This window comes from Streptomyces sp. E-08 (assembly GCF_049913095.1).
Lineage (GTDB): Bacteria > Actinomycetota > Actinomycetes > Streptomycetales > Streptomycetaceae > Streptomyces.
The window spans coordinates 166959-224629 of the sequence record NZ_CP183971.1 but is presented as its reverse complement, the minus strand read 5'-3'; the positions used below and the strand labels follow the sequence as shown (position 1 = coordinate 224629).

General features: G+C 71.6%; 47 protein-coding genes and 2 pseudogenes (2 of these 49 cut by a window edge). 28 read left to right on the top strand and 21 right to left on the bottom strand.

Annotated features, from left to right (window positions below):
* The 3 genes from ACN9MM_RS01135 to ACN9MM_RS01125 form a co-directional block, all read left to right on the top strand.
* Positions 1 to 348, top strand: the 3' portion of a protein-coding gene (locus ACN9MM_RS01135) for a YdeI/OmpD-associated family protein (RefSeq protein ID WP_426361846.1). 87 nt of this gene lie to the left of the window's left edge; 348 of the gene's 435 nt are visible here — the last part of the coding sequence; the start codon falls outside the window, past its left edge; the stop codon is at positions 346 to 348.
* Positions 349 to 430: 82 nt separating this feature from the next.
* A complete protein-coding gene (locus tag ACN9MM_RS01130; protein WP_426361845.1) occupies positions 431 to 892 on the top strand; it encodes a DoxX family protein in 462 nt (153 codons plus the stop codon).
* 209 nt (positions 893 to 1101) lie between these two features.
* The gene (locus ACN9MM_RS01125) at positions 1102 to 2040 is read left to right on the top strand and encodes a MurR/RpiR family transcriptional regulator (RefSeq protein WP_426361844.1); all 939 of its coding nucleotides are present in this window, start codon (positions 1102 to 1104) and stop codon (positions 2038 to 2040) included.
* 291 nt (positions 2041 to 2331) lie between these two features.
* Here the strand turns inward: ACN9MM_RS01125 and ACN9MM_RS01120 are convergent, their stop codons facing one another.
* Positions 2332 to 2979 carry a YoaK family protein gene (locus ACN9MM_RS01120; protein WP_426361843.1) on the bottom strand — a complete coding sequence of 216 codons (648 nt, stop codon included), beginning with the start codon at positions 2977 to 2979 and terminating at the stop codon, positions 2332 to 2334.
* Between the two features lie 372 nt (positions 2980 to 3351).
* On the opposite strand from ACN9MM_RS01120, the gene ACN9MM_RS01115 reads away from it, so the two are divergent.
* The 6 genes from ACN9MM_RS01115 (at position 3352) to ACN9MM_RS01090 (ending at position 8343) form a co-directional block, all read left to right on the top strand.
* Positions 3352 to 3729 (top strand): nuclear transport factor 2 family protein, encoded by a 378-nt coding sequence (locus ACN9MM_RS01115; RefSeq protein ID WP_426361842.1) that lies wholly within the window; start codon positions 3352 to 3354, stop codon positions 3727 to 3729.
* A gap of 358 nt (positions 3730 to 4087) precedes the next feature.
* The gene (locus ACN9MM_RS01110) at positions 4088 to 5221 is read left to right on the top strand and encodes a hypothetical protein (protein WP_426361841.1); all 1134 of its coding nucleotides are present in this window, start codon (positions 4088 to 4090) and stop codon (positions 5219 to 5221) included.
* 310 nt (positions 5222 to 5531) lie between these two features.
* A complete protein-coding gene (locus ACN9MM_RS01105; RefSeq protein WP_426361840.1) occupies positions 5532 to 6050 on the top strand; it encodes a papain-like cysteine protease family protein in 519 nt (172 codons plus the stop codon).
* 127 nt (positions 6051 to 6177) lie between these two features.
* Positions 6178 to 6675: a hypothetical protein gene (locus ACN9MM_RS01100; protein ID WP_426361839.1), complete on the top strand. Its 498-nt coding sequence runs from the start codon at positions 6178 to 6180 to the stop codon at positions 6673 to 6675.
* Positions 6676 to 6815: 140 nt separating this feature from the next.
* On the top strand, positions 6816 to 8042 hold the full coding sequence (locus tag ACN9MM_RS01095) for a neprosin family prolyl endopeptidase (protein ID WP_426361838.1): 1227 nt from the start codon (positions 6816 to 6818) through the stop codon (positions 8040 to 8042).
* Positions 8029 to 8343 (top strand): hypothetical protein, encoded by a 315-nt coding sequence (locus tag ACN9MM_RS01090; RefSeq protein ID WP_426361837.1) that lies wholly within the window; start codon positions 8029 to 8031, stop codon positions 8341 to 8343. The genes ACN9MM_RS01095 and ACN9MM_RS01090 overlap by 14 nt, the downstream gene beginning before the upstream one ends.
* Here ACN9MM_RS01090 and ACN9MM_RS01085 read toward each other — a convergent pair.
* From ACN9MM_RS01085 to ACN9MM_RS01050, 8 genes are all read right to left on the bottom strand, one after another.
* Complete coding sequence (locus ACN9MM_RS01085) at positions 8310 to 9716, bottom strand: Ig-like domain-containing protein (protein ID WP_426361836.1); 1407 nt, start codon at positions 9714 to 9716, stop codon at positions 8310 to 8312. The two genes, ACN9MM_RS01090 and ACN9MM_RS01085, sit on opposite strands and share 34 nt — an antisense overlap.
* Positions 9717 to 9753: 37 nt before the next feature.
* Complete coding sequence (locus tag ACN9MM_RS01080) at positions 9754 to 10845, bottom strand: WD40 repeat domain-containing protein (RefSeq protein WP_426361835.1); 1092 nt, start codon at positions 10843 to 10845, stop codon at positions 9754 to 9756.
* Positions 10845 to 12566 (bottom strand): hypothetical protein, encoded by a 1722-nt coding sequence (locus ACN9MM_RS01075; protein ID WP_426361834.1) that lies wholly within the window; start codon positions 12564 to 12566, stop codon positions 10845 to 10847. The genes ACN9MM_RS01080 and ACN9MM_RS01075 overlap by 1 nt, the downstream gene beginning before the upstream one ends.
* Positions 12567 to 12568: 2 nt before the next feature.
* On the bottom strand, positions 12569 to 17233 hold the full coding sequence (locus ACN9MM_RS01070; protein WP_426361833.1) for a hypothetical protein: 4665 nt from the start codon (positions 17231 to 17233) through the stop codon (positions 12569 to 12571).
* Between the two features lie 14 nt (positions 17234 to 17247).
* Positions 17248 to 20793: a hypothetical protein gene (locus ACN9MM_RS01065; protein WP_426361832.1), complete on the bottom strand. Its 3546-nt coding sequence runs from the start codon at positions 20791 to 20793 to the stop codon at positions 17248 to 17250.
* Positions 20790 to 23462, bottom strand: a complete 2673-nt coding sequence (locus ACN9MM_RS01060) for a DUF6603 domain-containing protein (protein ID WP_426361831.1) — start codon at positions 23460 to 23462, stop codon at positions 20790 to 20792. Before ACN9MM_RS01060 ends, ACN9MM_RS01065 begins: the two co-directional genes overlap by 4 nt.
* A 244-nt stretch (positions 23463 to 23706) precedes the next feature.
* The gene (locus ACN9MM_RS01055) at positions 23707 to 24777 is read right to left on the bottom strand and encodes a ferritin-like domain-containing protein (RefSeq protein ID WP_426361830.1); all 1071 of its coding nucleotides are present in this window, start codon (positions 24775 to 24777) and stop codon (positions 23707 to 23709) included.
* An 86-nt stretch (positions 24778 to 24863) separates the two neighbouring features.
* Positions 24864 to 25712: a hypothetical protein gene (locus ACN9MM_RS01050; protein ID WP_426361829.1), complete on the bottom strand. Its 849-nt coding sequence runs from the start codon at positions 25710 to 25712 to the stop codon at positions 24864 to 24866.
* Between the two features lie 346 nt (positions 25713 to 26058).
* Between ACN9MM_RS01050 and ACN9MM_RS01045 the strand changes: the two genes are divergently transcribed.
* The 7 genes from ACN9MM_RS01045 to ACN9MM_RS01015 all read left to right on the top strand — a co-directional run bounded on the left by ACN9MM_RS01045 (position 26059) and on the right by ACN9MM_RS01015 (position 37729).
* Positions 26059 to 26814 carry an N-acetylmuramoyl-L-alanine amidase gene (locus tag ACN9MM_RS01045; protein ID WP_426361828.1) on the top strand — a complete coding sequence of 252 codons (756 nt, stop codon included), beginning with the start codon at positions 26059 to 26061 and terminating at the stop codon, positions 26812 to 26814.
* Between the two features lie 22 nt (positions 26815 to 26836).
* Positions 26837 to 30394, top strand: coding sequence for a hypothetical protein (locus tag ACN9MM_RS01040; RefSeq protein WP_426361827.1), 3558 nt, complete (start codon positions 26837 to 26839; stop codon positions 30392 to 30394).
* Positions 30395 to 30396: 2 nt separating this feature from the next.
* Positions 30397 to 34170, top strand: a complete 3774-nt coding sequence (locus ACN9MM_RS01035; RefSeq protein ID WP_426361826.1) for a hypothetical protein — start codon at positions 30397 to 30399, stop codon at positions 34168 to 34170.
* Between the two features lie 2 nt (positions 34171 to 34172).
* Complete coding sequence (locus ACN9MM_RS01030) at positions 34173 to 35162, top strand: hypothetical protein (RefSeq protein WP_426361825.1); 990 nt, start codon at positions 34173 to 34175, stop codon at positions 35160 to 35162.
* Positions 35163 to 35164: 2 nt separating this feature from the next.
* A complete protein-coding gene (locus tag ACN9MM_RS01025; protein WP_426361824.1) occupies positions 35165 to 35998 on the top strand; it encodes a hypothetical protein in 834 nt (277 codons plus the stop codon).
* Positions 35995 to 36897 (top strand): ATP-grasp domain-containing protein, encoded by a 903-nt coding sequence (locus ACN9MM_RS01020; protein WP_426361823.1) that lies wholly within the window; start codon positions 35995 to 35997, stop codon positions 36895 to 36897. Before ACN9MM_RS01025 ends, ACN9MM_RS01020 begins: the two co-directional genes overlap by 4 nt.
* Before the next feature lie 241 nt (positions 36898 to 37138).
* Entirely contained in the window at positions 37139 to 37729 is a 591-nt protein-coding gene (locus ACN9MM_RS01015; protein WP_426361822.1) for a peptidase inhibitor family I36 protein, read from the top strand.
* A gap of 139 nt (positions 37730 to 37868) precedes the next feature.
* Here the strand turns inward: ACN9MM_RS01015 and ACN9MM_RS01010 are convergent, their stop codons facing one another.
* Both ACN9MM_RS01010 and ACN9MM_RS01005 read right to left on the bottom strand, forming a co-directional pair.
* Positions 37869 to 38342: a hypothetical protein gene (locus ACN9MM_RS01010; protein WP_426361821.1), complete on the bottom strand. Its 474-nt coding sequence runs from the start codon at positions 38340 to 38342 to the stop codon at positions 37869 to 37871.
* Positions 38343 to 38562: 220 nt separating this feature from the next.
* On the bottom strand, positions 38563 to 41391 hold the full coding sequence (locus ACN9MM_RS01005; RefSeq protein WP_426361820.1) for an AfsR/SARP family transcriptional regulator: 2829 nt from the start codon (positions 41389 to 41391) through the stop codon (positions 38563 to 38565).
* Between the two features lie 155 nt (positions 41392 to 41546).
* Here ACN9MM_RS01005 and ACN9MM_RS01000 point away from each other — a divergent pair, with 155 nt between their 5' ends.
* Positions 41547 to 41780 (top strand): hypothetical protein, encoded by a 234-nt coding sequence (locus tag ACN9MM_RS01000; protein WP_426361819.1) that lies wholly within the window; start codon positions 41547 to 41549, stop codon positions 41778 to 41780.
* Positions 41781 to 41932: 152 nt separating this feature from the next.
* Here ACN9MM_RS01000 and ACN9MM_RS00995 read toward each other — a convergent pair whose 3' ends face one another.
* On the bottom strand, positions 41933 to 42055 hold the full coding sequence (locus ACN9MM_RS00995) for a hypothetical protein (protein WP_426361818.1): 123 nt from the start codon (positions 42053 to 42055) through the stop codon (positions 41933 to 41935).
* A gap of 544 nt (positions 42056 to 42599) precedes the next feature.
* Positions 42600 to 43013: a hypothetical protein gene (locus ACN9MM_RS00990; protein ID WP_426368626.1), complete on the bottom strand. Its 414-nt coding sequence runs from the start codon at positions 43011 to 43013 to the stop codon at positions 42600 to 42602.
* Positions 43014 to 43092: 79 nt separating this feature from the next.
* Between ACN9MM_RS00990 and ACN9MM_RS00985 the strand changes: the two genes are divergently transcribed.
* From ACN9MM_RS00985 to ACN9MM_RS00965, 5 genes are all read left to right on the top strand, one after another.
* Complete coding sequence (locus tag ACN9MM_RS00985; protein WP_426361817.1) at positions 43093 to 44688, top strand: FAD-binding oxidoreductase; 1596 nt, start codon at positions 43093 to 43095, stop codon at positions 44686 to 44688.
* A 374-nt stretch (positions 44689 to 45062) separates the two neighbouring features.
* Positions 45063 to 45374, top strand: a complete 312-nt coding sequence (locus tag ACN9MM_RS00980) for a hypothetical protein (protein ID WP_426361816.1) — start codon at positions 45063 to 45065, stop codon at positions 45372 to 45374.
* A gap of 487 nt (positions 45375 to 45861) precedes the next feature.
* Positions 45862 to 46617: a hypothetical protein gene (locus ACN9MM_RS00975; protein WP_426368625.1), complete on the top strand. Its 756-nt coding sequence runs from the start codon at positions 45862 to 45864 to the stop codon at positions 46615 to 46617.
* Between the two features lie 116 nt (positions 46618 to 46733).
* The gene (locus ACN9MM_RS00970) at positions 46734 to 46910 is read left to right on the top strand and encodes a hypothetical protein (RefSeq protein ID WP_426361815.1); all 177 of its coding nucleotides are present in this window, start codon (positions 46734 to 46736) and stop codon (positions 46908 to 46910) included.
* 107 nt (positions 46911 to 47017) lie between these two features.
* Complete coding sequence (locus tag ACN9MM_RS00965; RefSeq protein WP_426361814.1) at positions 47018 to 47197, top strand: hypothetical protein; 180 nt, start codon at positions 47018 to 47020, stop codon at positions 47195 to 47197.
* Positions 47198 to 47238: 41 nt separating this feature from the next.
* Here ACN9MM_RS00965 and ACN9MM_RS00960 read toward each other — a convergent pair whose 3' ends face one another.
* Positions 47239 to 48135, bottom strand: a complete 897-nt coding sequence (locus tag ACN9MM_RS00960; RefSeq protein WP_426361813.1) for an MBL fold metallo-hydrolase — start codon at positions 48133 to 48135, stop codon at positions 47239 to 47241.
* Between the two features lie 81 nt (positions 48136 to 48216).
* Here ACN9MM_RS00960 and ACN9MM_RS00955 point away from each other — a divergent pair, with 81 nt between their 5' ends.
* Together ACN9MM_RS00955 and ACN9MM_RS00950 are read left to right on the top strand one after the other, a co-directional pair.
* Positions 48217 to 49071, top strand: coding sequence for a LysR substrate-binding domain-containing protein (locus tag ACN9MM_RS00955; RefSeq protein ID WP_426361812.1), 855 nt, complete (start codon positions 48217 to 48219; stop codon positions 49069 to 49071).
* Between the two features lie 262 nt (positions 49072 to 49333).
* Positions 49334 to 49801 carry a hypothetical protein gene (locus ACN9MM_RS00950; protein ID WP_426361811.1) on the top strand — a complete coding sequence of 156 codons (468 nt, stop codon included), beginning with the start codon at positions 49334 to 49336 and terminating at the stop codon, positions 49799 to 49801.
* Positions 49802 to 49819: 18 nt separating this feature from the next.
* Here the strand turns inward: ACN9MM_RS00950 and ACN9MM_RS00945 are convergent.
* Positions 49820 to 49983: pseudogene (locus ACN9MM_RS00945) on the bottom strand (IS5/IS1182 family transposase); the annotation flags it as partial.
* Between the two features lie 212 nt (positions 49984 to 50195).
* Between ACN9MM_RS00945 and ACN9MM_RS00940 the strand changes: the two are divergent.
* Complete coding sequence (locus ACN9MM_RS00940) at positions 50196 to 51932, top strand: immunity 49 family protein (protein WP_426368624.1); 1737 nt, start codon at positions 50196 to 50198, stop codon at positions 51930 to 51932.
* Positions 51933 to 52104: 172 nt separating this feature from the next.
* On the opposite strand, the gene arr is transcribed toward ACN9MM_RS00940, so the two are convergent.
* Both arr and ACN9MM_RS00930 read right to left on the bottom strand, forming a co-directional pair.
* Entirely contained in the window at positions 52105 to 52533 is a 429-nt protein-coding gene (gene arr / locus ACN9MM_RS00935; RefSeq protein WP_426361810.1) for an NAD(+)--rifampin ADP-ribosyltransferase, read from the bottom strand.
* A gap of 213 nt (positions 52534 to 52746) precedes the next feature.
* Positions 52747 to 53286 carry a DUF7617 domain-containing protein gene (locus ACN9MM_RS00930; RefSeq protein ID WP_426361809.1) on the bottom strand — a complete coding sequence of 180 codons (540 nt, stop codon included), beginning with the start codon at positions 53284 to 53286 and terminating at the stop codon, positions 52747 to 52749.
* 11 nt (positions 53287 to 53297) lie between these two features.
* Here ACN9MM_RS00930 and ACN9MM_RS00925 point away from each other — a divergent pair.
* Positions 53298 to 53837 (top strand): annotated as a pseudogene (locus ACN9MM_RS00925) (ABC transporter permease); the annotation flags it as partial.
* 137 nt (positions 53838 to 53974) lie between these two features.
* The gene (locus tag ACN9MM_RS00920) at positions 53975 to 54127 is read left to right on the top strand and encodes a hypothetical protein (protein ID WP_426361808.1); all 153 of its coding nucleotides are present in this window, start codon (positions 53975 to 53977) and stop codon (positions 54125 to 54127) included.
* A 241-nt stretch (positions 54128 to 54368) separates the two neighbouring features.
* Here the strand turns inward: ACN9MM_RS00920 and ACN9MM_RS00915 are convergent, their stop codons facing one another.
* The 3 genes from ACN9MM_RS00915 to ACN9MM_RS00905 all read right to left on the bottom strand — a co-directional run bounded on the left by ACN9MM_RS00915 (position 54369) and on the right by ACN9MM_RS00905 (position 55340).
* Complete coding sequence (locus ACN9MM_RS00915; protein WP_426361807.1) at positions 54369 to 54737, bottom strand: PRC-barrel domain-containing protein; 369 nt, start codon at positions 54735 to 54737, stop codon at positions 54369 to 54371.
* 143 nt (positions 54738 to 54880) lie between these two features.
* Complete coding sequence (locus tag ACN9MM_RS00910; protein ID WP_426361806.1) at positions 54881 to 55048, bottom strand: hydrophobic protein; 168 nt, start codon at positions 55046 to 55048, stop codon at positions 54881 to 54883.
* A 76-nt stretch (positions 55049 to 55124) separates the two neighbouring features.
* On the bottom strand, positions 55125 to 55340 hold the full coding sequence (locus tag ACN9MM_RS00905) for a hypothetical protein (RefSeq protein ID WP_426361805.1): 216 nt from the start codon (positions 55338 to 55340) through the stop codon (positions 55125 to 55127).
* 944 nt (positions 55341 to 56284) lie between these two features.
* Here ACN9MM_RS00905 and ACN9MM_RS00900 point away from each other — a divergent pair.
* Positions 56285 to 56839 carry a cysteine hydrolase family protein gene (locus ACN9MM_RS00900; RefSeq protein ID WP_426361804.1) on the top strand — a complete coding sequence of 185 codons (555 nt, stop codon included), beginning with the start codon at positions 56285 to 56287 and terminating at the stop codon, positions 56837 to 56839.
* On the opposite strand, the gene ACN9MM_RS00895 is transcribed toward ACN9MM_RS00900, so the two are convergent.
* Positions 56831 to 57671, bottom strand: partial view of a molybdopterin oxidoreductase family protein gene (locus tag ACN9MM_RS00895; protein WP_426361803.1) — the 3' portion only. The gene runs 1547 nt beyond the window's last position; 841 of the gene's 2388 nt are visible here — the last part of the coding sequence; its start codon lies beyond the right edge, outside the window; it ends in the stop codon at positions 56831 to 56833. The genes ACN9MM_RS00900 and ACN9MM_RS00895 overlap by 9 nt on opposite strands.

The window sequence follows — 57671 nt, the reverse complement described above, 5'->3', positions numbered from 1 at the left end:
GCGCGACCGCCGGTGACGATCACCGTCAACGGCCATTCCTGGAAGAGCCGGATCGCCATCCTGCGGGGCCGCAACCTGCTCGGCCTGAGCAACGCCAACCGGCAGGCCGCCGGTGTCACGATCGGCGAGGAGGTCGAGGTCGAGCTGGAGCTCGACACCGAGCCGCGTGTCGTCGTCGAGCCCGCGGACTTCGCCCGGGCCCTGGACGACGACCCCGTCGCCCGCGCCGCGTACGACAAACTCACGCACAGCCGCAAGCGTGAGCACGTACGCGCCATCGAGAGCGCGAAGAAGCCCGAGACGCGCCTGCGGCGCATCGAGAAGGCCATCGCCACTCTGAGGGGCTGACCCCCCAGAACACGGACTCCGCACGGCACCGCGATCGCCGTGCGGAGGCCTGACGCTGCCCTCTTCCACCTGAAGGACAAGCATGTCGAAGCGACTGATGACCGGTCTGTACTGGTTCCTGGCCTTTGAGTTCGCGCTGGGAGCCGTGACCAAGTACTGGCCCGGCGACACGATATTCAGCTCTGCGTACTCCGTGAAGTTCGTCGAGTGGGGTTACCCCGCCTGGATGCGCTTCGTGGTCGGAGCGTTGGAGGGTGTCGCCGCCGTCCTGCTCGTGATCCCCGACCGGCGCACGCGCTTCCTGGGTGCCACGACGCTGATGTTCGTGCTCACCGGCGCGGTCACGACCCACATCGTGAACCACGACCCGGCGGTGGAGAGCTGGGCCGCGCCGGCCCACCTCCTCATCATGGGCGTCATCGCGCTGGCCCATTGGCCTGCCGACTGGCGCGACCTCCTGCGGGCTCCTGCCGCGCCGACAGCCCGAACTGCACGTCCGTCGAACGGGATGACAAGGATGCGGCACCTCCGGGGGAATCCCTGACCTGCCCCGATCCGCGGCGGCCTTCTCGCCCCTCCATCGGTTCCGGCGACGATCAGGACGGTCCCACGGTGCGCGCCCCTGGGGTGTGTGGCCCCGTGAGGGAGTTCTCCCCCTGGCTTGGTGCCGGCCGCGGCCGGTGGTTCGGGCTCGTGGGGGAGGGGCGTGGGTGAACTATCTTGGGCGGCAGTGGGACGAGGAGGAGGCATTCTGTGGCATCCGGGCAGCGGGAGCGTGCGCAGGCGGCCGCGATCACGCCGGGAGGGCGTGCGTCCGGGGCCGGGGGCGAGGCGGTGGCCGCGTCTCCCGCGGAGCGGGTGCGGGCGTTGTTCGGCGGGCACCGGCTGTCTCCCGCGCAGCGGCGTATCGCCCAGTTCCTGACCGATCACCTCACCGAGGCCGCGTTCCTTTCCATCACCGAGCTCGCGGAGCGCGTGGGGGTCAGTCAGCCGTCCGTGACCCGGTTCGCCTCGTCGCTCGGGTTCAGCGGTTATCCCGCGCTCCGGGAGGCTCTGCAGCCCATCGCGCTGAGCGCGGTCGCCGGTGCGCCCGGCGAGGGTGAGGAGCGGCATCGAAACGAGCTCCAGTCGGCGATCGACGCCGAGATCGAGAACCTGACGTCGCTGCGGCGCGCCCTCGCCGACCCCGACCGGATCGTCGGCATCGGCCGTGAGCTGGCCCGGTCCGTTCCTCTGACGGTCGTGGGCCTGCGTATCTCGGTCTCCCTCGCCGAGTACTTCGCGTACGCGGCGCGGCGCATCCATCCTGATGTCCGGGTGGTGACGAGGGGTGGCAGCGTCGCCTATGACGGTCTGCTCCAGGCGCGCGAGGCGGGCGGCACGTGGGTGCTGGCCTTCGCGATGCCGCGGCACGCCAAGGAGACCCTCGCCGTCGTGCGTGCGGCCCGCGGTGTCGGGCTGCGCGTCGCACTGATCACGGACCTCGCACTCGGGCCGCTGGTCGACGAGGCCGACGAGGTCTTCACCGCGGGCACGGGCTCGCGGCTCGTCTTCGACTCGTACGCGGCGCCGGGGGTGCTGTCCGCGGCCATCCTCCAGGCGATCGCGGACGCGGACCCGGAGCGTACGCAGACGCGGCTTGAGAAGTACGAGCATGCGGCGGAACAGCACGATTTCTTCCTGGACGACTGACACCGACCGTGACGGACCGCGACGGTCGGCCGGGGGTCTGGCCTCCGGGGCGCGATCGTCTGGCATGAAAATTTTCATGCCCTTGCGTACTCGGCGGTATATATATTTACTACAGAGGCCCCACGGGCCCGAACAGAACATCGAAGGCCGCGCCCCCTCCTCCTCTAGCGGCCCCGATGCTTCTACGGCCTGCACCGCGTTGTCGCGGGTGCTCTGTGGCGGCTCCGATCAACCCCTGGGTCGGAGCCGCCACGCAGAGCCCGTTGTCGGGCCCGGATTCCGATCCGCTGATCACGTAGCCTCCGGCGCTCGGCGCCACCGGCGTCCGGCGAGGGCGACGACGAGCAGCAGGGCCAGGACCGTGACGACGACCACCTCCACGCCGCCTCGGGCGTACAGGAGCCCCCCGCTCAGCGCTCCTGCGGCGAGGGCCGTCACCGACACCCCTCGTCGTACGGTCGCCCGTCCCGGGCGGTCCGCCGCCAGCCCCGTGAGGGTCCGGGTCATGACCGTGGTGGTCAGATCAGGGAGCCCGAGACGGTGCACGACGGCGTTCTGCAGGCCCATGCCGCAGGCCAGGGGGACCAGCACGGCGTAGCGCCCCCCACCGGCCATCTCGGCGGCGAGCGCGAACGCGGCCAGGAGCGCCTGCACCGCGACCAGCGGTGCGAAGAGCCTTCCGGCCTCCACGTCGCGGCGCCACGAACCACCCGCGACCGCCCCGGCCAGGAAGCCCGTCAGTGCCACGACGGAGGCCAGGGCCGACAACTGGGCGACGCCGGACAGGGCGAACCCGAGGAAGACCACGTTGCCGGTCATGTTGGCCACGAAGACCCGCCCGAGCCCGAGGAAGCTCGCCGCGTCGACCAGGCCGCTGACGAACGTCAGCACGAGGAGCAGCGGGGCGAGCCGCGCGTAGCGGTGACCTTCGGGGAACATCCACCGGGCCGCCGCCTCACTCGTCCCTCCGCTCACTGCCCGCGCCCACTTCACGCCCTCAGTGGAACAGAGGCCACGACGGTCCGCGAACGTCCGCGGCAGATCGTGGGCACGCGCCGCTCGAACGGCCGAGGCGCCATCGCCCTCAGGCCCCCGGCCCCCTCGGCGTCCAACGGCCCGGACGGGTCCTCGCGGCCTGGCCGGCCCTCGTCACCACCCTCGCCGCTGCCGAGTTCGGTGGCAATCACCCGCGCCGACTCTTGGCCCAGACCGCTGCCGAACGCGAACCAGTGCTGTGACCGCGATGGTTCACCGTGATCGGAAGGCGGCTCGTGGGACGAGCGCACGCGAAACGACTGGTATTACTGGGGCATGCAGGAAGAGACCGCACGCTCCGCGATCGACACGTTCATCTCCGCGTTCAACGCCTCGGACGACAGCTATGTGACCGCCCTGCTCTCCCAGGCCCTGACCTCAGACGTGGTCTTCTGGGGGCCGTTGGGTCGCAGCGAAGGAATCGCGGCGGTCGAGCGGTTCGTGCTGGACATCCGGCGCCACCCGGCGGGGACCGGCACGATGGTGCGCTGCTCAGCGGTGGACATGCCGCACGAATGGGCCCGGTACCAGTGGGTCTTCACCACACCTGACGGAGGCCCCCGCCTGGCGGGAACGGACGTGGTCCATCTGCGACGGAGCCTCATCGACCAGCTCATCGTCTTCGCGGGGGAGATCGAGCCGTCCGCCTCCTGAGTCATCCTTCCGTCGCTGTCCTTCTCCTGAACCTGCCCCGTCGGCGTTCGGGGGCTGCTGTTCGCGGCGGTCAGGCTGCGGTGTTGAGGGGGCGTCCGCCCCAGCGGATGCCCTTTTCGCTGCCGATGCGGGCGCGTTCCTTGCGTCCGGCCGTGCAGTTTCCGCAGGGAGGCGGCGAGTCTGCGGATCGACCAGCGGGTGAAGGGCCGGCCGAGCTTGCCGGGGCGGGTGGGGCCGTCCGGATGACGACGTCCTCGTCGTCACGACTGAGCAGGCGGGGACGGCCTCCCGCCCGCAGGTAGCGGACCGCGACAACCTCCTGGCGGGTGCGGCCGTACCGCTCACTACGCTGGCAGGCGTGAACACGCCTTCGACCCCACGACTGACCCTGGAAGCCGCCCGTGCCCTGCAAGGCGTGCTTCGAACCGAGATCGGTCCGGGCCTGACCGAGCGGGAGCTCTACGCGGTCGAGACGCGGTTCGGCTTCACCTTCTCGGCAGACCACCGTGTCTTCCTCGCCGCCGGGCTCCCGCACGGCTCGTCGCGGTGGCCCGACTGGCGCGACGGCGACCCCGAGGACCTGTCCGCGCGGCTGGCACGGCCGGTGGAGGGGCTGCTCTTCGACGTGGAGCACAACGGGTTCTGGCATCCTGCCTGGCCGTCGAGGCCGGCGGAGACTTCCGAGGCACTGCGCGCCGCGAGGACCGAGCTGGAGAGTGCGCCGCAGCTGGTCCCGGTCTACGGGCACCGCTACCTGCCCGGCACGGCGGGCGAGCACGGTCACCCCGTCCTGTCCGTCCACCAGACCGACATCATCCTCTACGGGAACGACCTCACCGACTACATCCATCACGAATTCGCCGGCCGGTCGAGCAGCCTCCTCGCCCACGCGACCGTCGGCTTCTGGTCGTACTTCGTGGAGGGTGGACCGGGCATCGACGTCACCCTGCCCACGCCGTTCACGCCGTACGCCACGAGCGCGTCGGAGGCCGTCGACTGCCTCCGGATGCTGGCCACGGAGCGCCTGATCGACCGTCGGCACCACCCGGAGCAGCTCATCGAAGCCGGCCTCACGGCCTTGCTCCTCGGCGTCGAGACGGAGTCCCTCGCCCTCCTCGCCGGCCTGTCCCGCTCCGAGCACGAGCAGGCCGACGCCCTCTTCGACCAGGTGCTGGGCGAACTCGGGCTGCTCCGGGAACTCCCGGCCGACACCACTGACCTCCCCTGGGAAGCGGCCCGCTGGGAGCTCGTGCGCTGGTGGCTCCGGCTGATCGTGAACGGCAGCCTGGACCCCGGTGCCGGCGGTGACCTGATCACGTACGAAGGGTGGGGCCCCTTGGCCCGGCCCCAGCAGCTCACGGCACTGGTCGAGAAGACCGACGCCTACAACGATGGGGCGGCGATCCGAAAGGGAGACAGGGAACACCTGGCGGAACAGATCGTCGAGGAGGCGGGCCGTCTGCTGGACGGGCCCTGGCCGCCGCTGCGCTGATCTCAGCAGTGGCAGACGGATTTCGCGGACGTCGCTCAGAGCTACTCCGCCCCAGCGGACGACCTCGGCAGGGCTGGTGAGATCACGGCGCCGGAGCCGTCCTGGACAGCCCCGTTCATCGGGGTGAGTCAGGGCATGAAGGGACGGTTTTCAACGAACGCGGTCATCGTTGCGTCACCGGGATCACCCTGGGTGACCCGGGGGCGGGTTCGAGGCCCATCCGAGTCCGGTGAAGCGTTTGACGCCACCCGAGAGGGGGTGTGTTCTGGAAGAGGAGGCCTGGTCCCGACCAGCCGAAGAGGTGGATGTCGTGCCAGCCAACTTCTTCTTCCCGTTCGCGATGCAGAACCAGCAGATGAAGCATTGGTGCTGGGCGGCGACGGCAGTCAGCATCGAGAAGTACTACAACCCGAACTCCGGTTGGTATCAATGCCTGTTGGTGGACCTGGAGCTGGGGACGGGGACCTGCTGCGATGCACCGACAGTGGAGGTGTGCGACAAGGACTGGCGCCTTGACTGGGGTTTGACCGCGCTCGACCACCTGAAGCAAGTGGAGGGCGGAGAGACGCCCACCCTCAGAGACGAGATCGACGCATCCCGGCCGGTGGCTGTGAGGATCCAGTGGAACGGTGGGGGTGCGCACTTCGTGGTCGTCCACGGATATGCCGACATCCACCTTCCCGAATGGCCCTTCCTGCTCACCTACCTCAACGTTCAGGACTCCGCCTATGGCCCTGCGATCGTTCACCATCGCACCTTTGACATAGCCGAGTTCCCCGCCCATTACCACGGGGGAGGATCCTGGACGCACTCGTTCCTCACGAGGTGAACCCATGGCTGTCGAATACGCAACACCGCCCGGAAATTCGGAGTCGATCGCGCTGACGGGGTTCCGGCAGATTGCTCAGCTCACCCAAGGCGAACAGGGACCGATGGCCGGCACGCGAAGACTGCCCGTGTCGGATGTGAGTCTCGCGGTCCCGCATCCGATGCACTACATCGGACTCCGGCAGATCCTCGCGCGCCCATCGATCAGGGACCTGCCGATCACCGGCTGGCGGTATCTGGTCGTGGCCGAGGAGGAGGCCGTGGCGAGCAGTGAGGTGTCCGTCGGCACGGACCGGCGACCCCCGTTGCTGGAGGAGATCAACATGGGACCCTTCGTGCGGTCGACCGCTTCGGCCGTTCGGGCACTCGACGAGCTGCCCGAGGCACGGTCGGGCCGGTACGAACTCCACACCCTCCAGATTCCGGCGCTCTGGTCCTTCCTGTTGTGGCTGCGTCGGCTCGACGGAGACGACGACCTCTTCATCCCGCTCGCTCCTGCCCCGGAGTTCCTGCAGGCAGGCCAGGTCTACCGCGAGGGCGACCTGCTGGACGTGCTCGAGGCGCCGGCACGGTTCCGCCTGGAGTTCGATGCCTCTCCACCGGGCAGCAACGGCGGCAACGCCTGATCGGGTCCGGAATCATGCCGGATCCCGGCGCTTCCGGTCAGGAGGAGGCCGGCTGAGCCGACCCCCGTGTGGGGCCCCGGTTCATCCGGTTCGGCGTCGGCTCCCTGCGGGTCGAGCTGGAAGCCCTGAAGGAGGGAACCATGGAAATCGGCAGGATCGAACGGAACCCGGACGCGCCGAAGTCAGCCCCGCCACCGCGAGGGGGCCGGGAGCTGGAGCGTGAGGCCGCGGAGCGGCTCGACGAGATCCGGCAGTACTTCAAGGACCTGTACGCGCGACGCGATGTCATCGCCCGCACCACCACCTCGTACGGCGAGGACCTCGACTGGGTTCCCAGCGAGGCCGATGCCGAGCCGCCCGAACTCGAGTACGCGAAACGCCCCGGCAACGCCGACCGGCCCACGTCCCCCCAGCCCTTCGAGGTGGCCGCCGGCAACGCCGAGAAGGGTCCTCCCGGTACGGTCCCGGTCATACGCAAGCAGTTGGACAGCATCACCGCCACCGGCACGCTGCAGGACTACCTCGCGAAGGGTTCACGCGCGAAGGTCGTGACCCCGCCCGACGATCCCGGTGTCGCGCCGGCGGCCGTCTCCCCCCACAAGTACGCGCACGTCATCCAGCAGGTCACGAACTACGGGACGGAGGGCTTCATCAACACCTGGCGGCCCTTCGTCGAGTGGTCGGACGAGTTCTCCCTCGGGCAGGAGTGGGTGGTGCGGGGCAGCTTCGCGCCCGGCACGACCGACGGGCAGACCGTCGAGGTGGGCGCGCAGACCTACAAGGGCCTCTACGGGGACTGGTCGCCGCACCTGTTCATCTTCTACACGACCAACAACTACACGGCCAGCGGCCCGAAGAAGGGCGGCTACAACACCGACGTACTCGGCTGGAAGCAGGCGTCGACCACGGTCTACCCGACCATGCGACTCGCGGAGAGCGTGTACTTCGGGAGCCAGTACGACCTCGGCATCAAAGTCACGCTCTTCAACGGCAACTGGTGGGTCCGGATAGGCAACGAATGGATGGGGTACTACCCCGCCGGCGGCCCCGACGGTCTGTTCAACGCCGCGGGGCTGCTCAACTCGGCGCAGTCCATCGACTGGGGCGGTGAGGTCGTGGACGAGATCGGCCACCCGGGCCCGACGCGCACACAGATGGGCAGCGGCTACTTCCCGTTCGAGGGCTGGACCCGTGCGGCCTACGTGCGCAACCTGGCCTATCAGTCCGACACCTCCGGAACGATGGTCCCGATGCACGGCTACATCCACGAGACCAACCCGAACGCCTACAGGATAGTGGTCGATTTCTCCGGAACGACGACCTGGGGCTCGAACTGCTACTGGGGAGGCCCGGGTGGAGTCGAGTGACGCTCCGGCCGAGGACGACCGGCCCGAGGTGATTCCCTCCGAGGTCGATCCGGACATCGAGTGCGTCCGGATCGACGAGGCGGGCGGGGCGGCGGAGCCCCCGCCGTACCCGCCCTCGCCCTCGCAGGCGGGGGGCGCCCCGCCGGGGGGCGTGAGGCTCTGCCCTGACGGGTACGTGCCCCGGCGCCGTCGCCGCGACTACAGGCTCGACGGCAAGCGGATCGTCACCGACTCCCCGGCGACCCGCAACCCCGATGAGCCGCCGTCTCACGGGGCCGTATCGCCGCCCGAGTCCCCCTGAGACGCCGAGGTCACGCCCCGGGACGCCGGAGGAGCTCCCGCAGGGCGGGCGGGAACGGTCACGCGGCACGGACCGTGGTCGTCGTCGCCCTCGTACGAGACGACGATCCCGGCCCCGTCCGCGGGCAGGTCCGCCGTCCGCAGCGTCGCCATGCCCACCTCGTCCAGGAGGACCGTGCCGAGCACCCGGCCGTCCGAGCTGAAGGTGACGGGGCCGCGCGGCGGGCGACCACCCGGGACCGTCGGCGTGACCCGTACCGTCAGTGTGGTGAGCGACCCCATGGTCAGGGCCGGCCGGACGACGAAGGAGCGGGCGGTCGACGGATCGATGGCGAAGGCGCCGTCGCGGTCGAGCCCGAAGGCACTGCACAGGCCGTGTGCGGTCCGCGCGAGGTAGCCCGTCGCCGGGGCGAGGACGGCCGTCAGCTCGCGGGGGGTCTGGGGCAGGGAGTCCAGGGCCGTGACGCCGAGGAGGTCGCTGTCCGCCCGGACCGTCGAGAGCACCACCGGAAACCCGCCGACGACGAGCGTGTCCGTGCCGCGTCCCGTCAGGAACGGGTCGCAGGACTCCTCGTAGTCGACGGTCCCGTCGGGCCGGACCGTGTAGGCGAGGTCGGCGGGCACCCCGGGGCCCGCCTGGAGGAGGTACCCGGAGGCCGGCAGCAGCCTGAGCCGGTGCGTCGAGGTGCGTGGCAGGAAGCCCGTGCCGGCGGCAGGCGCGCCGACGGGCAGCAGGTCGTGGGAGAGCGCGCGGCCGTCGACGGTGATCGTGTGCCCGTGGACTGTCAGGGTGTGCCCGGAGGCGTCGGCGAAGGCGGCCGCGTCCGGGTCGATCCGGACCCGGCCGTCCCGCGCGACGGAGAAGCCGAGGCCGCCTTCGGCGGTACCCGCTGCGACCCGCAGCCGGTACCCGGAGGCGGGCAGCAGCCTCAGCTCGTGGACCCGGTCCGGCGCCAGGGGTTCCGCGTCCGGCAGGTCCGGCACGAGCGCGTGGTCGAGACCCCGGGCATCGACGGTGACGCGGACGCCGCGCACGGTCAGCCGCCGTCCGCCGCGGCCGCCGAGGAAGGCATCGAACTCCGGGTCGAAGTCGAGCGTGCCGTCCTCGCGCACGTCGAAGGTGACGGCTGCCGTGGCGGCGTGGGCGACCCGCAGGCGGTAGCCCGTACGGGGCGGGAGCGAGACCTCGGGCGGCGGGTCGGCCGCTCCGTCGAGGAACCGGGTCCCGGGCCGGGTGCCGTACGCGGACGGGACCGTATACCCGGCCCCGTCCGCGTACGCGGGTACGGCTCCGTCCGCGGATGCGTATCCGCCGTCGGTGACGGCGACAAGGGGAAACGTCAGCTGTGAGGTGTCGATGGTGATGGCCGGCATCGGCTCTCCCGATCGGTCGGCGGTGCGGGGGAGTGGGTCAGAACGGTGTCGTGCCGGTGATCTCCAGACGCGGTACGAGGTCGATCCGGGTCTCCTTCCGGGCCGACCGGGTGGGCTCCCCCGTGACCCGCGCCCAGCGGCGGATCGTCTTGTCCCAGCCGCAGGTGACGAGTTCGGTCTCGTCCCGCGTGACCGCGAGGGACGGCACGCCCCATTTGTGGGCCGCGACGGCCGCGCCGATGCGCTGTCCCGTGCGGTCCCAGCGGTGCAGGAGGCCGTGGGCGCTGCCCGCCGCGACTTCGCCGTCGCTCGTGAGCAGCACCGACCACACGGACGAGTCGAGGACGAGCGGCGCTCCCAGCGGCCGGCCCGAGCCGAGGTCCCAGCGGCGCACCGTGCCGTCCCGACCTCCGGAGGCGACGACCCGTCCGTCGGGAGAGGCCGCGAGCGCCTGGATCGGGCCGCTGTGACCGAGGATCGGCTCGCCGATGGGGACGCCGTCCCACCGGTTCCAGCGCCGCACGGTGCCGTCCTGCCCGGCCGTGACGATGATGTCCTCCTCGGCGGCGAGGGCGACCGCCCGTACCGTTCCCGCGTGCCCCACCAAGGAGTTGCCGAGCGAGAGGCCGGCCGTTCGGTTCCAGCGGCGTGCCGTGCCGTCCTGGGAGGCGGAGACGAGTTCCTGTCCGTCGCGGGTGACGGCGAGGCCCCGGATGCGGCTGCGGTGGCCGGTGAGGGGCTCGCCCACAGGGGTTCCGTTCACCCGGTCCCAGCGGCGCAGGACACCGTCGCCACCGCCGATGACGATCTCGTGGTCGTCGGGGGTGAGCAGCATCGCGTAGACCGTGCGTGGGTGCACCTGGACCGGGTCGGACAGCGGTTGGCCGAGCAGCCGGTCCCACCGGTACACGTACCCGATGAAGTCCACTCCGACGATCTCGGCGTCGTCCGAGGTGAGGTCGAGGACCATCAGTGCCCTGGGCGTGGTGATCTCGCCCACCGCGCGGGTCGTGCTCCTCACGGCGGTGGTTTCCTGCCGCAGGCGGTCGCCGAGCGGGCTGATCCTGCCCCGCTCGCCGCCCGGCACGCGCGTCCCGGTGGATGCGTTCGTCCTGGCTTCCGCGTTCATCACGACCCCTTCGGCGGTACGGCTCCGTCGAACGCGAGGGCGCTGGACGCCTCGCCCCGACCGGCCCGGACGCGGCGGCCCACCCACTGGTAGGTCCGGCCGTCCTCGCCGCGGGCCACGACCGGCACGCGGCAGACGGTCACTCCCGCGCGGGGGACCTCCTCGTCGCGGAAGAACACCCGCTTCACCTCCGGTTCGAGGATCCGGCCGGCCGCTTTGACCTGGGGGAGCCGGGTGCCGTCCGCGCTGAAGCGGGGGATCTGCCCGCGTCGCAGGCAGACGGCCGCCGCGCCCTGCTCCAGTGGCACGGGTACCAGGGGGATCCAGTACGGCGGTACGGACGTCAGGAGGCGGTAGGCGAGCGCCGCCGGGTCGGCCGGCGAGACCTGCGGTCCGTCGTCCGGCGGTTCGTCGGCCCGGATCCGCGGTCTGCCGGTGGCGCTCTGCACGATCCGCTCGATCGCGAAGCCCAGGTTGGCCATCTCGTCGCGGGCGAACAGGACTTCCTCGACGGGGGCGCCTTCGAGGCGGGCCGAGGCGGTCGGCAGCAGCGGAAGGAGAGGCGGCGCCGGCGCGCCGCTCGCGGCGTCCGTCAGACGGAACACCGACCAGTGGTCGTCGTCGGCGGACTCGATCAGGGTCGTCTCCTCGAAGGTGTCGACGACCGTGAGCGAGGCGATCCGGTGCAGCGCGCTCGTGGCCAGCTCCACCGGGATGATCCAGTGGTCGTTTCCGTAGACGTTCGCGAATTCGACGACGAGGAGCCGGGCCAGGTCCGGCACGCCCGCGCTGATGTCGGGCAGGTTGACGGTGGTGTCCTCGAACTCCCACCAGCGTTCGGCCGGCATGCCGGGATACGTGACCCGGGTGGGCAGCATCCCCACCGGCGTACCGCCGACAGGCGCGGGCAGCGCGCCGCCGCCGGTGTCGAGGTCGAAGTGGTACGCGTCGGCGGCACCGCCCGTGTACTCGGGAGCGGTCAGCGTCACCGTCCGGCCGCCGGGCGCGGCGGTGACCGCGAAGCGGTGCTCCAGGCGTTCCCGTGCCCAGCTGGACGTGACCGGCGGCCGGTACCGCTCCCCGAACCAGGTCAGCCAGAGGTCGGCCGCCTCGTCGAAGGCGGTCCGCTGGGCGCCGGTGAGCCCCGGCGGCCGCCATCCGTCGGCCAGATGTCCGGCGAGCGCGGCCCCGTCCGGCGCCCGGCCCGCGAGGACCTCGCGCAGGGCCCGCCCGGCGGGATCGCGGCGCAGCGGGTCGAGTTCCGGATCGCTCCCGGGCCCCGGAAGCGGCGCCTTCGCGAGGACCGCCTCGTCGATGTCGTCCAAGACGCCGACGGACAGATTCACGGTACGGAGGGTGGTGAGGAACCGCGCGCCGGCGCGGGCGGCGGCGCGCAGCGTGAGCTGCCGCGCGCTCTCGCCCGCCGCAGCCCCGGCCTCCGCGAGGAACTCCAGCGGCACCCCCTTCGGCAGGGGGACCGCCGTGCCGTCGGCGGACGGAAGGAAGGAACTGAGAGGGGTGCTTTCGGTGCTGAGGGTGCACCAGACGGGCGAGCCGCCGTCCTCGCCCGCGAACTCGGCGACCTGCCACTGCCGGGCCAGGAGGAACAGCGGGTCGGCGACCCGTGCCGCGAGCCCGTCGTCGAGCTGGCCGCCCGTGCCACTCGGCCTGACCACCGGCTCCACGCGGTGGAACTGGCCGAAGTACATGACATCGAACACCGTCAGGCCTCCTTGTCGGTCAGCAGCTTGACGAGGGAGCCCAGCTCGGCCCGCTTCATGAGGTCCTTCATGTTCACGGAGGGCGCCGAGGGGAGCGCCGTGTCCGGAAGATAGGCCGCGGGCAGGTAGCGTCCCAGCCAGCCCAGCGCTTCGAGGTCGACGAGCCGCAGCTTGGCCAGGTCGAGGGCCTCGCCGACCGTGGCGGCCAGGACATCGGGCGTCCAGGGCACCCCCACCTCGGGCGGTACGGCGAGCAGAACGGCCTGCGGAGCGCGTGCCCCCGGCGCGTCGTAGTGGAAGGTGGCGCCCGCCGTGTGCCGCTGCGCGGGGATCGACTCGGACCACTCGTCGACCACCAGGACGGCCGCCCGGTGCGTCGCGAGCGGTTGGGCGGGTCCGTGCACGATCAGGCCCGTCGCCGGCTTCTTCTCGTCCTCGGGGGTCCTCCGGGCGCCGACCCAGCGGTCGCCGGACGCGAACGGGACCTGTCCGATCCGCAGGGCCTGGCCGGAACCCGTCCCGGCGGTCTGGGTGTGCAGCAGCAGGTCCGCCAGGGCACCGGTGCCGGGCCGGACGGTGCCCATCTGCTCCACCCAGTCGCCCGGGACGAGCCGGGGGTCGCCGCCCCGGTCGAGGCCGGACCCGAACGAGGCGTCCAGAGTGTCCGCCTCCGGTGCCTGCGTGAGGCTCACGGCTCGGAACCCGGCGCCGAACACCGCCTCCAGGACCGCGCCCGCGCCTCCCGGGTCCTTCCGCTTCGCCTCCTCGTCCGCCTGGTCGAGCCGCTCCTGACCCTTGCGCAGGGCGCCGGCCAGCTGGTCCTCGAGGTCCGCGGCGGAGCCCGACGGCGGGCCGGACACCCCGTAGGCGGCGAGCGCCTCCAGGTCCTTGGCCGCGAGTGCGGTCCGGAGGCCGCCGCGCGCGTTGTCCGCCCGGTCCTTCAGCTCCGGGTCGGCGGCCGGCTGCGGGGGGTTGTGGGCCGCGGTCAGATCGGCCGCCGTTCCCGCCCGGCCGGAGGTGAGCACCGTGGCGACCGCCGCGCCCAGCGCCTCGACCTGGGCGATGCCCACGGTGGTACGGGCCCAGGCCGAGGCCCTGGCGGTGCGCAGGACCGGCACGGCGTCGCCGGGCACGTTCGGTGGCCGCTCGTCGATCAGCGCGTGTTCCAGGACGGCCCGCAGCCGGCCCGCCGCGGCGAGTGCCACCACGTCCAGGGCGCAGTACCGCGCGAGCGGCCAGGCGTGCTCGGTGACCGTGACCGATCCGTTCCCGGCGTCCTGGCCCGGCCGCACCCAGGCGGCCCGCAGCCGGACCCGGGCCGTGGGCCCCAACTGGTGCCCGGCCCACGCGTCGAGCCGCGGTTCGGCCAGCGCGCGGGGCCGTGCGGTCTGCTGCGTGCCGTCCCAGCCGGCCGCCCGGGCGGTCCCCTCCGGTACGACGACGAGGACCCGGTGACCGACCGGGATGCCCTGCCGCGGGGTGTCGAGCACCTGTGGCCGGGGCGGTGGCTGCCCGCCCGGCGCGAGGGACTCCATGGTGGCGGCGGCACGGTCGTGGTTGCCGTTGGCCAGCTGGTGGACGCTCTCGGCGAGGCAGAGGTCCGCCACCGCATCGAGGTCGTCCCGCAGGGCCGCGAGGTGCCGCCGTACGACCGTCTGCTCCGCGGGGGACATCGGCGTGCTCCCCGCCTGCGCCCTGAGGTAGTCGATGACCTGCTGTTCCGGTACCTCGGCGAGCCGCGCGCCGTCCGTCACGTCGTGAGGGCCGATGAACTCCTGAGCCCCCGCGCCCGGGTGCTGCGGGCTCTGCACCGACCACTTGGCACGCAGCGGCGCGATGAACCGGTCCAGCTCCTGCGGCGCCTCGGGGTTCTCGCGCTCGTCGTGCAGGCGCCGTTCGAGCCGGTAGCCGAGCAGTGCGCCCAGCGGCTGACCCTGGGCCATCCCGTCGACGACGGTCATCGCCACGCGCATCCGCCGCGAGGACAGGTCGACGGCGAAGGCCCCGGGGTCGGTCGGGTGCGACAGGGCGCCGCTGCGCAGGATGGCCGCGGTCGCCGCCTGCGGGATCGACGGCGCGAGCACCCAGCCCCTACTGCGCCGGCCGGGGTGCCGCGACAGGTTCTCCACCCATCCGTACGCGCCCAGCTGCACACCGGCCGGACGCCGCTGCCGCAGGGCCTGGAGCCGGGCGGTGGCGAGGGAGGTGATCCACGCGTCGAGCCGGTGCGACACGAGGTCGAGGGACTCGCCCAGAAGCCGTTCGACCGGCCCGAAGGCGTCCCCGCGCTTGTCCCACGTCCTCACCCGCCCGGCGAGGTACTGGAGGGCGGCGTCCATCTCCGCGAGCCGCACGCTCCACGGGCGCTCGTGGCCCAGGGCGAGGAAGACACCCCGGCGGTTGACCGCCGCGTCCGAGACCTGCCCGGCCAGGGACAGGCGGGCGTCGACGATGGCCTGGAACACCGTGGGACCCCGGTCGGTCCCGGACGTGCCGTCGGTCGCGGTGTCGCTCCCCGAGGGCGTGCCGCCGACTCCGCCGGCCGGCAACTGCATGATCTTGGCCAGGGTGAAGGGCTTCGCCTTCAGCCCCGCGGAGCTGATCGTCTGCAGGGCCGTGTCCGGGTTGAGCAGGACCTCGGCGAAGTTCAGCTTGGGCCGGAACACCAACGGATCCTTCGCCCCGGCGGCGGCGCGCTCGTACTCCAGGTGGGAGCCGTGCCGCAGCAGCGCCTCCAGGAGGGTGCGCGCCTCCTCCTTGCCGACCGTCAGCCTGAGCATCTCGAAGCGTTCGACGACGCGGTCGAGGAAGTCGGTGAGCGCGACCACCGGATCCTGTCCCTCGGGCAGGTGCGGTCGCGCGTAGGGCAGCCAGAGCCGGGTGGCCCGGCCGTTGATCTGATGGGTGATGCGGGGCCGGTAGTGGATGCCCAGAGCCTCGTTGAGGGCCCGGGACTGCCGGTCCTCGGGCGTGCTCTCCATGCACTGCTCCCCGGTGCTGAAGCCGGAGCCGAGGATGCCGAGGCCGAGGTCGCCGAAGCACGCGAGCATTCCGCCCTGGACGGACCGCACCGACACCGCACCGGACACCGGCGCCATGCCGAGGGCACGCAGGAGGTGCCGCTCAGGCTCGGGCAGGGGGAGGGACTCCCCGGGCTGATCGCGTCCGCCGACACGGGGCAGCGTGCCGACGCCCACCTCCCAGAACGGTCGCAGGACGCCCAGGACGCGGTGGAGCCCCGCGAGCCCGGACGGTTCGTGTGCGGGGGCGTCGGCCCGCCAGCGCGCGGTCGCGGTGACGGGCAGCAGTCCGTACGGCTGCCTGCCGACCCGCAGGACCGGCAGAGGGCCCCGGGCCCGTACGTTCTCGTAGTGGTGGCGGCGCAGCCACTCCCGGTCGACGTCGAGCTGCCCGCCCCCCTTGTCCTGATCCATCAGCACGTCGAGGAAGTAGTCCCCGGTGGCGCTCCACAGGGCGAGTTGCATGCTGCGCGCGTCGGCCTGTTCCGGATCGTCGGCGCCGGGGAGCGCGTCGAGGCCACCGGGCGGCAGGCCGAGGGCGGCGGCGGCGCGGGTGCCGTTGTCCCACGCGTCGGCCGGGGCGGTCGGGACGGCGCCGAGCAGCCGGTCGACGTCCGGCGGCACGGGCGGCGGGACCGCGGCGTCCGGAAGGTTGTTGGTCGGCATGCCCTGCGGGACGAACGCCGCCTCGCCGTCCCCGTCCCGGCCGGACAGGAGGCCGGCGACGCGGGCCGCGGACGCCTCGGGGCCGAGCGAGGCGGACACGCCGAACACGACCACGCGGGTCAACAGCGGCTCCCGTTCCGGCGCGTACCCGTTCTCGGGGAGCAGCCGCACGGTGACGGCGAGCCCGTTCTCCACCGCCGTGTCGTACTGCTTCAGCCAGAGCAGCGCCGGATCCAGGTGCGGTCCGCCCGGTGCGGGCTCGGCGTCCGGGTCCGGACCGACGTGCACGACGTCAGGGACCGCCTCGCCGGACTGCTCGGCGACCAGGCGGTCGCCCTGATAGGCCCGTACGACGAACATGTCCGGCAGCGTGGAGACGGTCGCGGCCCGGTTCCAGCCGCGGCCCCGGACCGGCACCTCGGGCCACTGCGGTTCCGGCACCGCCTCGGCGTCGGGCACGGGCACCTGTGGCCGGGTGTCCGAGACCGGCTTCAGGAGCCGGACCAGCCACCGGGCCCGCTGCGCGCCGACCGCCCCCGCCAGCTGGCCCCAGGCGGCGAGCAGCAGCCGCTCACGGTCCCCGTCCACGTTGTCGGCACGACCCGCCCGCCACACGGTCCGCCAGTACCGCCGGGCCTGCTGGACCTCACCGTCCGAGGGGTGCGGCTCGTGCGAATCGACGTGGATGTCGTCGGGGAAGATGCGTACCAGTAGTTCGTCGGGCCCCGGGCCGTCCAGGCGCAGACGTGTCTCGAGCCGAACCGGCAGGAGGGCCAGCGGCACCTCGGGGTCCACCTGGCGCAGGAGCGGGGCGAATCCGTCGACGGCGAGGGCGCGCACCTCGTCGTCGACGGCGCGCCGGGCGGTGTCGAGGCGGGTGAATGCGGCCTTGCGTTCGGCAGCGGTCGCCGTGGCGCCGAGCAGGGCGCGGTGCTCCTCGGCCTCGGCCACGGCCCGGCGCAGCGCGCCGAGATCTCTCATCGGGTGTTCTCTCCTCACGGGGCCAGGAGCCGCTTGGCGGGCAGGATGACCCTGACGGGCTGCTGGAAGCACTGGCGGGCTGTTCCGGCCGCGCTCCTGCCCCAGACCAGGCCGCCGTACGAGACGTTGGGCCGTAGGGTTCCCGGCGCGTGGGTCGCGGCCAGGAAGGCTTCCTTGGAGTCGAACAGGTGACTCCATTTCAGGTCGTTCCAGTCGTCCGCCTCGCCGGGTGTGTTCGGCGGGACGTACGGGCCGCCCCAGGCGCCCGTGGGCGGCGGGGTGGTGAGCGCGTCGGAGTCGGGGTCGTCGAGCCCGAACCGCGGCTCGGTGGGCTGCTCGGCGATCACGAAGCACCAGGGCGACGCCTTGAGTTCGGCTTCGGTGAGGTCGAAGCCCACCATGGCGGTGTCGGGGTCCAGACCGCCGCGGAAGATCGGATGCCGGGCGTGAGCCTCGTCGGGCTCCGTGCCGAGCAGCGGAGCCGCGTAGATGATCGCTCCGGGGTAGCGGCGCAGCAGGGCGCTGCGCAGCACCAGGACCACCCGGTCGGGCGGGGCGGTCAGATGCGCGCCCAGAGGAAGGTCCCGATTCCACGTGTGCAGCTCCGGCAGGTCCTTCCCGTACCCCCAGAACGAGGCGAAGTACGTGCCGCGCTGGTCGGTGGGGTACTCGCGCCAGCGCAGTTCGCGGGCGAACTCGTGGTTGAGGCCGACCATGTAGGAGGCCACGAACGGCGCGTTGGTGAGGGCGAGGACCGCCGAGTCGGCGGGGACGTGTTCGAGGCCGCCGAAGAGCCACTCGTTGGACTGCCGTGACAGCGGCGGCCACATGGCGTCCTGGAAGACGGGCGCCCACTGCACGGGTGCCTCCGGGCCGGTGCCCTCGGGCCGCTCGACCAGGGAGGCCACCACCGCGGGCACCGTCACCGACGGGTCCGTCAGGGCCACGACGGCGTTCTGCGAGGTCCCGGCCGGGAAGGTGTCCCGGTACGGGATCGGCGGCGCGTCCGACGGGCCGAGGACCCGGTCGTGCGCCGAGACGACCATGTCCTTGAGGTTCGCGGGAGTGGCGTCGAGCACGGCGGGGGCGGGCAGCCGGGCCTGCTGCCCGCCGAGCAGACCGCCGCCGGTGAAGACGTCGAGGGGCAGGGTGCCGGTGGCGTGCCAGCGGTCGACGAGATCCTTGAGGGCCCCCGGCTCCCAGGGATCCTGCTGCGCGCCGGGGCCCTCGCCCACGACACGGAGCTCGCCGTAGCAGTCCGCGCTCCATTCGCCGGTGGTGCTACTGGCGGTGTCCCAGTCCCAGTCGCCCGGACACGTGCCCCGGAACGTGCCGTGGTGGGTCTCGGAGCTCCAGGTCCCGGTGAAGACACCGTCGGACGAGCTGTTCCAGGCGTCCCAGGTGCCGGGGCACACCCCGCGCCACACCCCGTGCTCCCCGCCGGACTCCCAGGTGCCGGTGTAGAGGGCGAGCCAGGTGAGGGTCCTGCCGTCACCGCTCGTGTTGTTGCTCCACGTGCCGTGGAAGGCACCCTTCCATGTGCCCGACCGGTCGGGGCCCATCTGCAAGGTGCCCGAACAGGTGCCCCGCCAGTTACCGGCCGGCTCGGCGGTGCTGCCGCCGGCGGTGTCCCACGGCCCGGTCCAGGAGCCGGTGAACCGTCCAGGAGCCGTACCGGTGCCCACCGCGTCGGTGAACAGGTCGAGTCCGGCCGGGCCGGTCCGTTCGGTGGGGAAGACCAGATCGCCGTGCCGGTCCAGCCTCGTCCGGGCCAGGAAGTCCTCGGGGGCCTCCGCCTCGGGCAGTGAGCCGAGCCGGAAGGACCGGTTGAGCCCGGAGGCGGGGAGCGGCTCCGTGGCGGCCAGCTGTTCGGTGGTGACGTCGCGCTGCAGGGAGCGCGCGGTGGCGTCGGCCGCCACCTGCCGCCAGGCGTCCGCCGCCCCGTCTTCTGGCGCGAACACCTTTTGTACGGCGGCGAGTCGCTCCGCGCCGACGACCCGCTCGGGCGCGACGGAGAAGGCCACCGTGCCGTCCGGGTCGCACCGGGGCATGGCGAGTCCGGTGGGGGAGGACGCGACGGAGGTCAGCACCGTCGAGAACGGCGGCGGCTCCGGCGCGTCCGCCGCCCGCCCCGCGATCAGGCCCACCCGCCGGCTGAGGACGCCCATGGGGCGCACCGTGCGGTGGAACAGCGTGGTGGCCATGGCGTTCGGCAGGAGGCTCGCCCGGACCGCCGACCACAGGGTCGTGTCCGCCGTCAGGGCGATCCGGCTCTGGAGCGGTGTCGCGAGGCGCAGCACCTCGTCGGCGGAGAGCGGCCGCACGTGCCGCAGGTGCAGGCGGCCGGAGACCAGCCGGGCGAACCGGGCCTGGTCGAGGAGCCGGTTGGCCGCCTGTACGTCCACGAGCTGGCGCCACGCGGAGGCCATGAGGGCCTCCTGGTCGGCCTGTACGGCCCGGGCGCCGAGGCCCGCCGCGACCCGCCACCGCGGGTCCAGGTTGAGGGTGTCGAGCCAGCCCGCAGAGGCCGGGTCGGCGCCCTTGCGCAGGGCGTGGAAGCCTCCGTACAGCGGGGGCAGGACGTCGGGGTCCTCGTCGCCGGTGTCGTCCGAGATCGGGACCAGCGCCTTCGCGAGCCGCTGCTGCCACTGCGCGCTCTGCGGGCCGGTGGGCCACGGGTCCCGGGGCAGGTTGCCGGGGGCGCGCAGGGCGCTCTCCACCTCCTGGACGACCGGCCCGGGGCCGTCCGCGAAAAGGCCGGGCCGGCTGACGTCGAGCGGCCGGCGGCCGGCGTGCGGGGGGAGCGGGCGGGCCTGGAGCCGCGCCGCGAGGGTCTCGAAGTCGCCCGCCTCGCCGGTCGAGAAGACCCAGGAGAAGTAGACGGGCAGTTCGCACCGGACACTCTCGCCCGGGTCCCATGCGGGGGCCAGGCTCGCGCCGTCGGTGGCCCTGCCGAGTCCGGCGAGCCTGCCGGCCAGGAAGGAGGGCACCAGGCAGGCGGTGTAACTGGTCTGCGGTTCCAGCCGACGGGGTGCGAGGAGCCGGGAGACCGACCGCCGCGGGTCGGTCTCGTGGCCGGGGAGGGTCTGGGCGTGTGCCCACAGGTGCAGGGTGGTCGGATCGGGCAGCTCGCTGCCCTTGACCCGGAGGACCGGCAGCGGCACGCCGGGTTCGCGCTGCGGCCGGCCCGCCGAGAAGGGCACGCAGACGAGGGTCAGCCAGGGGCGCAGCTCGCCCGTCCCCCCGGCCCGCAGCGGAGTGAGCAGCCAGGGCAGCTCGGTGCGTTCGAATTCCACCAGCGGGAACTTCGTCGGTTCCGCGTCCGGTGTGCCGGGCAGCGGGAAGACCCGCACGATCTCCTTGGGGTCGATCGCCCGGACGTCCCCGGGGCCGTACAGCTGGAGCGCGGGCACCGGGACCGGCCGGCCGGGACGGCCGTTCACCGATGCGGTGGCCGCGAGCGATCCCCGTACGGGGGTGGTACGGGACAGGTCGTCGTCGTCGGTGAGGCAGGCGGCGGCGCCGGCCCGCTCCCAGGACGCGAAGGTGTACACGGTCATGGCCTCACCTCGTACGCGGGCACGACCTGGAGAAGTCCGGACCGGCCCGTGACGGTCTTCAGCTGTGCTGCGGCTTCGGTGAACGTGTTCTTGGACGAGGAGCCGATGGGCGCCTTCAGGGTGTCGCGGCTGGCGATCGCGTACATGCGCTCCTTCAGCACCGGCTTGCGCAGGGGCGTGGCGTAACGGGCGCTCAGCTCGTGGACGAGGCTGCGACCGACGGCGCCGTGGGGGAGGGCGGCCTGGAGGGCCGCGTCGCTGATCAGCCAGGGAGGGGCGGGGGCGGTGCCGCCCAGCCACTTGGTCTCGTACTCGACCGGCACCGTCGTCCGGGTGGCGCTGCCCCCGGTGGGCGGCGGGGTCAGCTCGGTGCCGGAGCGGAACCGTTCGAACGCGGGCTGGGTGAGCTTCTGATCGTCCGTGAGGTCGAAGAAGTCGGCCCGCGCGAAGTCCTCCGTGACCGGCTGCGCGTTCCCGGCCCCGGTGGGGAACGTGACGGCCACGTCGAAGGCGGTCGGCTTGGGCAGCCTTCCGGGACCGAACCGGACCACCTCGATCCCCAGCGGCACCGTGCGCTGGCTGAACCGCACCCGTCCCAGCGGATGCAGGAGACGGCCGGCGGCCACGCCGTCGGCGCGCAGCGAGACCATCGTGCGCGCGCCGTCGGGCAGGACCGGCTCCCAGCTGCGGGGATTGTCCAGGGCCTGTTCCAGGGCCCGGCAGATGTCCGGGGGTGGTGGGGCGGCCGCCTGGCCGGTGCAGTTCCAGTGTTCGTCGAAGGGGAAACTGACGTCGAAGAAGAGGAAGGACACGCTGGCGCGTCCGGCGATGTGCCAGCACGGCGTAGGACCGTCCACGTGGACGCGCAGCCCGATGGAGCACAGGGTCGACCCGGCGACGCGCAGCGCGAACGAGCCGCCGAGGTCGAGCATCACGCCGAAGCTCGGCTCCCAGCGCACCAGCGCGTCGAAGGAGAGCCTCCCGGACACGCCGGTGCTGCGCGTCCCGATGACGGCGGACAACTCCGCGCCCGCCTGGACGGTTCCGGGGGTGAGGGCGAAGTAGCCGGAGAAGACGACCTTCAGGAACGGGCTGTCAGCGATCGGGATCGTCAGGCGCTTCGGTGTCGGGAAGCCCGCGGGAGGGGTGTAGCGGGGGTGGAAACCGCCGGCGCTGAGGATGAACGTCGCGTCCTGGCCCGACTTCGCCCGCAGGGCGAGTCCGCCCTCCACCGAGGCCGTGAGCAGCCGGGAGCCGGCGAGGTTCGCGTTGATCTCGACCAGGCCGTTGGCGGCGTCGACGACGCCCGCGACCGAGGCCCGCAGGTCGATGACCGGTGCCTGCGGGGCGGGCAGCGCGATCCGCAGCCGGCCGAGGATGCCGACCACCCCGCTGGGCAGTTCGAGCACCACGCCGACGTCGGCCGTGACGAACGAGACCGGGCGCCCCCAGCCGACCCGGAACATCGGTCCGACGACCGTGCTCCCGGCCCGCGCGGGAAACACCGTCCCCATGGTGGTCAGGATCCGGGGCGCCGCCGCGGCGGCGTCCGCGGGGAAGAGCAGGTCGTCCAGGTGACCCGACTGCACGACCGCGGCCAGGCCCACCCGGTCGAGCGCGCGGCCCACGCCGACCAGACCGCCGACGGCGTTGAGCGTGAAGGCGAGGCCCAGTTCGATGGCCGGGGTGAACTCGGCGCTCAGTGCCACGAGCACCGACGGCGGGCTGGGCTGCAGGATGCCGAACGCCTTCACCTCGACGACGCCCAGGCTGAGCGAGAGCGCGCCGCGGTACTGCCCGTCCTGCTCGCCGAGGAATCCGCCGCCCTTCGCCGGACCGAGGGCCAGGGTGAGTCCGAGGCCCTTCGGCGGCATCACCGATGGCGTGTACCCGCCGGCCGTCGGACGGATTTCGAGGCCCGCCCCGTCGACCGTAGCGTCCGCGACGCCGAGCAGCGAGGCGCGGAAGGAGGAGATGATCTGGAGTCCGCCGTCGCGGGAGGACACGTACAGTGAGGGCGCCCGCAGTCCGGCGGGGGCGCGGTCCAGGGGAAGGGCGATGCCCTTGCCGTTGCTGCCGCCCTCGAGCCGCAGCCCCTTCTTGTCGAGGAGGACGCCCAGACTGCTTCTGAAGGAGAGACCATCGGGGGCGAGGAGCTTCAGCAGCTCGTGGTCCGCGAGCGCGAGCTCCATGCCGTCGGCCCGGAACGCGAGGGTGGAGTCGTCGGGTACGGCGGTGGGCAGGGCGAGCACGAGACTGACCCCGTCCCGTACGGCGAGCCCCGGCACCAGGCTGAGCGCGTCGCTCAGCTTGAAGCTGAGGTTCAGCACCGGGGGAAGGGTGGTGCCGAGCGCCTCGACCCCGGTGGGGCCGGCGCGGAGAACGTTGTCGATCGCGAGCGACCAGTTCGGCGCCGCCCGCGTCGCTCCTCGTACCGCCGTCCGCAGCAGGTCGACGAGGACCGGCCACAGGTCCCCCGGCGCCCCCGCGCCCGGCACCGCCAACCGCGCGAGCAGCGCCTCCGGGGTCAGCGCGTCGGACGGCAGCCCGAACGCCTGCGCCAGGCGCTTCCGGCGCTCGGCGTCGGGAAGCCCCGAGAGGTCCGGGAGCAGGGGGACGAGCCCGTCGCGGACGTCGATCGCCAGTTGGGGCAGGGGGGCGGCCGCCATCAGCGGACCCGCGGGGGGTGGGGCACGTTCATCGGATTGTCGCCGTTCTCCGCCCACGGACGCGCAAGGGGCTCCCGCCGGGGGGATGGGGGATCGGAACGTGTCCGACGCTAACCCCGGTCACGGCGCGTGGCAGAGCCGCGAACCACCCGGTGGAGCCGAAGCGGTGCCGATTTCACCGGGTTGGCAGGGGCGTACGCACGGCCTGCGGGGGCGCGCGCCCCCGCTCGCGGGCGCGCGTCCGTCAGGGAGCCACGTAGCGGAACTCCGGCCCGTAGGTCTTGCCGCCGCCGCCGGGGATCGGGCGGGCCATCAGCCGTTGTGCCGGGTCCTGCAGGGCGGACATCTGCCCTACCGCGTCGAACAGCAGACTCTCCGCCTGGGACGCGTCGCTCTCCTGCCACGGCTTCTCCAGCGAGCGCAGCAGGGCGCTGTACGCCTGGTTGAACTCGTCGAGGACCTGGATCGTCTCCGCGTCCGGTGCGGACGGTCCCGTCCGGGGCCAGCCGCCTTCGGGCACGACCCCCATGCGCAGGGTGTCGGGCATGGCGATCTCCGCGCCCGTGAACTCGAACTTCCCGCTCTCGGGGTTCCTCTCCAGCTTGCGCCCGTGGAAGATCTCCCGGAAGGCGTAGTAGTGGGCGCGCTCTCCCTCCGCCCCCGGGTGCGGGTTGTCCGGCGAGGCCGACGTGCCCTCGCCCTGTTCCTTGATCACGTCGATGGCCGACTCGACGGCCGCGAGCGTGGTGAGGGGCACGACGTTGTTCCCCTCACCGTGATGGGGCATGAACATGGTCAGCTGCCGGGCGCCGGTGATCCGCTCCGGGTGCTCACGGAACGCTTCCAGGAGCGCGGTGTAGAAGGCCCCGATCGAGGTGTGCTCCGCAACGGCCCGCACGAGCGGGTGGTCCGGTTCCTCGATGCGCGAGTACATCTCCACCGCGTCCTTCGTCATTCCGCTGAGGAAGACGGAGAGTTCGGGCCGCACACCTCCCGGCAGCGGTCCGGGATACCTCGGCACCACCGTGTCGTCGGCGAGCACGGGAGTCCCGCCGATCGTGGTGAGCATGTTGCACGCCAGACCGAGGTGCGACATCTCGTCGAAGATGATCTCGCGCAGGGTGTCGAAGACGGTGCCGTCCCCGGTAGACGTGTCGATCGACCACCAGCCGCACAGATACGGCGGGAGCGTGGCGAGTTCCAGCAGGACCGCCTGCTGCGCCGCCTCCCGCATCCAGTCGGCGTCACGCCGTTCCGTGGGCTGCTGCATCAGCTCGACGATGCGGTTGCTCCGGGCATACAGAAGCGCGTTCACCACCGGTCTCCTTCCGGACGAGCCCCTCCCGTCTTCACCCGACCTCACCGGTCTTCGAGTTCCCGGGTCGGCCGGGTGCTGTGCCTTCACCACTGGTACATGTACTGGCGCCACGTGCCGTGCCAGCCCGTTCCGTAGTACGACCACGAGTCGGAGTCGAAGAGCACCACGTGACCACCCCAGTACACGGCCTCGTCGAGCTGGAAGACGGCCCACCATCCTGTGTACGGCGTCGGTGCCGAGCTCGTGCGCACCGCCTTCGACGCGAACCAGGCCCACATGTCACGTGCTCTGACGGGCCGTCGGGCGTAGGTGTTGCACCGGGCGTTGATGAACGGGTTGGCCGTGGAGAGTTCCGTGTACCCCGCGCGGATGAACGCGTCCGACAGGAAGTGGGCGCAGTTGTTGACGTAGGCGTCGCCGCCCATGCAGCTGTTCGTCCAGTAGCCGCCGACGCTGGAGAGGGGCGGGGCGAGCACCCGCGGCCGGGCGGTCTGTGCCGACTCCGTGCCCGTCGCCGCGTAGTGCGGCGCCCCCGGCGCGTCGATGGCCGGTGGAGGAGCCATGTGCTCCATCGCTTCGGCGGGCCCGCTCGCCGGCCTCGGCTCTCCCGGCACGGCGGGGCTCGTCGGCGGTGCGACGTTCTCCATGGCGACCATGAAGGCGCCCTGCGGTTCTCCGGCGCGCATCCGGTCCAGACGGAATACGGAGGCCCCCTCCCGTACATACACCCTGATCCGGTCCTCGCCGATGGTCTCCCGGTCCATGATGTCGGACTTGGCGAAGGAGTACACACAGTCACCGGACTCGACGATCAGAAGGTTGCCCGGGATGTTGCCGTCATCGCGACTGTAGCCCTCGAAGGGGACGGTGGCGTCACGCTTCGACGCCCGGTCCATGAGTGAGGTGAGGTCGTTCTGTTGACCTTTCATCATGTTCTCGACCACTTTTGTTCGCCTCCAGTGTGCGGGCGCGCGACGGGATCGGCATCGCTCTTTCAGCGTGGACCCGGCCCCTCGTTCGTGCCACTCGTGGAGGAGTGTCAATGGGTGCCAAATGTGCTTCCGTGGCGTGCTGTTGAGCCCGCCGGTGACCGTCCGGGCTCGCATGCGCACGCACACCGGTTGAGCGGTTGCGGAAAGCGTACGAGTATGGAAGGAGGCAGCTCCGTGCGGAACGGGAACGGTCCGGCACGACCGAGAAGTTGCCTCATCAACGATCCTTTCCCCTCCCTTGTGTGCAGGGCATCTCCCTGAACCGGATTGTTCTCCGGAGGGCGACATGACAATCAAGAACATGCAGTTCACCTGCCCGAAGTGCGGCGAGGAATCGATGTACGCCGTGCAGACGAACGGAGAGGTGGCCGAGCAGTCGGGCCTGGCCTCGCACGAGAACCTGTGGAACCTCAAGCGGCCCGAGGTTCCCTACACGAACAGTCCGAACCGTGACGCGTGGGGCCCTCTGGTCCCGCAGGGCATCGTCGTCCACTACACGCAGGGCCAGTACGCGGGCGCCATCGGCCACTTCCAGAACCCGGCGTCCAAGGTCTCGGCGCACTTCATCGTCGCCAGGGACGGCCGGCGCGTCCAGATGGTCCCGCTGCCCGACCCCGACACCGCCGGCCCGCGGGACGGGCGGTACACGGCCTGGCACTGCAAGGGTGGCAACACCCGCTACTTCGGCATCGAGCACGAGTTCGGGTACCCCGGGGCCACCTACCCCGCCGACTGGACCGAGGAGATGATGGACTCCTCGGCGGAGCTGTCCGCGTACCTGTGTGCCGTGTACGGCATCCCGATCGAGGTGCCGCTCGCCCCGGACGAGCGGGACTGGTTCACGGGCTTCGGCGGCCACTACAACGTGCCCGGCAACAGCCACACCGACCCCGGTCCGTACTTCCCGTGGGACTACTACATCAACCGCGTGGAGTACTACTCCAGCCGTCTGGCCGCGGCCCCGTCCGGCCCCGCTCTCGCGTCCGGACACGCGCTCCACACGGCGCAGGGGCCCGGAGCGCCCGTCTACCAGACGCTCTGACCGGCGTACGAGGTGACGCCCCGTGATCGCTTCCAGGATGACCGCCCTCACCGCCTGCTCGGCCGCACCCGGCCGCCTCGACCTGTTCGTCGGTGACGGCGACGGCGGTGTGTGGCACAGGACGCTCAGGACGTCCCCCGACGCGGACCGAGGCCAGTGGGGGGCGTGGCACTCCCTCGGCAGGCCGTGGCCGTCGCCCGGAGCGCCGGAGCACACCGGCTGGCTGACCGCGCTGCGTTCCGGCCCCGGCCGGATCGAGCTCCTCGCCCTGGACTGCGGTCGCGGAGCGCGGCACAGACTCTTCGCCGCGGCCCGTGACGGGACCACGCTCCGTGAAGAGGACGAGGCCGAGAAGGCCGGTGCCGGCGCCGGGGCCGAGGCGGGCGGCGGAGCCGATGACGCATTCGGCGACGTCCTCGGCGATCTGTCCGGCCACGGCTGGACCCCGTGGACCTCCCCCGACCCGCTCGCGGCGGAGCCCGCGGCGACCGACCGGCCACTGGCGGACGAGCAGCTGAGGCTCCTCCGCGGGCAGCTCTCCGAAGGGGGACGCTCCGCAGCCGACCTCCGTCCCACCGGTTTCGCCGCGACGCAGCGTGACTTCTTCGCCGTCGCCGGTCGCAGACTGTGGCACAGGACACGGACGGAGCCCTCCCGGTGGGACGACCTCGGCGGGGACCTCACCACCGGCGACGCGACCGCCCCCCACCTCGCCGCCGCCCTCGACGAGGCCGGGCCCACCCACGTCTTCACGGTCTGGGCCGGTACGGCCCTGATGCACCGGCAGCTCGACCGCACCTGGTCCGACTGGAGGCTCATCGACATCTGGGCCGACGTACGGGGCTACCAGGCGCTGCGCCCCGAAGACCTCGTCGCGCTGACCGTCCACGGAAGCGGACTGCGGGAACGGGTCCGCGCCGACGGCGTGGTGGAGGTCCTCGCCGCGCAGGCAGACGCACGGCTCGTCGTGGAGTTCCCGCCGCAGCACATCGCCGAGACCGTCTCCGAGACGGGCACGACCAGCGAGGCGCGGATCGCGGGTCCCTCCCGGCTGACCTTCGCCCTCGGCCATGAGGCCGTACCGCTCACGGTCGACGGCATCCTGACCGCCATGCGCCAACTGCCCCTGGTCACGACGCCCGAGACCGCGGGAGCGGAAGGAGCCCGCCTCGAACTGCCCTGGCGACTGCTCCTCCAGCTGCCGAACGGCGCCCACTGCACGCACCACACCCTGCCCGCCGTCGGCCACGACGGCACCACGGAGCTGTGGCACAGCCGGATCACGCGGCCCGACGGGGCCGACGCGCTGCGGGTGAGGCCCGTCAAGGCACTCCCGGACGAGCCGTCCCTCGCCACCCCGCTCGGCCACTACACGGGGGCGATCGCGGCCCTCGGGGTGCAGTCCGCCGACCCGCCCGTGACGGTCGACCGGCTCATCCTCAGCGCGTTCGGCGCCTGGTTCGACGCCTCCGCCTCGTGGCCCACACTGGACTGGACCCACCAGGCCGCGATGGGCCGCGACTACTACGTCCGCGTCCTCACCCGCGGCGCGCTCTTCCCCTTCGGACACCGGGCCGCCTTCGTCGAGGTCACCGAGCGCCGGTTCGACCGGCAGTCCCCGGCCGTGGCGGCTCTCCGCACGACACGCACGCTGATCGTCACCGAGCCGACCCGCAGTTACGGCATCGGCGACACCGCCGGCAGGGCGTACGAGCGTGCCTTCCCCTTCCAGGAGGTGTCCGTCGAACCCCGGCAGCTGACGGACCTGGATCCGGCGGTGTGGCTCCCGAGCAAGGCGTTCTGGCCCACGCAGTCGGGAGCGGCCGTCGAGTTCACCGTACGTGCGCGGGCGGACCGCGAGGTCGTCGACTTCCGGCTGCCGATGCTGTTCGTCGACGACGCGGCCGTCGGCACCTCCCACGCCGACTCGCTCGACTCCGAGTACGCCGCCGGACCCCGCTCGGACGTCCGGCGCGACGTGGGACACCCCACGCGAGAGATCGGCCGCAGGATCGCGCTCGCCATGAAGACGGCCACCCAGCCGCTCGAAGGCGCGGTCCAGGAAGTACGGTCGATGTCCTTCGGCGGCGTCGGCGCCGCCCTCGCCGCGAACGGCGTCGGATTCCACCCCCGCGTCACCCGCATGGAGGTCGCGCTGCCGGCCGTGCGCCAGCTGATCGGATCGTCGCCGACGGTGCCGGCAGAGTTCTCGAAGGCGTTCCTGACGGCCACGGGCGGCCAGCGGCCCGAGGTCCTGCTCGCCCTCCTGGAACCGAAGGTCATCGACTTCGCCGCCGCCGGAGCGCGTACGGGCATGGTGGCCGCGCCGAACATGGCCGTCACCGAGATCTCCCGCCTGGCCGGACCGATCGCCGGCGGCCCCTTCCCGCCGAGGCCACAGGACATGTTCGCCGAGGAAGCCAGACTCTTCGGCGTCATCTCGCTCCGCCGCATCGTGTCCGTCATCACCTCGCGTCCACAGATCACCTGGTCCGATGTGGTCGGTGCGCCGTCCGCGAAGCTGACGTGGAGCGAGAAGCTGACGACGGAGGTAGAACCCTTCCACCCGAAGACACCCACGTCCAAGGTGTTCCTGGAGGTCCTCTCCCAGGTCGTCGACGGGCGGCCCCAGCTGCGCACGACCGGTGAGGTCACGGACTTCACGCTGGAGATCCCGACCCGCGCTTCCGCGCTCGTCGTCCTCACCTTCAAGAAGGTCCGCTTCACCGGCAACTCCGGGGAGAACCCCTCCCTCACCTTCGAGCTCGCGGACGCGCGGCTCGCCGGGAAGCTGAACTTCGTCAAGACGCTGGCCGAGAAGATCCCGCAGGCGGGGCGCGGCGGGCCGCGCGTCGAGGTCTCGGCGCTCCAGATCAGGGCCACGTACACGATCGCCGTGCCCACCCTCGGCATGGGTGTCTTCACCCTGCAGAACCTGGCCATACGCATCGGACTCACCCTCTCTCTCGAACAGCGTCCCATCGAGATCGACTTCGCCTTCGCCACACGAGAACGGCCCTTCCTCGTCACCGTCAGCGGCTTCGGAGGCGGCGGCTACCTGGAGCTCGGAGTGAGCGCCGGAGGCTCCGACGAGGGTCTGCAGCGGTTCGTCGGCGGAATCGAGTTCGGCGCCAGCGTCGCCATGGACTTCGGCGTCGCGTCCGGAGAGGTCCACGTGTTCGGCGGTGTCGTCTTCGTCAAGAAGGGCGGCACGATCGAGATCACGGGCTATCTGCGGATCGGTGGCAGCGTCTCCGTCCTGGGCCTGATCAGGGTCTCCGTGGAGCTGACACTCAGCCTCACCTACGACGTGGAGAGCAACGAGCTGCGCGGTTCCGCCCGGCTCGTGATCACCGTCGACCTCACCTTCTGGTCCACCTCCGTCACCCTCGAATGCCACAAGAGCTTCAAGGGCCCCAGCCTCGTCGCCGACCCCCGGCACGCCCCGGCGGCGTCTCTGGAGGGGGCGCAGGTCTTCGAGGAAGCCTCGTCGCCGACCTCGACCGTCGAGGCCGCGCTCGGGCCTCAGGGCTCCTCGTTCCCGTGGCAGACGTACTGCCGGGCCTTCGCGAAGGAGTGACGATGCCGACCACCGACCTGCGGCGACAGTTCGTCTGGACCCCGATCCCCGCCGGGCGGGTTGCCCTCGTCCCGGAACACTCCACCCCGCTGGCCCTGCTGTCCGTCCTCCTCACCCCCCGGCTGATCGGCCCCCCGGGAGACCGGAAGCTGTCGGACTTCGGGATGCAGACCTGGCCCGAACGGCTCGCCTCCCTCCGGTTCGACGTCTTCCGTGGAGCGCAGCCCGTCACCTCCTTCCAGGTCCCGCACCTCACCATCGAACAGAAGAAGGTCCGCTTCACCCCCGAACTCCAACTCTCCGCCTGGAAGGCACTGTTCACCGGCGACTCGCCGGTGGTCCCGTACGGGACCAGCTCCTACGACGAACGTGAGGTCCGCGAGTTCCCGGCCTCCGAGGCCGCCGCCGAGGTACGCGAGGCGTACACGGCCACGGCTCGCGTCCACCTCGAACACGACGGGGAGTCGCCCGCGACCGACCCGGAGCTGAGGGCGGAGCTGAGCCGGGTGAGCGCGATGTGGCAGGCGCGCCTGACACCCCTGGACCGCACGGCGGAGAACGACCCGTCCTCCCGATCGGCACTGGCCCGGGCGTACGCCTTCTACCAGCGCGAATCCGACGCGTTCACGGCGCTGCCACCGCCCACCGCCGCGCCCGTGCGCGAGTTCCACGAGACCGTGTCCCGCCTCGCCGACCACCCCTTGCTCCTCCGCGCGCTCGGACTGCTGATCGACCTCGCCGTGGACCCCGCCGGGCTGACGGACGCCGCCGGCGCCAAGGAACTGCGTGTCGTCCCGCACTGGCCGAATCCCGACGGCTCCGTGCCACCCGGCTGGACCCACGCCACCCAGGACGACCTGTCCCCGAAGACCGCCTACCTCCTCGACGGGAACCGCTTCGTCACCGCGTCACTCGCCGCACCGGCGGCCACCGAACTCAAGCGCGGCATGCTGCCCCTGGCCGGAGCCGGCGTGGCGTCCCCCACCGGCGACGCCGGATCGCGGTACGAGGTGATGCCCTTCGACGTCGACGGCGCCGCCCTGCGCATGGTCGGCGTCGCCGAGTCGGACCGCGCCCGGACGGACTCGCAGGACCGGGCGGACGTCGGCGCGCTGCCCGCCCTGCGCTCGATGGGCTTCGCCCTCGTCGAGCGGGATCGCGCCGAGGAGCACCACAGGCAGCTCCAGCGGGCCGCCCAGCGAGCCACGGCCGCCGGCCTCACCTCCCAGCCGGTGACGGCGGATTCACTGCTCGGCGGCTACCGGGTGGACGTCTTCGACGTCGCCAGGAGGCAGTGGTACCCGCTCTGCCGCCGCCGCGTCCGCTACACGATCGGTGATGTGAGGATCGGGCAGGACGCGTCCGGCGGTGGTGGCCCCGCAGGCCTCCTCGAAGAGGGATTCGTCCGCCCCGAGGCGTCGACGACCGGGGCAGGCGCGCACGACGCCCTGTACCTCCACCAGATCGTGATGCGCTGGGACGGCTGGAGCCCGGTGGCCGAGCGGCCCGAGCGGATCGTCGACACGGGGGACGAGATGACGGCGACCGCCGACCCGCCCCCCTTCGAAGCAGCCGTCGAAACCGACCCCGGATCCCTGCCCCGCCTGCGCTTCGGCCGTGACTACCGCCTCCGCGTCCGGATCGCCGACCTCGCGGGAGGCGGCCTGCGCCCCGACGAGATCGGGCCCGAGGAGGAACGGACGAACGTCTTCCGGCACCACCGCTTCGAGCCGCTCCCGCCCCCGGAACTCGTCCCCACCCGCGAACTGGCCGACGGCGAGACCCTCGACCTGATGGTCATCCGCAGCGACCGCGACACCACGGTCGAGGCGTACGCGGCGGCCCACGGCCACCGCGCCTTCGACCTCCGCCACCTCCTCGCCCCCGCGTGCTCCCTCGAACTGGCCCTCCAGCACGAGCGCACCTTCGACGGCGCCCTCGGCCCCGACGTACCGACCGCGAAGGTGAAGGAGCTCTTCGAGGTCGCCAAACGCGCCGACCGGTCCCTCTCCGACATCACCGGCGCGGTCGTCGTGGGCACGGAGACCGGCTCCGCCGTCCCCGCCCCGTACGTCTTCCTCCCCGAGACGGGCGTCTCCCTGCCCTGGCTCCCCGACCCGGCCACCTCGCACCTCGCCCTCAACCCACGCCGCAGGCCCATCGACCCCGACTCCGGAAAGTACGGAACGGTCGTCGGCGACAAGAGAACCGGCCTGTGGCAGGGCACCTGGCCGGCGTATGCGCCGATCGCGCTCCGCCTCGTGGGCGGCCCCGGCGGCTGCACCCTCACCCGCTCCCCGGACCAGCGCACCTTCACCGTCGCGCTCGGCCCCGCCGAAGAGGTCACCTTCGACATCCCCTCATGCCCCGGCACCCGCAGCGTCCAGCTGTTCGGCATCGTCACCTGGCTCGGCATCGACCCCACCGACCCCGCCGCGTTCAAACCCATCGTCGAGGGCCGCAACCGCCTCGTCACACCGCCGCGCACCGTCACGCTCGTCCACGCCGTGCAGCGCCCCCTCGCGATCCCCTCCGGCCTGCTCGCCGCCCGCCGGACCGCCGGAGACACCAGCACCGTCCTGCGCACCGACGGCCTGCACCTCCACATCGCCAGCACCAGCCGCCTGGACCTGCGTGCCGAATGGACCGACCAGGAGGACGTTCCGCCGCAGAAGCCGACCACGCGCCGCCAGACCGCGATCCTCGGCCCGTACGACATCCAGCGCGCCCCCCAGCACGAGGCGTTCCCCGAGATCCGCCAGGAGTTCGGCGACACGCGCCGCCGGCACGTCACGTACCGCGCCACCGCCGTCTCCCGCTTCCAGGACTGCTTCCCCCGCGCCACCGCCGCAGACCCCCAGGCCTGCCTGAGCGAGGGCGTCCTGGAGGTCACGGACGTGCCGAGCTCCGCCCGGCCGCCCGCGCCCAAGGTCCTCCACACCGTGCCGACGTTCCGCTGGACCCGTACGCACGACGGCCAGACGACGCTCACCCGCTGGCGCTACGGAGGCGGCCTTCGGGTCCTGCTCGAACGGCCCTGGTACGTCTCCGGGGACGACGAACGCCTCGCCGTCCTCACCTGGCCCGGCCCGTCCGCCCCCGCCGACGTGCTGCGGTACGTCAGCGTCGCGGGCCGCGACCCGATCTGGACCACCGGCGCCCCGCCCCCGGTCCTCGGCCAGAGCGACGTCGTCGCCCCGCGCGGCGACCGGGCGGACCTGCCCGAACTGGAACGCGCGGTCGACGTGGTCTCGTACCCCGTCCGCTTCGACGAGGAGGCCGACCGCTGGTACGCCGACATCGACCTGTCCCCGCTCGTCACCGCCTCCTACTTCCCCTTCGTCCGCCTTGCCCTGGCCCGCTACCAGTCCCACACCGTCGACGGCGTGCCCACCCTGTCCCCCTCGGTACGGACGGAGCCCGTCCAGCTCCCTCCCCACCGCCGCCTCGTCGTCACCCGGACGACGGGACGGGCCACCGTGCTCGTCGAAGGCCTCGGCCCGGCCGGCCCCCGGTCGAACCTCGTCCGTACCGAACTCCAGGTCGGATCCGACCCGGCCGCGAACGGCGGCGCGGGCTGGAGCACCGTCTTCAAGACCTCCGGCCCCCTCGGCCAGGCCCGCGACCTCGACCTCCCCGCCACCGGGGCCCGCCCCCAGCGCATCGTCGTCCAGGAGTACGAGACGCATCCGCCCGCCACGAACGAGACGGGATCCGCCGTCGAGGGCCCCGGGCGGCTGGTCTACGCCGACATCGTCCCCCTAGGAGCGTGGTGACCATGGTCGACCCTGTCTTCCAGATGTTCCCCAAAGACGGGCCGCTGCGACTCGCCCCGGGATCGCCGCCCAGCACTCCGGTCGCCTTCGAAGTGGGTGCCCAGCTGACCGGCATGTTCATACGCCTCATCGCCCTCGGAAAGGACTGTTCGCCACCCGGGGAACCGGCCCCGGCCGTCGACCTGCGCGTGGGAGTCGGCGATTTCGCTCCGGTGCCGCGCGAGCCGGAGACCGTGACGGTCACGGACGACTTCGGGACACCCGTCGCCACGGCCTCCTGGACCCCCGAGCTCCGGGGCGTGATCCTGATCAGCATCGACATCACCAAACCGTCCGACCTGCCCTGGCACCTACGGATCACGAACAAGGCCGCGGTGGAACTGCTCTTCGTATGGGTCGTCTCGGACCTCGAACAGGACACCCTTCAACCGCGGCTCCTGATGGAACGGTCCCACGGCCGGATCGCCCTCGCGGGAGGCACCCCCGAGGACATCGTGGTGAACGTGGCCAACATCGGTACGGGAGACCTCACCATCTTCACCCCGGCGGGCACCGACCTCGGCGACGGCTTCGTCCTGGACGAGCGGACACCCACCATCCCGACCAACGGCTGCGGGCACCTCACCATCAAAGTCCCTCCCGTCGAATTCATCCCCTTCGGTGCCGGACACAAGAGTCACTCCACCGACTTCGTCCTCGATGCCGACACCCGTGACGTGGAGCAGCGCACGCTCCATCTCAGCGTCTCCGAGAAGCTGGGCAAGGAGAAGGAGAAGGAGAAGGAGGGCAAGGAGAAGGAGAAGGACGGCAAGGACAAGGAGCACAAGGACACGCCGCAGGAGCTGATGATGGTCGGCGACCTCCTCCCGCGTCCCCTCGCTCCTCTCCTCGCCTGGACGGGTGCCGCCGCCCGGCACGTGCATTTCATCCCCCCGGAGCTGCGCCCCGACATGGCGACGAGCGCACTCGTCCATGAGGCCCCGAGCCCGTAGGCGTGGCGGCGGTCGTCATGTGGCTGGTGCTGTGCGACGCAGGGGACCGTGCGGCCCACTGGGCCGCCGCCGGGCTGCGCGCACGGGGGCTCGACCCGGTGGAGGTCGTCGACGGCGGGACGCTGACCCGCACCGTACGCTCCACGCACCGGATCGAGGACCCAGGGGACGACGAGAAGGGCCGGGGCGGGTCGGAACAGACCCGGACGGCCGAGGGGACTCCCGGCCACGAGCGGGCGAGCTTCGAGCTCACCCTGCCCGGCCGCCGCAGCCTCGCGAGCGACGCCGTCCGCGGCGTACTCAACCGGCTCACCCACGCACCCCTGGATCACCTCCGCTTCGCCTCCCCGGCCGACACCTCCTACGCGATGACGGAGTGGGACGCGCTCGTCCTCAGCTGGCTCCAGTGCCTCGCTCCCGTGACGGTCAACCGCCCCAGCCCCCTCGGCCTGTCCGGCACCCTCCGCTCGCCCGCCGAGTGGACCGTGCTCGCCGCGGCGGCGGGACTGACGGTGCCGCAGCTGAGGCTGACCGACGACACCACGCACGAACCGTCCACGGACCGGCCGCCCACCAGCACGCTGCTCGTTCTCGGCGACGACGTCTACGGCGTCCAGGGAGGCGAAGTGCCCGACGCCCTTGCCCCTGCCTGCCTCCGCCTGGCCCGCGGCGCGAGGGCTGATCTCCTGGGCATCCGTCTGAAGTCCGACGCACACGTCCCGCAGGGTGCGCGATTCGCGGGGGCCACGCTCCTGCCCGACCTGCGGATCGCAGGCGCTCCCATGCTCGACGGCCTCCACACGTACCTGACCCGACTGCCGGCGAGACCCCGGTGATCATCGTCTGCGGCATCGCGAGCGAGCGCCCGATCGCCCTCGTCACCGACGCCCTGCGACGCCGAGGGCTGCCGTACGCCGTGTTGCACCAGCGCCGCTTCACGGACACCCCGATCGACGTCCGTGTGGACGGCACGGGGGTGCACGGCCACCTGAGCTGCGACGGCCGGACCGTCCCGTGCTCCGACGTCACCGGCATCTACACCCGCCTCATGGACTGGCGGCTGCTGCCGGAGATGCGCGGCGCGGGCGAGGGGACGCTGCGCCACTGCCAGGCCTGGCACGAAGCCCTCGGGACCTGGATCGAGATCGCGCCGGGACGCGTGATGAACCGCGCCTCCGCGACGGCGACCAACCGCTCCAAGCCCTACCAGTCCCAGCTGATCCGCCGCGCCGGGTTCCGCGTGCCGGAGACCCTCGTCACCGACGATCCCGACCTCGCCCTGGCCTTCCGGGAACGGCACGGCCGGGTCGTCTACAAGTCGATCAGCGCGGTGCGCTCGATCGTACGGCTCCTCGACGACGAGGCCGCCGCCCGGCTCCCGCGGATCCGCTCGTGCCCCGTCCAGTTCCAGCGGTACGTCCCCGGCGTGAACATCCGCGTGCACGTCGTCGCCGGCGAGGTCTTCGCCACGCGCATCGAGACCGACCAGGTGGACTACCGCTACGCGAGCCGCACCCACCTCACGCCATGGACCCCGCCCCACGAACTGGCGCTGCGCTGCGCGGACCTGGCCACCGGGCTGGGTCTCGCACTGGCCGGCATCGACCTCGTCCTCACCGACGACGGCGAGTTCGTCTGCTTCGAGGTCAACCCCAGCCCCGCCTACAGCTTCTACGAGGACAGTACGGCCCAGCCGATCTCCGACGCGATCGCCCGGGCCCTGCTCGGACGCTGAGGAACGGGGGCCGACGGTGGCGCGCACGGCTGCGGCCGGCTCATGGGGCGTTCAACTGTGCGGGATTCAGAAGCAGTTCGCGGCCGCAAGGGTCCTGCGGTAACCGATCCCGCCCGACTGGCACGTCACGTTGCACCGTTCATCCATCGTTTACGGGCCGTGGACACAGCCCCGGTGCACTGATCTCTGCCACCAGGCAGCACAGCCAGAAGAGACAGTCGACCGAACTCGGGAGATTCCTATGTCCTCCGCACGGAACGCACGACGCGCGGCGATCCTGATCGCCTCCGCGGGACTGGCGATCGCGAGCACCTCCGCCTCCGCCTCCGCCACCACGACCCCTCGGGCCAAGACCGGCGCCCACTGCGTCGCCCACGTCAGCACGCACACGACCACGTGTTACGACACCTTCCGTGAGGCGATCGCCGACGCGACCGACGGCCGGGTCACCGACGCGCCCACGGTGCCGGAGAAGGCCGCCGAGAACAAGGCGTTCGTGGCCGAGCTGAACGCCCCCGCCGGCGCAGGCCTCGCGGCGCGGGCGGAGGGCGGCGTCGTAGGCGCGGTCTTCTACTGGGACTGGAACTACGGCGGCGCCTCCTGGACCATGGAGATCCCCGAGAAGTGCAAGGACAACGGGACGTGGGACTGGGGCTACAACGACCTCAGCGGCTGGAACGACGGGATCAGCTCCGTGCTCCCCGCGAACAACTGCTGGGTCGCGCTGTACTCGGACATCCACTACAACGGCACGAGCCAGCTGTACACCTCCGCCACCCCGTACGTCGGCGACGCGATGAACGACCGCGCCAGCTCGCTGCAGCTGACGTAGGGGAGTAGGGCGGGAGCCGACCCTGCACACCTGCCCGGCGGATCACGAGCGGACCCGACTCCGATCCGCCGGGCGTCCTCGGTCGGGAACCGTCCTCTTCATGGGCGTCCGTGGTGCAGGGTGCACCTGTCCCCGGCGGTCAGAGCTTCAGCAGGCGGGGCCGCCAGGTCCACCCGGCGCCGACAACCGCCTCGCGCAGGACGTTCCTCATGTCCCGGGTGTCGAACGTCTTGACCCTGCGGCGACGGCCGTCGGGGCCCCGCTCATACGTCCATTCCACCGAGAACCCGGGCCCGCGGCCGTACTCGCGCGACGCCGACAGCCGGCCCCTGGTGCTCGACCGCTGCTCCTGGAGGGCCCGCACCTCGCGCCGGTGAGGGTCGAGCCGCATGCGGATGCTCAGGCGCAGGTCCACATCCTCGCCGGAGGAGCGATGCCGGATCCGCCAGTCCGCTATCAGATCGGCGTTCTCCGAAGGGCCGGCGAGACGCACCCGATAGGGCGCCTCCGCACTGCTCACCGCGAGGATGGCGTCGCGGACCGCGGCCGCGGTGAGCGGTGGCACGCCGCCCGCCGGGCGCCTGGTGCCGTTCAGTCGTCCGAAGATCCCCATCGCGTCAGTCTACGGCGGTCAGCCCACGGTCAGCTGGCCCCTCCCTGGAGAAGCACCGCGCCTGCCCCGGGCCCCGCAGCCGCATCAGGGCGCGCCCTCCAGCCGCGCGGAGAGGGCGCCCTCGCGCCCGTGCCGTCCCTCTTCCCTCTCCGGGGACGCCGTCGTGGATCCCGGCGCGCGGCGGCACATCGACCGACCGCCTCACCCCTCCCGTCCTCGATCAGTCGTCCGACGTGGCCAGCCCGCTCAGTGCGGCCCCCAGTCGGACCACGCCCTGCGCTTTGACCAGCGAGGTCCCGTGGGCGTCCACCCGGCGCATCACGGGTGTGATCAGAGGCAGCCCGGAGGGCGGCTGGTCCGCGCCCACGGCGACGTGCAGGCGCGCGACGAACCGGGCGAAGCCGGAAGGGCTTGCCGGGTCCTCCGGGTCACCCGCGAAACGCTCGGCCCTGGCCATCGCGGCCTCCGACTCCCCGACGCGTCCCGTGGCGCGCAGGACGAGGGCCAGCAGGACCCCGGACATGTGAAGGCGTCGGGCACTGCCCGTCGTCTCCGCCCAGTCGAGCGCCTCGCGCAGGTCCGCTTCCGCCGCCGCGTACTCGCCCACCAGACACGAAAGCCATGCCCGCGTGTGCAGCGCCCGGGCCCGGTACGCGGGTTCACCCGCCTCCGCCGCCCGCCGGGCGGCCGATCCCGCGAGCCGACAGGCGTCCTCGTAGTGACCACGGCTCGGAAACAGGCTGCAGACCGCGATCAGCGTCAGCAGGTCCACGGCCGTCCGCAGGGCGTCGGGTACCGACGCCAGCGACTGCTCCACGGCAGATGTCAGCACGGCGTGCTCCGCGCGGAACCAGGTACGCGCCTGCTCGGTGCTCTCGAAGGCGATGCCCGGATGGTCCACCGGGTGCAGCCAGGGGGGTGCGGGGACGCGGTCCGGAAGCGCCGTCCGCGCCACCCGCACCGCGCTGTTGAAGAGGAGCGCCAGAACCCGGCGGAGTGCCGCCTCCCGGTCCTCGGCGCGCTCGGTGGATTCGGCACGGCGTCGGCCGTAGAGCCGGAGCAGGTCGTGCAGGCGATAGCGACCCGGGGCGGGGGACTCCAGCATCCCGGCGTCGACCAGGCCCTCCGCGACGTCCTCGGCCGCGCTCTCCTCGATGCCGAGCAGAGCGGCGGCGACGGGCAGCGGCACGTCGGGGGCGTCGAGGAGGGACAGGAGACGAAATGCCCTGGCCTGCTCGGGCGTCAGGGCCCGGTAGCCGAGCCGGAAGGCGGACTCCACCCCGTGGTCGCCGTCGCTCAGCTCACCGAGCAGCGTGCGGGAGTCCGCCAGCCGCGCCCCGAAGGTGCGCAGGCTGTGGCGCGGCAGGGCGGCGAGGCGAGCCCCGACGATGCGTACGGCCAGCGGCAGACGGCCGCAGGAGTCGACGAGGGCCCGGGCGGCTTCGGGCTCCGCGGCCACGCGTGCGGAGCCCGCGAGAGTGCCGAGCAAGGTCACCGCCTCGGCCTCGGCGAAGACGTCCACGGCGAACGAACGGGCGCCGGGGACCGCGATGTGAGCGGCCCGGGTGGTGATGAGCACCGCGGAGCCGGCTGTTCCGGGAAGGAGGAGGCGCACCTGTGCGGCGTCCCGGGCGTCGTCGAGGACCAGCAGCACGCGGCGGTCGGCGAGCCGGGTGCGGAGCAGCGCGGCCCGCTCTTCCAGGTCCAGGGGGAGCCGGTCGGGCGGGGTGCCGAGCACGGAGAGAAGATCGGCGAGGACGCCGGCCGGCTCCGCGGGAGCGGCGCCGGCCCGCAGGCCGACGTACAGCTGCCCGTCAGGGAAGGCCGCGCGCAGGCCGTGGGCGACGTGGACGGCGAGCGCGGTCTTGCCGACACCGCCGATGCCGGTGACGGTGGCGACGGCCATCGCGGGCCTGTGCCCGGAGCGGCCCGGAAGCAGATGGTCCCTGATCTCGCCGATGAGCCGGCCGCGCCCGGTGAAGTACCCGATGTCGGTGGGAAGCGGTGCCGCGGTCCTCCTCCCACCATCCTTCACGGTGCCTGCGGTCGCAGACGATCCGGGCCACAGGTCCGCCCGTCGGTGCGCGGCGGCGTGCGGGACTGCTGATCCGCCCGCCACAGGTGCTCCTGATCGGCGATCGCTCGTGGCGGCCGCGCGGGTCGACGGGTATGAGGGGTACGAGGCGGATGCGGGGGACGAAGGGGATGGGGAGGACGGGGGAGACGGACGGACGTCGACGCCACCGGGCCACGTGAGGGAACGCACTCCTCGCCCCGTATGGAGGCCGCCATGCAGTTCCCTCAGCTCCGGCGACGGCTGCGTCCCCAGTTCCCGTGCCAGCACCTCGCACGCCGCGTCGAACGCCCGCGCGGCCTCCACCTGGCGTCCGGTGCGCTGCAGCGCCAGCATCAGCAGCCCGTGCGAGCGCTCCCGCAGCGGGAACTCCCGTACCATCGCGCGCAGTTCGGTGACCACCTCGCCGTACCGCCCCAGTGCGAGTGCTGTGGCGTACAGGTCCTCTCGCGCCGTCGCGAGGGACTCGGCCAGCGTCTCGCGGCGGCGCTCCGCCCAGGGCCCCGGCACCCCGGCCAGCGGGACTCCCTGCCAGCGCCCGACGGCACGCGTCAGCCGCTCGTACACGGCCTCGGCCGTCCCGCCCCGGTCCGCGACCTCGCGGGCGAACTCCTCGGCATCCACGACGACCGCCGACGTCGGGAAGCGATAGCCGCCCTCCGCGGTGACGATGAGCCGGCTCACCGATCGCGCCGGCCGGTCCGGCTCCAGGGCCGCGCGTAACTGTGAGACGTACGTGCGGACGGCCGAGGACGCACTACGCGGTGCGGCAGCCGATCCCCACACCCCCGCCACCAACTGCCCGACCTCGACGACATGGCCACGCCGCAGCACCAGCATCGCGAACACCGCCCGCTGCTGCGGCGGTCCGAGCTCGATCCGCTCCCCGCCCAGCCGGGCACCGACCGGCCCGAGGACGCGCACCGCCAGGTACCCCGACCGTTCCTGCGCCTCCGACAACCCGTGGATCACCACGACCACCCTCCCCCTGGCCCGCCCCACCCTGGAGCCGCCGCTCATTCCGCTCGGCCGGCACCAGGACGTTCATCGAACGCTGAGCTCTTCCTGACAACCCGCACCGAACCTTGGACGGCCCAGCGACACCACACACGACGAAACGGAGCGAATCCATGAAGTACACCGTCGGCAGGTGCGGCCGGACCGTCCTCGGCCTCCTCTTCCCCGTACTCGCCCTGGGCGCCCTGCTCTCCGCACCCCTCACCGAGCCCGCGCGAGTGGAACCGCCCCGCGCCGGCCGGGGCGAGCTCGCCCTGGGCGAGCTCAGCCCGCCGACCGGCCGGCGTGCCGTCATCCCCTGCCTGGAGCACCCTTCGAACTGCAGGACTACGACGAACGGCGCGTGATGCCGATCCACAGCGGCCGGTACACGCACGTGGAGTGAGGCCGGGCGGCGCCGGACACAGACGGGCCGAGGGGCCCTGGGCGCAGGCGAGTCCCTCCCGTCGAAGGCGGCGGTCTTCGACGGGAGGACGCAGGGGAGCGGGCGGGACGAGGGCTATGCCTCGAACTCCTTCGAGTCGCCGGACTCGTCCGGCTGACTCGGCGTGTCCCCGGCGTCGACGCCGATCTCGCTCTCGTCGATCGGCGCGACACGGTCTCCCGGGCGTGCTCCGTCCATGCTGTCCTCCTGTTGTGATCGCGCGTACGTGCGCGGAGTGATCGCCGCGGGAACCCGGATGGTTCCCGGCAGGTTCATGAGGGGCCTCCCCCTTCACCTGTCGGTTCTCGTCACCGGAACCGAGGCCGGTCAGAAACAGCCCATGGGGCTGCCACCACAGGCCTGGGGGGCCACCAGGCCGGCCGGTTCCACCGCGATGCCTCCGTGGGCCGGGGCGACCGCGACGCCGATCACCAAGGTCGCCGCCACGCCAACCACCACGCGAACCGTCCGACTGAGCACGATGATCCTCCAAGACCGCGAACTGAAACCGACTCGTAGTAGGACAGCCGCCGATGGACGGCTGATCAACAGCCGATCAACGGCCCTTCTCACAGCCCCTCGGATCCGAAGACCGCGGCGGAGCCCGGGAAGGGGATCCGTTACGAGAGGGTGCGGGTGCCTTCACGGCCTGTCCGGATCGAGCCGCAGGGAGAGAGTCGGCCGCCCGAGTCCACGGGAGATTGACAGAAGATAAACAGGCCCCGGTCGGTCGGCAGCCGGGCTATCCCATCACCGCTCGGGCTGCGTCGAGGAACGCCAGCCGGTTGTCCTCCAGGTAGTCCCGCACGCTCTCGCCGTCGGGCAGGCCCTCCCACACCGTCCGGTTGAGATCGAGGAAGTACGCACGGGCCGCGTCATGGACGGGCAGTGGGAACTGGATGCGGATGAGGCGCTCGGCGACCCACAGCCTGTTCATGACTCCCTGGGTCGTGACGTACCAGGCGTGGGTGTCGTCCCACTCGGAAGGCCGACCGAACGCGGAGCGTTCGGCCTCGGCCGCCACCTCGATGAACCGCTCCAGCAACGCCAGCCGTTCCGCGCGCCGAGCCTCTGACAACGCGCTCTGCTGCCTTCGCTGTTCAGCGGCGCGGATGTCTCCGTATGACCGGGCTACGTGTGAACTCCCGGAGCGCACATGTCCGCCACGTGGAACCGTCACCCACCCTTTCGCACTCTGACTGAGCGACAGCAGTACATCGTGATCGGAGGCCGCCGTGAACCGGCGCACATTGCTCGCAGCGGGCACCGGCTTCGCGGCGGTCGCCGCCTCGACGGTGGGCTGGGGTATGGGCCAGGTGAGAGCCGTACCCGGCGGCGGCTCCGCCGGCGGGCCAGGACCCCTCGGCTCCGCATCCGCCGCAGCCGGCGGCCGTGGGGTCGCGCCGCGTGCCGCCGACTGGTCGGCGCTCGGCAGGGGCCTCCAGGGCCGTCTGGTACGTCCGGGCGACGCCGACTACGCCACCGCCCGCCAGCTGTACAACACCCGCTTCGACCATCTGCGCCCCGCCGCGGTCGCCTACGTGTCCAACACCGCGGACGTCGCCGAGTGCCTGGCCTTCGCCCGCCGCCACGGCACGCCCGTCGCCATCCGCAACGGCGGTCATTCCTACGCAGGTTGGTCCAGCGGCAACGGACGCCTGGTCGTCGACGTCTCCGCGCTGAAGTCCATTCGTACGGGCTCCGGCAGCGCCGTCATCGGGGCCGGCGCCAAACTCATAGACGTCTACAGTCAGCTCGGCGCGCGAGGCGTCACCATCCCCGGCGGCTCCTGCCCCACGGTCGGCATCTCCGGCCTGACGCTCGGGGGCGGGCACGGCGTCGTCTCCCGTGCCTACGGCCTCACCGCAGACAACCTCACCGGTGCCCGCGTCATCACCGCCGACGGCAGGACCCTCGACGTGTCCAAGGACCGGGACGCCGACCTGTTCTGGGCACTGCGCGGCGCCGGAAACGGAAACTTCGGCGTCGTCACCGAACTCCGATTCCGCACGCACAAGGCCGCCGACGGCGTCACCGCCCACATGACCTGGCCCTGGTCCAAGGCCGCCGCCGCCATCCGATCGTGGCAGGAGTGGGGCCCCACCCAGCCCGACGAGATCTGGTCCGCGCTGCATCTGTCCGCCGTCGCCGGCCGGACGCCCACCATCAGCATCAGCTGCTTCTCACTGGGCACGTACGGCGCTCTGCAGAACGCCGTCGACCGGCTGGCGGACCGCTCCGGCGGCCCCGGCTCCGCCTCCCGCATCACCATGCGGCGCCGCGGCTACCTCGACACGATGCGGATGTACGCGGGCTGCTCGACGAAGTCCACCCACCAGTGCCATCTGCCCGGCAGAACGCCGGGACGGGAGCCCACGGGTGTGCTCCAGCGCGAGACGTACGCGGCGCGCTCGGACTTCTTCGACCGCTCGCTGAACAACGCCGGCATCCGTGCGCTCCTCGATCAGGTCGAACGCTACGGGCGCAGCAGCGGCGGCGGCGCCGTATCCGTCGCGCTCACCGCGCTGGGAGGGGCCGTCAACCGCGTCTCCCCGCAGGCGACGGCCTTCGTGCACCGGAACTCGCGCTTCCTGGCGCAGTACACCGCATCCTGGCCCGCCGGCCGCACCGGCGGCGCGCAGACGGCCTGGCTGGACGGCGCGCACACCGCGATGCGCCGATACGCCTCGGGCGCGGCGTACCAGAACTACACGGACGCGACTCTGAGCAACTGGCGCTCCGCGTACTACGGCTCGGCCGCTCACCGGCTGACCGAGCTGAAGAGGCGTTACGACCCGAACAGGCTCTTCGACTTCCCGCAGGCTCTGTGATCCGAAGGGAAGGTGCCGTCGCACAGCGGCGACAGAGGGCGCCTTCTCCACGCCGCTCCTCGGGCTGAGCGGGATCGCCCTGCCCGAGGCGTAACGCTCCGGCCCCTTGGCCGCTCGATGGGCGCCCCACACATGGCGACGGTTCACCGCTTGTCGAAGTGCCCGGGGCTGTTGCCGAGTACGTGGGCCGAGCGTGATGAAGCAGGCCGGATTTTTTTGCGTGCGAAACAGCGCTGGACATCGGATCATTCGAACGACGGTGATGGTTCCTCGATTCAATTGCATTGTCATCTATTCCTGGAATGTGCAAGACCGGGGTCCGGCGCTAATCTTGGATGGAGGGGAGTGGCGTCAGCCTGGTAAGGAGCAACGTCATGCCCATGAATGTAAAGGGGCGTTGGGATCTGGCCCAAGGCGATGGGAATACGGTTGCCCTTTCGCTGGATCAACAGGGCGAGTCCTTCTCCGGCGAGGCGACGATCGATGGTCCGGCGGGTCAGATAACGGAAAGCATGTCCGGCGTCGTCACCGACAGTGATATGTCGTTCAGGGTGGGGACCGTGCTCTACATCGGGAGTTTTGCGCAGGGCCGTCTCTACGGTTTGTCGATCGATTTCCAGAACGTGGCCAAGCAGGTGACGTGGTTTGCGCCGAAGCACTTCCACCCGCTGGAGGACCCACCCTGAGGGGCGGGCGGCACCTGACGCCCACGCGCCTCTCGTCCGGAGAGGCGCGTGGGCCCCTGCCTGCGCGGCGCTGGAAGGATTTCCGCACCCCCGCTACGGGGCTTGGTGTTCCATCGCCTCGAAACGACCCCTCGGATCCGCAGCGAGCGCCCGCCTTGCCTTCGCGCGGCTCGCCGGTGTCGTCCGGGACATTGGAGTGGCCAGGGCGCGGCCGGGCGGCGTGGTTCCCACATCGGTCGGCGCCTCTTCCTATGGTCGGCGCAGGTGCGGCCATGGGTCGGCCGCTCAGACCCGATGGGGAGTCATGGCACGTACGAAGGCCGGGTTCGGATCGTTGACGTCTGCCCCTTCGACGGGGCGTGCCGCGCGCCGATGGGCTCGTCGGCTCGCTGCCGCGGCGGGCATCGCGGCGCTGTGCACACTGTCCACGGCGGCGGGCGCGACCCCGCCGGACGGAGGCCGGGCCTCCACACACGCGCCCTTGTACGTGTCGGACTACGGGAACAACCGCGTCGTCGCCCTGCCCACGAGTGGCGGGGATCAGGTACTCGTCCCCTTCGAGGGTCTCGTACGGCCGACGGGCATGGTCGGGGACGCGGCAGGCCGCCTGTACGTGTCGGACACCGGCAACAACCGCGTGGTCGGGAGGGCGGCGCACGGAGGCGGCCAGTCCACCGTCCCGACCGAGGGACTGTCGCGTCCTCTGGGGCTCGCCGTCGACCGGGCCGGGAACCTCTACGTCGCCGACAGTTTCAACGACCGGGTCGTGAAGGTGTCCGTGGCGAGCGGTACCCAGACGACCGTTCCGACCACGGGGCTGCTGCACCCCTGGGGGCTGGCGCTGGACGCCGCCGGGAACCTGTACGTCTCCGACTTCGTCAACGACCGCGTCGTCAAGGTGGCGGGTGACGGGGGCGGCCAGACCACGATCCCCACCACCGGCCTCTCCCAGCCGACCGGCCTGGCACTCAGCGCCGCGGGAGACCTCTACATCGCCGACAGCGGCAACAACCGGGTCGTGAAGATCGCGAAGGACGGGGGTCAGACGACCGTCCCCACCACCGGTCTCAGCGACCCTCTCGGCCTCGCGCTCGACGGCTGCGGCGGCCTGTACATCGCCGACGGCTTCAACAACCGGGTGGTCCGTGTCCGGGAGACGGGCGGCGGCCAGTCCACCCTCCCGTCCACCGGCCTGAACACGCCGACGGGCCTCGCCTTCCCGCCGACCGGCACCCGCCCCTGAACCACCCCGATCTGACACCTCGAGCTGCGCCCAGTCGTCTCGGGCGCCAACGCCATGAGGGAGACAGTGCCGCTGGGCTCCCCCTGCCGTCCACGGTCACCGGCCTGGGCACCGCCTTGGCGGCGGCGACCCTCGTGGTGACGGCGGGAGCGGTGACGGCCTGGCAACGAGGCTGGTGGAACCGCACGGCCCGTACCCTCTTCACCCTCACCGCGCTGGCCTGCCTCACCACGACAAGCATGCCCCTCCTGTACCACCTGGTGGCACCGCGGCTCTCCTCGCTCGCCGACTGAGGCAAGGGAGACGCAGCCCGGTGTCCGCGACGACCGCCCCGTAGGCCGGTGAGAAATCCTGGCTCGTGCTCAAGGTCCCCAAGCCGCTCCCAGTCGTTGAACGTGCCATGCGCCTGTTCTTCTGGACCCTCGGCGGGGCCCTCGTGCTCGGGGGACTCGTCCTCGCGCTGTCCGGCAGCTTCGTGGCCGCAGCGGCCTGCTCCGCGTACGTCGTGTTCGCGGTTCCCCTCGCCGTGCTCGTGGGCCGCGCGCTCCGCGGCCGTTCAACCCCACCGTCCTCCGAATGAAGGGGTCCCTCGCGCATACCCAGCTCTTCATCGGCCGCGCATCACGTGGTGTGTTCGGCGCACAGACATCTCACGCCCTTCTCGATCCATTCCCGTCCGGTCCATCGCGGATGCCGTTCGATCAGCAGGGCCCTGACCTCGGCCGTGATCTCGGATTCGCTCATCGCCGAGTCCCTGCGCCGCCAGGTCTCGTCGCGGAGCTCGCGCAGATAGTCGCGGATCTCGGCGAGTACATGCGGACCCCCGACCGCGCCGTGTCCGGGAATGATCGTCTTGTGGCCGGCGGAGGCGAGCCGCTCCATGACGGCCAGCCAGCGGACACCGGAGACGTCGGTGTCGTGGGGCGGGAACCAGGGGAAGATCGCGAACTGCGCGGTCTCGGCCAGGTCACCGGTGAACAGTGCGCCGGCATCCGGTACCTCGACGACCTGGTCGCCCCTGGTGTGTCCCCGGCCGGTGGGCCGCAGGAGCACGGTGCGGCCGCCGAGGTCCAGCTCGTGGACGCCGTCGTAGACCAGGTCCGGGCCGGGCACGCGGACGTCACTGTCGAGGCGGTCGGCGACCTGCGCGCCGAGACCGCGGAACATCTCCAGATAGGCCTGCCCCTTCACCTCCAGGTCCTGAGCCTGTGCGCGGTTGACCAGGTAGGTGGCATGTCCGGTGAAGACGTGTGAGCCGAAGGCGTGCTCGGGGTGGAAGTGCGTGCTGGTCAGGTAGAGGCGGCGGCCCCGGGCGACCTCGTGGGCCAGGGCGAGGACCTGCTCGGCGTTGGCGGTGCCCATGCCGGTGTCGACGACGAGGACGGCCCGCGTGCCGCCGATGATGCCGATGTTCGGGACCAGTGGGATCCCTCGGTCCGGTACGACCAGCAGGCCGGGGGCGAGTTCCCGGGTGCCGCCAATGTGGACGGCGGGGTCGCGAAGCGGTGCGTCGTTCATGCTTCGATTGGACCGTCCCGATACTGCGCCCGTCCAAGACCGTATGGGAACCGTCCGATACCCCACAGGTATCGTCGCAGCATGGAGCTACGAACGCTGCGCTACTTCGTCGCTGTCGCCGAGGAACTCCACTTCGGTCGGGCGGCCGCCCGGCTGCACATCAGCCAGCCGCCGCTGAGCCGGGCGATCAAGCAGCTGGAGACCAGGCTCGGCGCCGCTCTGCTCAACCGCTCCCTCACCGGCGCAACCCTCACCCCCGCCGGAGCGGTCCTGCTGGAGGAAGCCCGCAACCTGCTCGACCAGGCCGACCGGGCACGCGCACGCGTGGCCGCGGTGGCCGGCCGTCCCGGAACCCTCACCATCGGCCTCCTCGGCGACGGTTCCGACCTGGGCGCCCTGCGCCTGGCCGACGCCTACCGTGAGCGGCACCCGGGCATCGAAGTCCGTGTCCGCGAGGCGGACCTGACCGACCCGACCTGCGGCCTGCGCGCCGGCCTGGTCGACATCGCCCTCACCCGCGCACCCTTCGACGAAACCGGCCTGCGCGTGCACGAGCACCGCACCGATCCGGTCGGCGCGGTGCTCCGCACCGACGACCCGCTCGCCCGCCGTGCGGACCTGAGGCTGGCGGACCTGGCCGGCCGGCCCTGGTTCCAGTTCCCCGGCGGAACCGACCCGCTCTGGTGGTCGTACTGGAACGGCGGTGAGCCCCGCGAGGGACCGGTGGTACGGGCGGTGCAGGAATGCCGACAGGCCGTGCTGTGGAACGGCACGGTCGGCATGACCCCCCTCGGACACGACATGCCCGACGGGCTGACCGCCGTCCCGCTGACCGACATGGCACCCAGCCGCGTGGTGGCGGCATGGAACGCGGACGACACCAACCCGCTGATTCCGCCCTTCGTCCAGATCGCAACAGCCGCCTACCTCGGCTGAACACCTCTCGCGACCGGTCGGGACGTACGGGTGGCGCCGATGCCCGAGGGGATCGGCCGGCGCCTGCGCGGCCTCCGCCGCCCTGGCGCGTCCCTGACCAGGAGTCGGCGGCGGCCCCCGTGTCGGATCCGGTGGCGGGGGAGTCCTTGCTGCCGGGCTCACGGCTCAGCGGGCTGGGCCACCGGACGGCAGGGCCGATGTCCCTGACGAGAGCGGTCTCCTCGCGGACCGGGACATGAGGAACGCGTGGGATTCTGTCGGGATGGATACGTTCACGGCCCGGCTGGACAGCGCGTGGGAGTGGTGGTCGGCCGCCATCGAGGAGGCGCAGGAGGGGCGATGGGTTCGCGATGCCGTGGAGCGGCAGGTGGTGGCGGACATCGTGGCCGCGACGAATGCCCTGCACGGTGGCCGACTGGCTCCGTTCATCGAGGACTTGTGGCACGTACGTATCGGGCGGATCGCCAACTGGGCCGGAGCGCTCCGGCTTGCCGCCCGAGCAGGGGGGTGGGAGCTCCAGCCCGTCGCCGGGCGCAGTCCGAAGCACCCCGCGGGTATGGCCGAACTGCTGTCCGGTATCTACGCGATCGGTGAGCAGGGTGAGGAATGGATGGCACGGCTTCTTCGAGAGAGGCAGGTGCCACCGGAGAAGGACATCGGCCGCGCGGAGGGCTTCCTGACCGGGCCAGGGTCCATGGAGGATCTTGAGCTGTTCTTCTACGACACCTGATGGACATCCCGCTCGGCTGGCGGCGAATCGGAGCGCGGCCTGGTGCGCGACGGCGAGCTTGTCCGTCCGCATGGCCGGACCACGCCATCGCCTGAGCCTGCCGGCGCATCCTTCGACAGCGTCGCGCTGCTTGTCTCGACGTCGCACGCGGGCGGCCGACCGCCTGCGCGGCCTCGTCGCATGGTCCATGTCCTCAGCGAGGCCATCCGGCCTCCACCACGCAGCCCAGGCCGTCGCTCACACGTGAACCGCACCCTCGCGGCTGGGCCGACGCCGCCACCAGACCGCCACCAGACCGGCCCTGACCTGCCCGGACGCAACGCTCTGCAGCACGCTTTAGGCTGTCGCAGAGATTCGATCAAGGAGCGGGGCTGTGCGAATAGAGCGTCACCAGGTGGACGGGGCCACCGTGTCCGCGGCGCGCGAGGACTTCACGAACCGCATCGGACGCCAGGTGCACTCCATGTCGAGGGCCGGCCGGATGACGACCTACGAATGGCAGTCGATCGCTGACGAGTTCCTCGACTACCTGGGTGCCCTCTCCGTCGAGACTCCCGACCTCGACACCCCCGAGGCCAAGGCCGCCCTCAAGGACGCCTCCGAAGCCGCGGCCGGTGCCGTCGCCTACGCCGCGTACCACCCGCACTGCACCTTCGACGTGTTCCTCGAATACGTGAACTTCGGCATGAGCTACGACCCGGGCGAGGACGCCCCTGCGGAACGCGTCACGGCCGGGGAGTGGATCGACGCGCTCTGCCTGGCCTTCCTGAGGGACAAGGCCTCGTGGCACGGCGAGGCGTTCCACTTCGCTCGGCAGAAGTTCGCGGAGGGGGCGCAGGGCACGCCCGCCGGCGAGCTCGTGACCGGATTGACGGCCGTGGTTCTGGACTACACGGGCGACGACGAGGAGTATCCGCCGAGCGCGCAGGCCAAGCTCGTCGCCGTCGAAGCGGCCCTCGACCGTCTCCGCAGCCGCGCCGCGGAGACCGGCGAATCCCTTCTGGAGCGGCCGGACAGTGCGGCACTCTGCGCGTTGCGCGCTCTGGTCGTCGAGGACCGGGAGGGCTTCGACGCCGTGCTCGCCGAGCTCCTCGTGGGGCATGCCGCCCGTCAGGGCCCCGCAGCCGCTGCGAGGACTCTGCTCCCGCTCGTCCCCATCGCTCTCGCCGCGCTCGCGTACCGGACGCTGGGCTGGGCGCCGGCCGTACGCACCGATTACCTTCCGCACGCGCTGGTCACGGGCTTCGAAACGCCGGGCCCGCGGGTCGCGGGGTTCGGCCGCGACCGTCGGCCGGACGCGGTCGCCGCGCTTTCCGCAGGCCCGCTCGTGGTGGACCGGCCGCCCTGCGAGCGAGAGGGCGTTTCGCGGATGGAGGCCGTGTACGAGCAGTACCTGGAAGAGGCGTTCACCCCCGACGAGGGGAAGCCGCTTGCCGTCTGGCGTCTGGGCAGTGCCATGGCTGACCAGCGGCGCCTGTTCATGTGGCGGGCGGGAAACCCCGGCGATGTCACGGACGCCCAGCTCGCCACCCTTCGACTGGCCTCTCGCCTCGGGGCGTCTCTGTTCCGCATCGCGTTGGCCGAGCCGGACACGGAGGTCGAGGTGGTCGTTCACGGTCGTACGCTGCGCTACCCGGCCGAGCGGGGAAGGGAAGCCAGTGCGGGGAACTGGCAGACGGCCGTCGCCTTTGCGCTGATCACCGGCGAACGCGAGGACCTTGCTCCGCTGGTCCTTACCGGTCCTGCGTTCGCCGGCCCGGACGGCTCCGCTTCCACCGCGTACCGCGAGGCGCTCCACGCCTACTTGAAGGGCGCCGAGCCCGAAGCAGCCGCCCAGCGGGCGCTGGAGGAAGCCGAGAAGGCCAAGGACTGGGGCTTCGCGATGCCGCCGACAGTGCTGCTGTCGCAGCTCGTGGAAGGAGACGAGGAGAGCTTCAACCTCGCCCTGGCCGACGCGCTCGAAGCCCATCGCGCCTATTACCAGGTCGCCGACCGCTCCGACGGCCCCGATGTCTCCATCGACCTCGACGTCCTCGCCCTGGCCTGCCACGCACGCCGCCGGGGCTGGGCCGTCCACGTCGATTCCCCCTACCTGCCGAAGGACCTCCTGCGGGCAGCTGAACCCTTCTAGCTGGGCCATGCCTCGAAAACGGATCCTGAGTGATGACTGATCCCGGTGCAGAGGACGGGGAGATCCCACGGACCAGCCGTGGGCAGCAGGGGGAGGATGGCCTGCGCGTCGCCCCTCCTCGCCGCTAGGGCCACCCCCGAACCCGTGCCCGATGCGCCGGGAGCGTCGATGGTCAGTCCAAGATCGTGGCGATGCCGCGTCGTCGAAGATCGGCCAGCCCGTCTTGCATGGCCTTGATCTGCTCGGGGGAATGCCCTACCCAGCCCTTGAGCTCCGACACGATGCGCACCGGATCGCTCGTGCGAAAGGAGCGGGTCGGATTGCCAGGGAACTTCTTGTCGGTGACGTTGGGATCGTCTTCCACGCAGCCGGTCGGCTCCACGACGTAGATCCGGCCCGCGCCGTCGCCGGCCGCGAGCTCGGCACCCCAGACGGCGGCGTCCAGGGTCTCGGAGAAGTAGACGTTGCGGGCCACGCGCCCGTCCTCGTAGTTGGACGCATAGCCGGGCACCAAGAGATCCCCCGCAGCGAGGTCCGCCTTCGTTCCATGCAGGTACGTCCCTGCCTCATACACCTGGAAGGGAACAGGGGCAGTGCTCATCGGTTGCTCCTTCGACCTGGGCGCTGGGTCCACAGCCAACCACAACAGCCACCGCAAGTAGGCGCGGTTCCTTGTGCGGGTGGGGACGTGAGCGGGGACTCCACGGTGTGCCGTGCCCGTCAACGCGCGGCCGAGGCCCGCAAGGAGGGCCCGTGCGGCGCGCCCTCGCAGGGGCGCGCCGGACGGCATGGGGGGGCAGAGGGCTGCTCGGGGTCAGGACTCCTTCGTGAGGATGCAGAGCAGGGAGCAGGCGATGGCCGAGGACGGTGCGCTGGTGGTCGGCGGGGTGCCGGGGGGTGCGTTGAGTCCGGAGAAGGTGGCCGATGCCGTGTTCTTGAGCGGCAGGGCCAGCAGGAAGGAACTGCAGTAGACCTGCCGGCCGGCGCCGACCGCGAGGTCGAAGGTCCCCGCCGCTGTCCGGCAGCCGGGGGTGGTGTGGTCGTTGACCGTCGCTCCGGTCGCTGCGACGGGACCGGTGTTGGTGACGGTGATCCGCCAGTACGCGGTGCCGAGCAGTTGCAGCAGGCCCACGGGGCTCTTCTCGGCCCAGGGACCCGCGCCGCCCGGTCCGCACGCGTGCGGGTTCGAGACGGTGCAGATCTCCTTGTCGACCGTCACCTCGGGCTTGCACCGCGCTCCGGGTGCGACGGCGAGGTCGACGGTGTTGGAGGTCAGGGAGCCGGACCCGTCGGTCGCGGTCGCGGTGTCGGAGACCTGGGTGACCGCACAGTCCGCCTCGACGACCGTACGCACGCAGACCTGGGGTGATCGGCGGACGCTGGTTCACCGTGATCGGCATCCTCGAACCGGTCACGCTCGCCCCCGAGTTGAACTCGGCGGCTCTCGTCGGCTGGCCGGCCGCCGAAACCGTACTGGGATTCGATGGCCGTCCCACCACCGTCTACGTCCGCAGCGCCGACGCCGATGTCTCATCGGTACGGTCCGTACTCGGCGCCACCGCTAACCCCCGAGCCCCGGGCGAGGTCAAGGTGTCCCGGCCCTCCGAGGCCCTCGCCACCAAGCAGGCCGCGGGCGAAGCCTCCACGGGACTGCTGCTCGGCCTCGGCGCGGTGGCCCTGCTCGTCGGTGGCGTCGGAGTCGCCAACACCATGGTCATCTCGGTCCTGGAGCGCCGCGCCGAGATCGGTCTGCGACGCTCGCTGGGCGCCACCCGGGGACAGATCCGCACCCAGTTCCTCACCGAATCCCTTCTGCTGTCCGCTCCCGGCGGCGTTGGCGGAGCCGTGCTCGGAACCAGCGTGACCGCCGGGTACGCCGTCTATCAGGACTGGCCGACGGTCATCATCCAGGTGGTCCGCTCCTCCGTACCCGTCGGCACGCCGAGCGAGGTCGACACCATGCACCGGGCGAACCCGTTCTCCATGGACGGGGCCTGACCTCGGTCGACGGCACCCAGATCTGCAACTTCCACGACGAGTCCGTGTTCAGCCTGGACATGAACGGCTCCCTGGAAGGCGAGTTCACGGCTGAGGTCTTCCTCGCACAGGACACCGGCCGCAAGGACCCGTCGGGACGGGGAATCGTCACCATCTTCGGCGGTCTCAAGTGGAGATGGCAGGTGCGCCCGATCTGAGACGGGTGCGGCCACGTGCTCCGGTTCGCCTTCCCGCGTCCGGGCTCCACCCTCCCGCTGGAATCCGCGTTTACCGCAGGGGTCCACAGGTCATCAGCGGGTGGTCAGACCTGGCCCTGAGTGGCTGGAGCGGGCGTTGCCTGATACAGGCAACGCCCGCTCCGGGCAGCGCATTTCACTGCTCCCTGAAGAAGCGGGCTTCTTCAGGACTCGACGAGTCCGGGCCCCCACCCGTGAAAGGTCAGGCGTGGGGGCCGCCGTAGGTGGCGCCGGTCCCGTAGTACGTCCCCAGTTCCGCGTGGTAGCCCGCGTCGCCGAGGTGCTTGTCCCGGTGGAACTCGGGAGCGCTCTTGATCTGTTCCCTGGTCCTGTCGACGAAGATGCTCCGGTCTTCCGGGTCGATCCGGACGACCGTGCTCGCGGGCAGGAGGACCTCCTTCCCGAAGATCCACACGCCGGTGTCCACGACCAGGTAGGCGTCACCGACTTCGTCGGAGTGCTTGTCGACCTTGCCGATGCTTCCGTCGGTCGCCTCGACCTTGTAGCCGGTCAGATCGGTCCCGGCCAGGTGGCCCGAGGTCGACCTGTAACTCCACATACGTTCAGTCACGCGAGGACAACTCCTTCGGTAGGCGGCGGACCTCAGGGAATTCCTTGAAGCCCGGTCCTTCTCCGATGCTTTGCGCGGCGGCGTATCTCTTACTCCGCTGAACTCCGCCTGCCCCGACCGGGTCCGGCGAATCATCGGGCCGGTCACCAGCGGTACCAGCGTCCGCCGCCGCTCCCGCTCTTGGGGCGGGCGACGAATCCGATGAGCCACAGCACGAGCAGTGCGATCGCGACCCACCACAGGATTTTCACCAGGAATCCGGCCCCGGCGAGAATCAGAATGAGGAGAAGGACGAGAAGCAGGGGAACCATGTGCTATCAACCTCCGAACAGGCGTGTTCCCCAGGGCCCGGATCCCACACCTTCGAATGGACGACCCGGGCGGCGGTCAGCTCGTTCCGGGCTCGTGTGCCATGCGGCGTTCCTGCAGTTTCCTGACTTCCTCCGGGCTCTTGCCCCGGAGCGGCCCACTGGCCTCCGGGTGGACCGGATCCGGGCCGGGGTGGTCGCTCATCTGCTCTTCGCGGCCCTTCCCCGGCGCTTGGCGCTTCATCTCCATGCCTCCGGCGCCCTTGGTGTTCTCGTTGTCCTTCGGGTCCTTCATGTCGGTGGCTCCTTCGACCGTCTCGCTGACGGGTACTGCCTGCGTCTACCCACGACGCGCGAGCGCATCTCCCGCCTCTGCGGTCGGAGCAAGCGGCGCCATGCTCCTCGACGAACTGAGGGACCGGGCATGCACCGCAGCCGGTAACAAGGCAGGTTCCGACCAGCAGGTCACGGCCGAATCCCTGTCGTCCTTGGACGGCTTCTGCTCGGCCACACGCCCCTGGGCCGCAGTGTTCGGCGACAGTGCGTCCCCGGCCTCACCACCACCGTCACCGGGGCCAGAGATTCCTCGGCTTCCCGCCGCGCCTCCGGGGCCCCGCGCTCGCCGGGCGCCTTCGAAGGCGGGGTCGTCACCTCGTTTCCCCCTGTGCGCTCGCCTTTGCGTTCCTTGTGCGCGCTCATGTCGGGCTCCTCACCGCCGGGCGGGCTTTGTGCCCGACGAGCGGGGCACGCGCCCATCGTGCGGGTTCGAGGAATGGCGGACGGGCCTGAGGACTGGCGGGCCGGCCGGAGGGCTGGCGCCCAGAGCGGCGCCGTGAGCGGCGCGAGGTACGGAGATGAGGCCTTGCGCACGGCGCGCGAGTCCGTGTCGGCATTCGAGTGCGTTGCCCCGAGCGGCGCACGGCGTGGCCGACGCGCGACACCTCGACGCAGGCAGCAGACTGCCTGAGACGCCGTGTCTTCTCCGGATGAAAGGCCCGCCGTGCTGCTGACACATGCCTTCGACGAAGGCGTCCTCGTCGTGCGTCTCACCCCGGCCCTGGCCGTACGCCATCGCGCGGCGGTGACACCGGCCGTTGAGGATCTTCTGCCAGCTCACCGTCCGGCCCACCTTGTCGTGGTGGCCGAGGGAGGGTGGACTCCGGCCGTCTTCAGGACGCCGTGCAGGGCGGTGGCGGTGCCCGGGTCCGCCCGCGGCGCCGCTGGGCGGAAGGAGGCGGCGTGGGTATCACGGCACTCATCGTGATCGACATGCTCAACACCTACGAGCACGAGGACGCCGAGGTGCTCGTGAAGTCCGTCCGCGAAGCCCTTCCGGCCATCGGGACGCTGCTTGCGCAGGCGAGGGGCGCCGACGCACCGGTCGTCTACGTGAACGACAACTTCGGCCGCTGGCGCTCCCACCACGGAGAGATCCTCGAAGCCGCCTTGGCCGGCCGCTACGGCGATCTGGTCGAGCCGATCGCACCAGATGAGGAATCGCTGTTCGTCGTCAAGGCCCGGCACTCGGTCTTCTACGAGACACCCCTCGCCTACCTGCTGGGCCAGCTCGGTGTGCGGCGGGTGGTGTTGTGCGGGCAGGTGACCGAGCAGTGCGTGCTGTACTCGGCCCTGGACGCCCACATCCGGCACCTCGACGTCGTCGTGGCCCTCGACGCGGTCGCCCACATCGACGCCGGCCTCGCCGACGCGGCCCTGCGGATGATGGAACGCAACATGTCGGCCGAGCTTCGCCCGAGCGGCGAGATCATCTTCGGGGACATGCCCTCAGGCTGAGGGCTGTGCGAACGGCTTCGGTCGGGCCGGACCCTCGGCTCGTTTGACGAGGGTGAGGGCGGCTGCGGCGGTCTTGAACTGGGGTTGCTTGGAGACGGGATCCCAGTGGGTGGCGATCGCCTCGTTCGCGGCGCGCCCCGGCACCCCGGGCGCGGGGGCCCGGCCGGCCGGTGTGTCCCAGTAGCCGTAGTGGAAGGGGACGAACAGGACGCCCGGGCGGACGGAGCCGATGCGTAGCCGCCCGCGCAGTGCACCGCAGCGCGTGGTGACGTCGACGAGGTCGCCTTCCGTCAGTCCGAGCCGACCAGCGTCGGCGGCCGCGATCTCCACCCACACGTCCGGGGCGGCGTCCACGAGCTGGGGTACCCGGCCCGTCTTGGTGCGGGTGTGGAAGTGGTAAAGAGTGCGTCCGGTGGTCAGGTGGAAGGGGTGGCTCTCGTCCGGCCACTCCTTCGGCTGGACGTAGGGCGCGGGCCTGAGGAGGGCTTTCCCGTCCGGGTTCATCGACCGGTACCAGTCCTCGCCCAGCGGTTCGCCGGTGACCAGATCCTTGCCGTACGTCTCGCACAGGTCCGGGTGAGCCCAGGCGACGCCCGCCTCGTAGAGGCGGTCCGTGCCGTCGGGCGCGTGCTCGGTGCACGGCCACTGGATGCCGCTGGGGCCGCGGAGTTTCTCGTAGTTCAGGCCGGTGTAGTCGCAGGGCCGTCCGGCACTGCACCGCTTCCATGCCTCGAAGGCCTCCTCCGGGCCGCTCCAGTGGACCAGGCGGCCGCCGTCCTTGTCCTCGAAACCCATGCGGGCCGCATACTCGAGAAAGATGTCCAGGTCCGGG

Excerpts from the sequence above, each read along its gene's own strand:
- ACN9MM_RS01035 (WP_426361826.1), top strand. The coding sequence starts at position 30,397 with ATGCCGACCACCGACCTGCGGCGACAGTTCGTCTGGACCCCGATCCCC.
- ACN9MM_RS01130 (WP_426361845.1), top strand. The coding sequence starts at position 431 with ATGTCGAAGCGACTGATGACCGGTCTGTACTGGTTCCTGGCCTTTGAG.
- ACN9MM_RS00955 (WP_426361812.1), top strand. The coding sequence starts at position 48,217 with ATGGAGCTACGAACGCTGCGCTACTTCGTCGCTGTCGCCGAGGAACTC.
- ACN9MM_RS00950 (WP_426361811.1), top strand. The coding sequence starts at position 49,334 with ATGGATACGTTCACGGCCCGGCTGGACAGCGCGTGGGAGTGGTGGTCG.
- ACN9MM_RS00960 (WP_426361813.1), bottom strand. The coding sequence starts at position 48,135 with ATGAACGACGCACCGCTTCGCGACCCCGCCGTCCACATTGGCGGCACC.
- ACN9MM_RS01065 (WP_426361832.1), bottom strand. The coding sequence starts at position 20,793 with ATGACCGTGTACACCTTCGCGTCCTGGGAGCGGGCCGGCGCCGCCGCC.
- ACN9MM_RS01120 (WP_426361843.1), bottom strand. The coding sequence starts at position 2,979 with ATGTTCCCCGAAGGTCACCGCTACGCGCGGCTCGCCCCGCTGCTCCTC.
- ACN9MM_RS01095 (WP_426361838.1), top strand. The coding sequence starts at position 6,816 with ATGGAAATCGGCAGGATCGAACGGAACCCGGACGCGCCGAAGTCAGCC.
- ACN9MM_RS01045 (WP_426361828.1), top strand. The coding sequence starts at position 26,059 with ATGACAATCAAGAACATGCAGTTCACCTGCCCGAAGTGCGGCGAGGAA.
- ACN9MM_RS01060 (WP_426361831.1), bottom strand. The coding sequence starts at position 23,462 with ATGGCGGCCGCCCCCCTGCCCCAACTGGCGATCGACGTCCGCGACGGG.
- ACN9MM_RS01085 (WP_426361836.1), bottom strand. The coding sequence starts at position 9,716 with ATGCCGGCCATCACCATCGACACCTCACAGCTGACGTTTCCCCTTGTC.
- ACN9MM_RS01000 (WP_426361819.1), top strand. The coding sequence starts at position 41,547 with ATGAAGTACACCGTCGGCAGGTGCGGCCGGACCGTCCTCGGCCTCCTC.
- ACN9MM_RS01070 (WP_426361833.1), bottom strand. The coding sequence starts at position 17,233 with ATGAGAGATCTCGGCGCGCTGCGCCGGGCCGTGGCCGAGGCCGAGGAG.
- arr (WP_426361810.1), bottom strand. The coding sequence starts at position 52,533 with ATGAGCACTGCCCCTGTTCCCTTCCAGGTGTATGAGGCAGGGACGTAC.
- ACN9MM_RS01010 (WP_426361821.1), bottom strand. The coding sequence starts at position 38,342 with ATGGGGATCTTCGGACGACTGAACGGCACCAGGCGCCCGGCGGGCGGC.
- ACN9MM_RS00995 (WP_426361818.1), bottom strand. The coding sequence starts at position 42,055 with ATGGACGGAGCACGCCCGGGAGACCGTGTCGCGCCGATCGACGAGAGC.
- ACN9MM_RS00910 (WP_426361806.1), bottom strand. The coding sequence starts at position 55,048 with ATGGTTCCCCTGCTTCTCGTCCTTCTCCTCATTCTGATTCTCGCCGGG.
- ACN9MM_RS01115 (WP_426361842.1), top strand. The coding sequence starts at position 3,352 with ATGCAGGAAGAGACCGCACGCTCCGCGATCGACACGTTCATCTCCGCG.
- ACN9MM_RS01030 (WP_426361825.1), top strand. The coding sequence starts at position 34,173 with ATGGTCGACCCTGTCTTCCAGATGTTCCCCAAAGACGGGCCGCTGCGA.
- ACN9MM_RS01050 (WP_426361829.1), bottom strand. The coding sequence starts at position 25,712 with ATGATGAAAGGTCAACAGAACGACCTCACCTCACTCATGGACCGGGCG.
- ACN9MM_RS01015 (WP_426361822.1), top strand. The coding sequence starts at position 37,139 with ATGTCCTCCGCACGGAACGCACGACGCGCGGCGATCCTGATCGCCTCC.
- ACN9MM_RS00980 (WP_426361816.1), top strand. The coding sequence starts at position 45,063 with ATGCCCATGAATGTAAAGGGGCGTTGGGATCTGGCCCAAGGCGATGGG.
- ACN9MM_RS00905 (WP_426361805.1), bottom strand. The coding sequence starts at position 55,340 with ATGAAGGACCCGAAGGACAACGAGAACACCAAGGGCGCCGGAGGCATG.
- ACN9MM_RS00965 (WP_426361814.1), top strand. The coding sequence starts at position 47,018 with ATGCGCCTGTTCTTCTGGACCCTCGGCGGGGCCCTCGTGCTCGGGGGA.
- ACN9MM_RS01080 (WP_426361835.1), bottom strand. The coding sequence starts at position 10,845 with ATGAACGCGGAAGCCAGGACGAACGCATCCACCGGGACGCGCGTGCCG.